This is a genomic window from Leucothrix pacifica (assembly GCF_003172875.1).
Lineage (GTDB): Bacteria > Pseudomonadota > Gammaproteobacteria > Thiotrichales > Thiotrichaceae > Leucothrix > Leucothrix pacifica.
This window is the reverse complement of record NZ_QGKM01000004.1, coordinates 115,344-173,014: the sequence shown is the minus strand read 5'-3', so window position 1 is coordinate 173,014 and position 57,671 is coordinate 115,344. Positions and strand designations below refer to the sequence as shown.

General features: G+C 47.1%; 47 protein-coding genes (2 of these 47 cut by a window edge). 28 read left to right on the top strand and 19 right to left on the bottom strand.

The window, feature by feature from the left end; translation table 11 throughout:
- Positions 1-204, top strand: partial view of an HNH endonuclease signature motif containing protein gene (locus DKW60_RS02285; RefSeq protein WP_109836046.1) — the 3' portion only. Its footprint begins 81 nt before the window's first position; only the last 204 of its 285 coding nucleotides appear in the window; its start codon lies off the left edge, out of view; the stop codon is at positions 202-204.
- 75 nt (positions 205-279) lie between these two features.
- Here DKW60_RS02285 and pdxR read toward each other — a convergent pair whose 3' ends face one another.
- A complete protein-coding gene (pdxR, locus tag DKW60_RS02280; RefSeq protein WP_109836045.1) occupies positions 280-1,758 on the bottom strand; it encodes a MocR-like pyridoxine biosynthesis transcription factor PdxR in 1,479 nt (492 codons plus the stop codon).
- A 98-nt stretch (positions 1,759-1,856) separates the two neighbouring features.
- On the opposite strand from pdxR, the gene DKW60_RS02275 reads away from it, so the two are divergent.
- Positions 1,857-2,567 carry a GNAT family N-acetyltransferase gene (locus DKW60_RS02275; RefSeq protein WP_109836044.1) on the top strand — a complete coding sequence of 237 codons (711 nt, stop codon included), beginning with the start codon at positions 1,857-1,859 and terminating at the stop codon, positions 2,565-2,567.
- Positions 2,568-2,592: 25 nt separating this feature from the next.
- Positions 2,593-4,638, top strand: coding sequence for a molybdopterin-containing oxidoreductase family protein (locus tag DKW60_RS02270; protein WP_109836043.1), 2,046 nt, complete (start codon positions 2,593-2,595; stop codon positions 4,636-4,638).
- 8 nt (positions 4,639-4,646) lie between these two features.
- Here DKW60_RS02270 and ltaE read toward each other — a convergent pair whose 3' ends face one another.
- The 6 genes from ltaE to DKW60_RS02245 all read right to left on the bottom strand — a co-directional run bounded on the left by ltaE (position 4,647) and on the right by DKW60_RS02245 (position 14,111).
- Complete coding sequence (ltaE, locus tag DKW60_RS02265; RefSeq protein WP_219988614.1) at positions 4,647-5,654, bottom strand: low-specificity L-threonine aldolase; 1,008 nt, start codon at positions 5,652-5,654, stop codon at positions 4,647-4,649.
- A gap of 127 nt (positions 5,655-5,781) precedes the next feature.
- The gene (locus tag DKW60_RS23555; RefSeq protein WP_181389552.1) at positions 5,782-5,952 is read right to left on the bottom strand and encodes a hypothetical protein; all 171 of its coding nucleotides are present in this window, start codon (positions 5,950-5,952) and stop codon (positions 5,782-5,784) included.
- 14 nt (positions 5,953-5,966) lie between these two features.
- Entirely contained in the window at positions 5,967-8,252 is a 2,286-nt protein-coding gene (locus DKW60_RS02260) for an OmpA family protein (RefSeq protein WP_109836041.1), read from the bottom strand.
- A gap of 52 nt (positions 8,253-8,304) precedes the next feature.
- Positions 8,305-9,096 (bottom strand): DUF533 domain-containing protein, encoded by a 792-nt coding sequence (locus tag DKW60_RS02255; RefSeq protein WP_109836040.1) that lies wholly within the window; start codon positions 9,094-9,096, stop codon positions 8,305-8,307.
- Between the two features lie 29 nt (positions 9,097-9,125).
- Positions 9,126-12,497: a hypothetical protein gene (locus DKW60_RS02250; protein ID WP_109836039.1), complete on the bottom strand. Its 3,372-nt coding sequence runs from the start codon at positions 12,495-12,497 to the stop codon at positions 9,126-9,128.
- A 15-nt stretch (positions 12,498-12,512) separates the two neighbouring features.
- Positions 12,513-14,111 (bottom strand): BON domain-containing protein, encoded by a 1,599-nt coding sequence (locus tag DKW60_RS02245; RefSeq protein WP_109836038.1) that lies wholly within the window; start codon positions 14,109-14,111, stop codon positions 12,513-12,515.
- Positions 14,112-14,412: 301 nt separating this feature from the next.
- Between DKW60_RS02245 and DKW60_RS02240 the strand changes: the two genes are divergently transcribed.
- The 5 genes from DKW60_RS02240 (at position 14,413) to DKW60_RS02220 (ending at position 19,614) form a co-directional block, all read left to right on the top strand.
- Entirely contained in the window at positions 14,413-15,198 is a 786-nt protein-coding gene (locus DKW60_RS02240; protein ID WP_109836037.1) for an ABC transporter ATP-binding protein, read from the top strand.
- Positions 15,195-15,899, top strand: a complete 705-nt coding sequence (locus tag DKW60_RS02235; RefSeq protein WP_109836036.1) for an ABC transporter ATP-binding protein — start codon at positions 15,195-15,197, stop codon at positions 15,897-15,899. Before DKW60_RS02240 ends, DKW60_RS02235 begins: the two co-directional genes overlap by 4 nt.
- Before the next feature lie 4 nt (positions 15,900-15,903).
- Entirely contained in the window at positions 15,904-16,929 is a 1,026-nt protein-coding gene (locus DKW60_RS02230; protein ID WP_219988613.1) for a branched-chain amino acid ABC transporter permease, read from the top strand.
- The gene (locus DKW60_RS02225) at positions 16,926-18,293 is read left to right on the top strand and encodes a branched-chain amino acid ABC transporter permease (protein ID WP_219988612.1); all 1,368 of its coding nucleotides are present in this window, start codon (positions 16,926-16,928) and stop codon (positions 18,291-18,293) included. The genes DKW60_RS02230 and DKW60_RS02225 overlap by 4 nt, the downstream gene beginning before the upstream one ends.
- 121 nt (positions 18,294-18,414) lie before the next feature.
- Positions 18,415-19,614, top strand: a complete 1,200-nt coding sequence (locus tag DKW60_RS02220; RefSeq protein WP_109836035.1) for an ABC transporter substrate-binding protein — start codon at positions 18,415-18,417, stop codon at positions 19,612-19,614.
- 213 nt (positions 19,615-19,827) lie between these two features.
- Here DKW60_RS02220 and yddG read toward each other — a convergent pair whose 3' ends face one another.
- The 3 genes from yddG to DKW60_RS02205 form a co-directional block, all read right to left on the bottom strand.
- Complete coding sequence (gene yddG, locus DKW60_RS02215; protein WP_109836034.1) at positions 19,828-20,739, bottom strand: aromatic amino acid exporter YddG; 912 nt, start codon at positions 20,737-20,739, stop codon at positions 19,828-19,830.
- 143 nt (positions 20,740-20,882) lie between these two features.
- Positions 20,883-21,599 (bottom strand): AraC family transcriptional regulator, encoded by a 717-nt coding sequence (locus DKW60_RS02210; protein ID WP_109836033.1) that lies wholly within the window; start codon positions 21,597-21,599, stop codon positions 20,883-20,885.
- 21 nt (positions 21,600-21,620) lie between these two features.
- On the bottom strand, positions 21,621-22,328 hold the full coding sequence (locus DKW60_RS02205) for a gamma-glutamylcyclotransferase family protein (protein ID WP_109836032.1): 708 nt from the start codon (positions 22,326-22,328) through the stop codon (positions 21,621-21,623).
- A 173-nt stretch (positions 22,329-22,501) separates the two neighbouring features.
- Between DKW60_RS02205 and DKW60_RS02200 the strand changes: the two genes are divergently transcribed.
- Together DKW60_RS02200 and DKW60_RS02195 are read left to right on the top strand one after the other, a co-directional pair.
- Positions 22,502-23,431 (top strand): carbohydrate kinase family protein, encoded by a 930-nt coding sequence (locus DKW60_RS02200; RefSeq protein ID WP_109836031.1) that lies wholly within the window; start codon positions 22,502-22,504, stop codon positions 23,429-23,431.
- Positions 23,432-23,443: 12 nt separating this feature from the next.
- Entirely contained in the window at positions 23,444-24,355 is a 912-nt protein-coding gene (locus DKW60_RS02195) for a pseudouridine-5'-phosphate glycosidase (protein WP_109836030.1), read from the top strand.
- A gap of 22 nt (positions 24,356-24,377) precedes the next feature.
- Here DKW60_RS02195 and DKW60_RS02190 read toward each other — a convergent pair whose 3' ends face one another.
- Both DKW60_RS02190 and DKW60_RS02185 read right to left on the bottom strand, forming a co-directional pair.
- On the bottom strand, positions 24,378-26,951 hold the full coding sequence (locus tag DKW60_RS02190) for a sensor domain-containing protein (RefSeq protein ID WP_109836029.1): 2,574 nt from the start codon (positions 26,949-26,951) through the stop codon (positions 24,378-24,380).
- Between the two features lie 3 nt (positions 26,952-26,954).
- Complete coding sequence (locus DKW60_RS02185) at positions 26,955-27,596, bottom strand: histidine phosphatase family protein (RefSeq protein ID WP_109836028.1); 642 nt, start codon at positions 27,594-27,596, stop codon at positions 26,955-26,957.
- Between the two features lie 356 nt (positions 27,597-27,952).
- On the opposite strand from DKW60_RS02185, the gene DKW60_RS02180 reads away from it, so the two are divergent.
- From DKW60_RS02180 to DKW60_RS02145, 8 genes are all read left to right on the top strand, one after another.
- Positions 27,953-28,318: a VOC family protein gene (locus tag DKW60_RS02180; RefSeq protein WP_109836027.1), complete on the top strand. Its 366-nt coding sequence runs from the start codon at positions 27,953-27,955 to the stop codon at positions 28,316-28,318.
- A 78-nt stretch (positions 28,319-28,396) separates the two neighbouring features.
- On the top strand, positions 28,397-28,813 hold the full coding sequence (gene arfB / locus DKW60_RS02175; RefSeq protein WP_109836026.1) for an alternative ribosome rescue aminoacyl-tRNA hydrolase ArfB: 417 nt from the start codon (positions 28,397-28,399) through the stop codon (positions 28,811-28,813).
- A gap of 237 nt (positions 28,814-29,050) precedes the next feature.
- Positions 29,051-30,613, top strand: a complete 1,563-nt coding sequence (locus DKW60_RS02170; RefSeq protein WP_181389551.1) for a PcfJ domain-containing protein — start codon at positions 29,051-29,053, stop codon at positions 30,611-30,613.
- 161 nt (positions 30,614-30,774) lie between these two features.
- Positions 30,775-32,475 (top strand): Hsp70 family protein, encoded by a 1,701-nt coding sequence (locus DKW60_RS02165; RefSeq protein WP_109836024.1) that lies wholly within the window; start codon positions 30,775-30,777, stop codon positions 32,473-32,475.
- Positions 32,475-33,692 (top strand): RDD family protein, encoded by a 1,218-nt coding sequence (locus DKW60_RS02160; RefSeq protein WP_109836023.1) that lies wholly within the window; start codon positions 32,475-32,477, stop codon positions 33,690-33,692. Before DKW60_RS02165 ends, DKW60_RS02160 begins: the two co-directional genes overlap by 1 nt.
- 27 nt (positions 33,693-33,719) lie before the next feature.
- Positions 33,720-34,865, top strand: coding sequence for an alpha-hydroxy acid oxidase (locus DKW60_RS02155; RefSeq protein WP_109836022.1), 1,146 nt, complete (start codon positions 33,720-33,722; stop codon positions 34,863-34,865).
- Between the two features lie 77 nt (positions 34,866-34,942).
- Positions 34,943-36,649 carry a protein adenylyltransferase SelO gene (locus DKW60_RS02150; protein WP_109836021.1) on the top strand — a complete coding sequence of 569 codons (1,707 nt, stop codon included), beginning with the start codon at positions 34,943-34,945 and terminating at the stop codon, positions 36,647-36,649.
- A gap of 344 nt (positions 36,650-36,993) precedes the next feature.
- Complete coding sequence (locus tag DKW60_RS02145; protein WP_109836020.1) at positions 36,994-37,605, top strand: Uma2 family endonuclease; 612 nt, start codon at positions 36,994-36,996, stop codon at positions 37,603-37,605.
- Positions 37,606-37,664: 59 nt separating this feature from the next.
- Here the strand turns inward: DKW60_RS02145 and DKW60_RS02140 are convergent, their stop codons facing one another.
- From DKW60_RS02140 to DKW60_RS24225, 3 genes are all read right to left on the bottom strand, one after another.
- Positions 37,665-39,155, bottom strand: coding sequence for a cobyric acid synthase (locus DKW60_RS02140; protein ID WP_219988610.1), 1,491 nt, complete (start codon positions 39,153-39,155; stop codon positions 37,665-37,667).
- A 131-nt stretch (positions 39,156-39,286) separates the two neighbouring features.
- Positions 39,287-39,658, bottom strand: a complete 372-nt coding sequence (locus tag DKW60_RS24230; RefSeq protein WP_245929546.1) for an SLAC1 family transporter — start codon at positions 39,656-39,658, stop codon at positions 39,287-39,289.
- Positions 39,591-40,007, bottom strand: coding sequence for an SLAC1 family transporter (locus DKW60_RS24225; protein ID WP_245929544.1), 417 nt, complete (start codon positions 40,005-40,007; stop codon positions 39,591-39,593). Before DKW60_RS24225 ends, DKW60_RS24230 begins: the two co-directional genes overlap by 68 nt.
- Before the next feature lie 201 nt (positions 40,008-40,208).
- Between DKW60_RS24225 and DKW60_RS02130 the strand changes: the two genes are divergently transcribed.
- The 3 genes from DKW60_RS02130 to DKW60_RS02120 all read left to right on the top strand — a co-directional run bounded on the left by DKW60_RS02130 (position 40,209) and on the right by DKW60_RS02120 (position 43,487).
- A complete protein-coding gene (locus DKW60_RS02130) occupies positions 40,209-42,020 on the top strand; it encodes a SulP family inorganic anion transporter (protein WP_109836070.1) in 1,812 nt (603 codons plus the stop codon).
- Between the two features lie 121 nt (positions 42,021-42,141).
- The gene (trxC, locus tag DKW60_RS02125; protein WP_109836019.1) at positions 42,142-42,579 is read left to right on the top strand and encodes a thioredoxin TrxC; all 438 of its coding nucleotides are present in this window, start codon (positions 42,142-42,144) and stop codon (positions 42,577-42,579) included.
- 44 nt (positions 42,580-42,623) lie between these two features.
- Positions 42,624-43,487 carry an STAS/SEC14 domain-containing protein gene (locus DKW60_RS02120; RefSeq protein ID WP_109836018.1) on the top strand — a complete coding sequence of 288 codons (864 nt, stop codon included), beginning with the start codon at positions 42,624-42,626 and terminating at the stop codon, positions 43,485-43,487.
- A 102-nt stretch (positions 43,488-43,589) separates the two neighbouring features.
- On the opposite strand, the gene DKW60_RS02115 is transcribed toward DKW60_RS02120, so the two are convergent.
- The 3 genes from DKW60_RS02115 to DKW60_RS02105 form a co-directional block, all read right to left on the bottom strand.
- Positions 43,590-44,861, bottom strand: a complete 1,272-nt coding sequence (locus tag DKW60_RS02115) for an amidohydrolase family protein (RefSeq protein WP_109836017.1) — start codon at positions 44,859-44,861, stop codon at positions 43,590-43,592.
- A 103-nt stretch (positions 44,862-44,964) separates the two neighbouring features.
- Positions 44,965-45,915, bottom strand: a complete 951-nt coding sequence (locus DKW60_RS02110) for an aminotransferase class IV (protein ID WP_109836016.1) — start codon at positions 45,913-45,915, stop codon at positions 44,965-44,967.
- A 175-nt stretch (positions 45,916-46,090) separates the two neighbouring features.
- Positions 46,091-47,674 (bottom strand): bifunctional aminoglycoside phosphotransferase/ATP-binding protein, encoded by a 1,584-nt coding sequence (locus DKW60_RS02105; RefSeq protein WP_181389550.1) that lies wholly within the window; start codon positions 47,672-47,674, stop codon positions 46,091-46,093.
- Positions 47,675-47,800: 126 nt separating this feature from the next.
- Between DKW60_RS02105 and folD the strand changes: the two genes are divergently transcribed.
- The 3 genes from folD (at position 47,801) to DKW60_RS02090 (ending at position 50,452) form a co-directional block, all read left to right on the top strand.
- Complete coding sequence (gene folD, locus DKW60_RS02100; RefSeq protein WP_109836014.1) at positions 47,801-48,673, top strand: bifunctional methylenetetrahydrofolate dehydrogenase/methenyltetrahydrofolate cyclohydrolase FolD; 873 nt, start codon at positions 47,801-47,803, stop codon at positions 48,671-48,673.
- Between the two features lie 116 nt (positions 48,674-48,789).
- Positions 48,790-49,299, top strand: a complete 510-nt coding sequence (locus DKW60_RS02095; RefSeq protein WP_109836013.1) for an RDD family protein — start codon at positions 48,790-48,792, stop codon at positions 49,297-49,299.
- A gap of 16 nt (positions 49,300-49,315) precedes the next feature.
- Positions 49,316-50,452 carry an RDD family protein gene (locus tag DKW60_RS02090; RefSeq protein ID WP_109836012.1) on the top strand — a complete coding sequence of 379 codons (1,137 nt, stop codon included), beginning with the start codon at positions 49,316-49,318 and terminating at the stop codon, positions 50,450-50,452.
- 147 nt (positions 50,453-50,599) lie between these two features.
- On the opposite strand, the gene purH is transcribed toward DKW60_RS02090, so the two are convergent.
- Positions 50,600-52,174 (bottom strand): bifunctional phosphoribosylaminoimidazolecarboxamide formyltransferase/IMP cyclohydrolase, encoded by a 1,575-nt coding sequence (purH, locus tag DKW60_RS02085; RefSeq protein WP_109836011.1) that lies wholly within the window; start codon positions 52,172-52,174, stop codon positions 50,600-50,602.
- A gap of 128 nt (positions 52,175-52,302) precedes the next feature.
- Between purH and DKW60_RS02080 the strand changes: the two genes are divergently transcribed.
- From DKW60_RS02080 to DKW60_RS02065, 4 genes are all read left to right on the top strand, one after another.
- Positions 52,303-53,508: an MFS transporter gene (locus DKW60_RS02080; RefSeq protein ID WP_109836010.1), complete on the top strand. Its 1,206-nt coding sequence runs from the start codon at positions 52,303-52,305 to the stop codon at positions 53,506-53,508.
- Between the two features lie 128 nt (positions 53,509-53,636).
- A complete protein-coding gene (locus tag DKW60_RS02075) occupies positions 53,637-54,332 on the top strand; it encodes a hypothetical protein (protein ID WP_109836009.1) in 696 nt (231 codons plus the stop codon).
- Positions 54,333-54,345: 13 nt separating this feature from the next.
- Positions 54,346-55,524, top strand: a complete 1,179-nt coding sequence (locus tag DKW60_RS02070) for a copper amine oxidase (protein WP_109836008.1) — start codon at positions 54,346-54,348, stop codon at positions 55,522-55,524.
- 31 nt (positions 55,525-55,555) lie between these two features.
- Positions 55,556-57,671, top strand: the 5' portion of a protein-coding gene (locus DKW60_RS02065; RefSeq protein ID WP_109836007.1) for an Ig-like domain-containing protein. 170 nt of this gene lie beyond the right edge of the window; 2,116 of the gene's 2,286 nt are visible here — the first part of the coding sequence; the start codon lies at positions 55,556-55,558; the stop codon falls past the right edge of the window.

Genomic DNA, 57,671 nt, shown 5'->3' with positions numbered 1-57,671 from the left:
CAAACTTCAATCGATGGTTATGGAAGAACGATGGTGAAAGAACCTAACGGAGAAGCTCATCTGGAATCAGCACACAAAGCCAGCTACATGGCGTTCTATGGTGATATTCCTCCTGGTAAAGTTGTACGCCAAGGTTGTGGTAACTCACTTTGTATTAACCCGGAGCATCTTGAGCTAGTGGTCGCCGCTAAACAGCGAGCCTAAGCACATTAGTGCTAACTTAGTTAGAGTCTGATTTGTAATGTAGAGCATTGCAGTCAGACCTGGCTAATCAATCGCTCACGGTCTGATGCACTCAGCGATTATCGACACACCTCGTTTTATTGCCGACTCGTCGTGAGCGGCAAACCCAATAATCAAGCCATGTTGTTTTTTATCACCTGAGTAGTAAGCACTGAGGGGTAGAACACCGATACCGATTGCGTTTGCTTTGAGACATACCTCCTTATCGGAAACAGTTTGGTCAGCGAATAAAAACACCGAGTGCATTCCTCCATCGCTTTCTACACGTTTCAATATATCGCCACACTGTCTTTCTATTTCTACTCTGAGAATCTCGCGTCTTTGTTGATATAGCTTACGCGCGCGCCTGACGTGACTGGTGAAATCACCTGCAGCCATAAACTCCGCCAGAGCCAATTGAGGAAGCTGTGACAAGCCACCATCAATAAATCGTTTGAGTTGGTAAAACGGTTTGAGCAAGGCTTCAGGAACCACTAGATAACCGAGCCTGATTGATGGATGCAATATGCGACTGAAAGTACCGGCATAAATCACACAAGACTCACCACCAAGCCCCTGTAATGATGTGATTGGCGGGCCGTCAAAACGAAACTCACTGTCATAGTCGTCCTCAATAATCCAACTGCCAGTTTGTTTGGCCCAGTCGAGGATGGCAAGGCGACGTGCTAAGCTCAGAGTGTATCCCATAGGATAGTTACGTGTCGGGGTCAGAGTCGCAACGCGGGCATGTGGAGCTTTTGCCAATCCAGTGTCAAGCCGGAAACCTTGCTGGTCTGTCTCCACCGGAATTTTGATTCCACCCAGAGTATCTATAGCGCCATCAATTCCCTGATAACCGGGATCTTCAACTAGCACCGGATCACCGGGGTTTAGTAATATTTGAAACGACAGATACATTGCCTGTTGAGAACCTGAGCACACGATGATTTGTTCGGTATCACAATGTACCCCTCGTGCCACTTGCAGGTAGTTGGCAATTTGAGCACGCAAACGGGTATTTCCCATGACAGAGTCTCCCTGCGCATACTTCATTTGACGTGATGCGTGGGTAACATGGCGTTGCCATTGTCGCCATGGAAAGCTTTCCAGACATCCCTTGCCATGTGATAGCAGATTTGATTCTAAGGAGGCGTTGGGAGAGTGGTAAGCGTCCTCAAGCCGTTTTGCCAGTATTGATACTTCAGTCGGGTTGACAGTCACTGCCTGCTGTTTGGTTTGAGTGCCAGAGGTGGATGCCTGATCTGGTAATCGCTTTGATACAAAGCTACCCGAGCCGTGTTCTGTGTCGATATAGCCTTCCGCTAATAACATCTCATAGGCTGATTTAACGGTATTACGGGATATACCCAGTGATAGACCCAAAGGACGTGTAGCCGGTAATTTGGCTCCCGGTATCAGCTTTCCCTGCACGATGGCTTGTTGGAAGGCACGAAACAGGGCGACATACTGCGGTAAGCTTTTATCCTCATTCAGAAAAGGCAAAAATAATTCAGAGGGGAAGTTGGAGTCTGCCAAAAGTGGGTCCTAAAACTGTTTAATAATGGATCTCGCATGCAGTCCATTTAGCCACTAATCTAAGTTCAAAGCAATCAGGTATGATTTAGAGGTATGCGATGAGCGAACAGCACAATGAATTGGGACAGCCTATTGGTGAAGCACTGCCAGATTGGAAGGCGTGTGACTATCCGTCAAAGCCATTGCTGCAGGGTCGGTTCTGTCAGCTGGAGCGGTTGGATGTAGAGACGCATGCTCAGGGTTTGTACAACTCCTTTGCGAAAGATAGCAGTCAGCGTAACTGGACTTATCTGCCATATGGTCCATTTGATGATTTCGATAGCTTTAAACAGTGGTTAGCAGTATCTGCAAGCCGCCAAGACCCGTTATTTTATGCTGTAATCAATCAGCAAACTGGTGTTGCGGTTGGTTTGGCGAGTTATCTGCGTATCGAGCCATCAGTTGGGTCTATCGAAGTGGGTCATATTCATTTTTCACCCCTAATGCAGCGCACCCCGATGGCAACCGAAGCAATGTATCTGATGATGCAGTATGTGTTTGATGAGTTGGGGTATCGTCGTTACGAGTGGAAATGTGATGCCTTAAACGAGCCGTCCAAACATGCTGCAAAGCGACTAGGCTTTCAGTTTGAAGGGGTGTTTCGGCAGTGTACTATCTATAAGCAACGAAACCGGGATACCGCGTGGTTAGCGATCATTGATAGTGACTGGCCGTCGCTTAAACACGCATTCGAAACTTGGCTGTCAGCCGATAATTTCGATGCACAGGGCCAACAAATTCAATCTTTAAATACAGGCACGAGAGCCTGAACATGACTGCCAGAGGATATAAAAAATGAGTGTGACAACTGAAGTTCGCCCGGCTGTATGCCCGTTGGATTGTCCGGACACCTGCAGTCTGTCGGTGACTGTACAGGATGAAAAGATCATCTCAATACGTGGCTCTAAAGCTAACCCATATACCGACAATGCGATTTGCGGCAAGGTGGCAAAATTCTATCCTGACTTTGTCTATGGTGAGAAGCGTCTCAAGCATCCTATGCAACGCATCGGGCCACGTGGTTCTGGTCAGTACCGTCATATCAGTTGGGAGAAAGCACTGGATCTGGTTTACGAAGGTTTTAGCAAGGCGATAGAGCAATATGGTCCGCAATCAACATTGGGATTTAACTACGCAGGCCCACATGGTGAATTGGACGGAGCGTCTTTGGATCTCATGTTCTTTAATCGTCTGGGAGCGACGCAACTGGATCGTGGGCCTTTATGTGGGGGTGTTCGTGGTGCTGCCTATACCAGTTTATTTGGTAGTGCACCGGGTATGCCGCCGGAGCAAGCGCTGGAATCAGACCTGATCTTCGTCTGGGGTAATAATGCCACAGTATCGAATCTGCATTTTTCACGGGTGGTTAGTAAAGCCCAGAAAAAGGGCTGTAAGCTGGTAGTAATTGACCCTAAGCGAATCGCAATTGCTGAGCGGGCAGACCTCTATCTACAAATTAAACCAGGAACGGACGTCGTGCTGGCGATGGCAATGGCTGCGGAAATTGAACGTCGTGGTGGATTGAATCAGGCATTTATCGATCAGTGGGTAGAGGGAGTAGAGACTTATCTTGAGCAAGCGCGTGAATACTCCCGTGATGATGTGGAGCAGATATGTGGTCTTACACTTGGGCAATTTGACCGGCTTGTTGATATGTATCTTGAGGCGCAATGTGTTGCTTTGTCACTCGGTAATGGCATTGAGCGTGGTCGTAATGGTGGCTCAGGTCTGAGAGCTTCCATGGCCTTGCAAGCGCTAACCGGCCAATTCGGTAAAATCGGCGCGGGTGTGATTGCGAAGCCCGGACTGGCCTTTCCAAAGAGCAGTGAGCGCATTACCCGACCGGATTTATTGCCGGATGACACGCGCACCATCAATATTGTTGATGTGAGTAAAGTGATGCTGGATGAGACTCAGGAGACACCGATTCGCGCAGTGATGATTTACAACCATAACCCGATCGCTACACACCCTGACCAGCAGCGTATGCACCGTGCGCTATCACAAGAATCCGTGTTTATTGTGGGTTGCGATGTGGTGATGACCGACAGCATGCAGTACGCCGATGTGATTCTGCCTGCAGCCAGTGTGTTTGAAATTGAGGATATCTATGGCTCTTATGGACACAGTTATCTGCAACGCGCTGAGGCGGTGATTCCCTTGGTGGGTGAAGCTTTGCCAAATACAGAAATCTTCCGGCGCTTGGCAGAGCGATTTGGTTTTGAGGATGAAGAATTTACACTGACTGATAAGCAATTAATGGATCTGGCATTTCAGGACAATGATCCGAGGCTGTCTAACTATAAGCCGAGCGAGCTACCATTGGATGAAGCCTTGCTAATGAATACAGAGCAGGGCGAGCCCACGATTATGTGTGAAACGGTAATGCCCGATACGGCATCCGGCAAGATTCAGCTGTTTGATGCGGACTATCTGGAGAGTGGTTATGCTGTGCCACATTATGTCTCAACGGATGCTACTGAAGCTTATCCATTAATGATTATCTCACCATCCTCTGATGACCGCACTAATGCCACGTTTGGTGGTAGTGACGCCTCATTACAAAGTCAGGTGCTTGAGATTCATCCGAATGATGCCGCTTCAGCGGGTTTGGTCAGTGGTGATGAGGTGCGGGTCTGGAATGAATTAGGGGAGGTTTATTTTACTGCTGAGGTGACGGATCGTGTGAAAGCAGGTGTGTTATACACGCCTAAAGGTGCGTGGTTGGCCAGTAGTCGCAGTGGCTTGACGGTGAATGCTCTGATGTCAGCGGATGCGAGAACGGATATTCGGGATGGAGCTTGTTATAACGATACCTTTGTGGCGGTGGCTAAGGTTTAAAACGCTATCTATTCGTAGAAATCATTAACAGCCGAAATAGTTTTATCCACCATTTCAGCGGTAATATCCAGATGAAGCACCAAGCGCTGACGGCTGATAATAATGTCCCGGGTTTTAAGAAATGCTGCCAACTCCGTCAGTTCCTCATCATCCGGCTGTATAAACACCATATTGCTTTGCACACGCTCAAGGTCAACATTCAGTGACGGAATTTTGGCGAATGCTGTGGCTAGTTTTTTAGCGTTTTGATGGTCATCGGCCAAGCGTTCGACGTGATGCTTAAGTGCGTGTAATCCCGCCGCTGCCAACATGCCACTTTGGCGCATACCACCACCGAGCATTTTACGTTGGCGTCTGGCGTACCGAATAAAATCATGATCACCCACCAGAACGGAACCAGCAGGTGTTCCTAATCCCTTTGACAGGCAGATCGACACTGAGTCAAAACCATTTGCCAGTTCTGCAGGTGCTATACCGGAGGCAATGGACGCATTGAATATTCTTGCACCATCCAGATGAGTATTCAGCCCATGCTGTTTAGCCAGCGTGGTAATCTCACGAATGGATTCCTGAGGCTGTACACAACCTGAAACAGTATTTTCCAGACTGACTAATTTGCTGATAGGGAAGTGTGAATCATCTTCCTTAATCGCAGATTCCACCTGTGCAGCGTTTATTGCACCGTAGGCGGTACTGCTCAACGGGTGCAGTGAGATGCCACCCAGAACGGATGCACCGCGCGCCTCATAACTAAAGACGTGGTATTCCTCAGCGGTGATGACTTCTTCGCCGCGTTGGCAATGTGCCAGCATCGCAATAAAGTTGCTCTGCGTGCCGCTTGGCAGTAATAATCCGGCTTGCTTTCCAAAGCGTTCAGCAACGGTTTCTTCCAGTAAGTTTGCGGTCGGATCCTCACCAAATACATCATCACCTAACGGTGCATTGAGCATAGCTTGTTTCATTTCCGGAGTAGGTTGTGTGACGGTGTCACTGCGAAAGTCGACGATTTTTTGCATGAGAGTGGCCATCAAAAAGAATGCTTGTCAGTGTGCAAGCAGAGTCTTGTCGGGTCAAGGTCTTGAGACTATTTCAGGCAAAAGAAAAGGCCACTAAAAAGTGACCTCTTCACATCGCTCAATTGAGCTACTTCTGCACGACTTTACGGCTGATTTCATTGCCGTTGTGGTCTTTGTGGATTTCAATATGCTCTGCATCATTGCGGCATGACATATTGCGGAAGATCCAACCCATTACCAGGCCAAAAATAAATGCTAGTAGTAGCCAAATCCAAGTCTGGAAAAATAAATAACCCATGATGTATACCTTGTTTATTGAATTGTGAATTGAATGCGACGGTTTTGTCTTCTGCCCGCCGATGTATTGTTGTCGGCGATAGGATTTGCTTCTCCATAGCCTTTACTAACTAGAACAGATGCACGAACGCCTTTCTCTAGCATATAGTCACGTACTGATTTTGCGCGACTATCACTAAGCGCCAGATTCATCTCATCAGAACCACGACTGTCAGTGTGACCTGAGATTTCAATCTTTTGAGCATTCGCTAAAATAATGTCACCACAACGACGAACAGTCGTAGCGATCGTGTCTAATAAAGGATAGCTCTTGCTGTCGATATCGGAACTCGAAGTAGCAAATAAGATCGCGTTACCCGTCATTGAATCATTGATATCACGTTGACAGTTCTGAACGTCCTCAATTCGCTGTAACCGTGCCGCTTCAGCTTGTTCAGCCAAACGCTGCTCTTCAATAAGTCGAGCTTCTTCAGCAAGGCGTGCAGCCTCAGCTTCTTCAGCTTCCTCAGCTAAACGCTTCTCTTCAGCAATACGAGCCGCTTCAGCTTCCTCAGCCAGACGCTTTTCTTCAGCAATACGAGCCGCTTCAGCTTCCTCAGCTAAACGCTTTTCTTCAGCAATTCGAGCTGCTTCAGCTTCCTCAGCTAAACGTTTCTCTTCAGCAATTCGAGCTGCTTCGGCTTCCTCAGCCAGACGCTTTTCTTCGGCAATTCGAGCTGCTTCTGCTTCCTCAGCTAAACGTTTTTCCTCAGCAATTCGAGCTGCTTCGGCTTCCTCAGCCAGACGCTTTTCTTCAGCAATTCGAGCTGCTTCAGCTTCTTCAGCCAGGCGCTTTTCTTCAGCAAGGCGTGCTGCTTCAGCTTCCTCAGCTAAACGCTTTTCCTCAGTAAGGCGTGCTGCTTCCGCTTCTTCGGCCAGACGCTTTTCTTCAGCAATTCGAGCTGCTTCGGCTTCCTCAGCCAGACGCTTTTCTTCGGCAATTCGAGCTGCTTCTGCTTCCTCAGCTAAACGTTTTTCCTCAGCAATTCGAGCTGCTTCAGCTAAACGTTTCTCTTCAGCCAGACGCGCTGCTTCGGCTTCCTCAGCCAGACGCTTTTCTTCAGCAATTCGAGCTGCTTCAGCTTCTTCAGCCAGGCGCTTTTCTTCAGCAAGGCGTGCTGCTTCAGCTTCCTCAGCTAAACGCTTTTCCTCAGCAAGGCGTGCTGCTTCAGCTTCCTCAGCTAAACGCTTTTCCTCAGCAAGGCGTGCTGCTTCCGCTTCTTCGGCTAAACGCTTTTCTTCAGCAATTCGAGCCGCTTCAGCTTCCTCAGCCAGACGCTTTTCTTCAGCAAGACGCGCCGCTTCAGCTTCCTCAGCCAAACGCTTTTCTTCAGCAACTCGAGCAGCTTCAGCTTCCTCAGCTAAACGCTTTTCTTCAGCAATTCGAGCTGCTTCTGCTTCTTCAGCCAGACGCGCCGCTTCGGCTTCCTCGGCTAAACGCTTCTCTTCAGCAAGGCGAGCTGCTTCGGCTTCCTCAGCCAAACGCTTTTCCTCAGCAATACGGGCTTCCTCTGCTAAACGTGCAGCCTCAGCCTCTTCAGCTTTGCGGGCAATCTCTGCAAGTTCCTCAGGGGTAGGGCCAAGCGGAACAACTTGAGTGTTTTCCTCAAACGCATCACCTAGCTTGTCGCCAGCAATCTTCAGGAATGATTGTTTCTCTTCGTCAGTATGAAAAGTTCCATTCAGCTCAGAGCTATTATCACTCACATTAAGTACGGCATCTTTCATGCCAGTAATTGTTGGTAGCACAGCTAGTGATGACGCTAACCATGCAGGTGATGAAACATCATCACTGAGCTTCATACGGTTCACAACATTTTCAGCACCAAAGTTGTCTGATGCCGCTCTGACCGCTTGATCAATCAGATCCTGACTTGGGAAACTACCAGTTAAGATCGTTTTACCATCATCGTTCTTCAAGCCAAACGTTGGCGAATCATATTGCTTAAGTGTCATGTCGTGTGTCACGACTCTTGCACCGTAAACATCGGCTGCTGTTTGAATAGCATCATCGCGTGCTGATTCGCTAGGTGCGATACCACTTAATACAGTATCACGGCCGCGCTTATCTAAAGAGGCTGAAGCCCAGTCATAGCCTTTTTCAGTGAGTGCAGCGTTAGTACGTGCTTGTAAGTCTTGTTCAATGGGGGCACACCTTGACACGAGGAGCAAGGCGTAAAGGGCTAGCAGCCCTAAACCCGACCATAACCACCAGCTTTTTCTGCTCATCCCCGAGCCGGTGGCACAAAGTTTATTATTCATAAATAGTAGCCTATAGATTGTTTATATAACGATGTTATTAAAAGACGACGCATTAATCGTATAGCTTCTGTGCGCCAAGTTTTTCATGAATCTGATTGCATAAGTCATGTGACAGATTCATACCCTGTGATAATTGATGCAGGTACTGCGCTTCGTGATTAGTATCCAGATCAATCGCCATTAAAGACATGATGTAAATTTGCTGTTCAAAGCCTTGTGGAATGGTGCGAATAAAACCATCAACATCTAAAGGCTCTGCTAGTTCGCGACGAACAAAGTCAGCTTCTTCCTGACTTATATCGCCCAGACGTCCCAGAATTTTTTGCTGCTCTTCAGCATCAACTCGCCCATCAGCCTTCGCCGCATTAATCATTGCACGAATCAGCAGTGTTGCCTGATCCATTGCGCCATGTTGGCCCGCATCATTACGCAAGTGATCATAGTTTTGCTGTTGCGCATTATTGGCAGCGCCACCTTGACTTTGGGTGAACTGTGTTACGGCTGAGCCAAGTAAGTCAGCTAAACTGCCGCCTGATTGACTACCATGTTGTTGGTTATTTCCACCGAACAAACCACCCAATAAATCAGCAGCTCCCGGACTAGCCTGACGTTGAGCATTTCCTCCCATCAGGCCACCCAATAAACCACCTAATCCACCGCTGGATTGTTGTTGTGCTCCGCCGCCAAGTAACCCACCTAGCAGACCACCTAAGCCACCACTTTGTTGCTGGGAGCCACCGCCTAAGGCGGCTCCCAAGACATTACCAAGCACACTGCTGCCAGAACCTTGTGATAAAGCGCCACTGCCTAACAGGCTACCTAGTATTTTGATGGTATCAACCATTTTGAACTCCAGTTTTTAATAGTATGTTGTTATTTATAAGGTGTTTCGCCGCTGTCAAAGCGATCCGAATATTCTGTGCGCTTTCCTTCAGCCAGTAATTTTGCCTGACCTACCCAGTCTTCTGACTCAATGCGTCCTTCAGGGAAGGAAACAAAGTCATTCAACCAGACCACATTGTCAGCACTTAACGCTGCAATTTGGTCATAATGATAGATGCCTAGCTTGTGCAGGCGTTTCTCCAGCACTTTACCAATACCCTTGATGCGCTTGAGATCCTCAGCACCACCTACACCAGGCTCACTCAGAAGTGTTGGCTTCATGTCGTCGGAAATGGCTGCCGTGGTATCACCAACCAAAATTTTGGCTTGGCCAATCCAGTCTTCACGATGGATGCGACCCGGGAATGCCATATGGTTATCAACCCAGCGCGTATTTTCGTCAGTAAAGTCGGCGATTTGCTGATAGAAATAAACACCTTCCTCATTGAGTGATTCTTCAATCACAGGACCTATGCCGTTAATGACCTTCAGGTCATCTGCCTTCTGATTAGGCTTCAGACGTTGGCGGGTAGGGCGCATGTCATCGGTGATGTCATCTGCTGTTGAATCGGTGTCTACAACAACGGTTGCATGCCCACGGTATTCACGACCATCCAGGATGCTCTTTGCCTGACCAATCCAGTCTTCACGATGGATACGACCGGGGAATGAAATATGCTTATCCACCCACATGGTGTTTTGAGGCGTGAAGTCTGCGATCTGCTGGAAGTGATAAATTCCTTCACTATTCAATGCCTTTTCAATAACAGGTCCTATGCCTTTAATGCGTTTGAGATCATCTGCACTGCCACCGGTTGGTGCCGCGAGCTTCTCCGGACGCATATCATCAGTAATTACCACTGACTCAGGATCATAAGCAAAACCTTGATAAGTATCACCAGTTGCTAAGGACTTCGCCTGACCAATCCAGTCATCGCGGTCGACGCGACCCGGAATAGAGATATTCTTATCAACCCAACGAACATTGTCAGGGGTGAAGTCAGCAATTTGCTGGAAGTGATAAATTCCCTCGCCATTTAATGTTTTTTCTATGACCGGACCGATACCACGAATTTCTTTCAAATCATCTGCTTTGCCGCCTTTGGGTTTAGCCAGTTTGGCAGGACGCATCGCATCTGTAACGTCATCCTGGTAGTGATTACCGCTAGCCGCTGAGGCATCAACACTTTTAGAAGCAACAGAAGTATCAGCTGTACCTGCTGTCTCTGGAGGCGTTGATGAATTGGCTGACTGAGCGCTGTCATCGTCCTCTAACTCAGTAGCCATCATGGATGCATGACCTTTATATTCGCTACCATCAATCAAACACTTGGCCTGGCCAATCCAGTCTTCGCGGTGAATTCTGCCCGGGAATGAAATGTGTTGGTCGACCCACATTGCATTTTGTGGGGTGAAATCAGCTATCTGCTGGAAGTGATAGATCCCTTCGTCATTCAGCGTTGTTTCAATTACCGGGCCAATACCTTTGATGCGCTTTAGATCATCTGCAGCACCCTCTTTGGGTGAGGTGATTTTTTCAGGGCGCATGTCATCGGTGACAACCACTGAGTCTGGATCATAGGCAAATCCTTGATAGGTTTGACCTGTTGATAGTGCCTTGGCTTGTCCAATCCAATCATCGCGGTCTACACGGCCCGGGATTGAGATGTTCTTATCAACCCAGCGAACATTGTCCGGTGTGAAGTCTGCGATTTGCTGGAAGTGATAGACACCTTCCGTGTTCAATGTTTTTTCAATGACCGGACCGATACCACGAATTTCCTTCAGGTCATCTGCTTTGCCACCGTGAGGTGAGTCGAGACGAGCAGGGCGCATATCATCATTCACATCCGCATAGGCATCGAGGTTGGCAGTGTCTGATTTAGCGGCAGATGCTGTGCCTGCTGCGGCTAGTGATGCAATTCCTGCAGCTGCTGCTATTGCACCAGTATTACTGGATTTAGCACTCGCTTCTTCCGCTTCCTTACGCTCCGCTGCGGCATTTGCTTCTGCTCGTCGAGCAGCTTCGGCTTCATCAGCTTTACGTTTTTCCTCAGCCAACCGAGCTTTTTCGGCTTCTTCATCGGCAAGACGTTTCTCTTCAGCGATGCGCTTTTCTGTCGCTAATCTTTCAGCCTCAGCTTTTTCATCAGCAATGCGCTTCTCTTCAGCAACGCGCTCAGCTTCGGCTTTCTCTGCAGCGCGTTCAGCTTCGGCTTTCTCTGCAGCAAGGCGAGCTGCTTCAGCTTTATCGGCTTTACGCTTTTCTTCCGCTAGTCGCTCAGCCTCAGCTTTTTCCTCAGCAATGCGCTTCTCTTCTGCAACACGCTCAGCTTCGGCTTTCTCTGCAGCGAGTCGTTCAGCCTCAGCTTTTTCATCAGCTATGCGTTTCTCTTCAGCAATACGCTCGGCTTCAGCAGCCTTTGCGGCTCTTGCTTCTTGCTCATCAGCGAGTCGTTGTTTTTCAATCAGCTGTAAACGATCAGCTTCGATTTCATCCGCAACACGCTTTTCTTCAGCTAATCGAGCCGCTTCTTCAGCATCACGTTGCTTTTGTTCTTCAATCAGGCGAAGTCTGTCAGCCTCTATTTCTGCCTTTTCCTTTTCATCGGCTAGTCTTTTTGCCTCAGCCAAACGATCTGCCTCGGCTTTCTCAGCAGCCAGACGGTCCGCTTCCTTTTTAGCAGCTGCTTGTTGTTCAGCAAGACGCGCTTTTTCAAGAGCCTCTTGTTTAACGGCTTCTTCGGCGGCTTTCTTTTTAGCAGCAGCCTGCTCTTCAGCAAGACGTGCCTTCTCAAGTGCCTGTTGTTTAGCCGCCTCATCTGCAGCTTTTTTCTCAGCAGCAAGACGCGCGGCTTCTGCTTGTTCAGCAGCATGTCGTGAAGACTGTTCTTTATGTAAAGCAGCTGCATCACGCTGAGCTTGTTCCGCTTGAGCAAGTTGTGCTTCTTTGCGCGCCTTTGCTGCTCTCTTGGCCTCAATCTCGGCCTTAGCAGCAGCTTCTTTGTCGTCAGCACTTTTGGTAGCAGCATAGGCTGCCGCTGCTGCTGCCGCTAATCCAGCGCCTGCAGCCACGGATTTGTTTCCGGAGGCGTCACTACTCGCAGTACCTTGTCCACCGTCAGCAACTTGAGCAGACGCACCGGCGTGAAGGCCTTGCTGCTGATTAGCTGCACTGCCTTTTAGGGCACTGCCAGCACTATCTTGTACTGAAGGACGGTTAACAAAACTGTGGTCACCTGCATTCGTTGTGCGGTTACCACCTTGTTTGCAGAAAAAAGGACGAACTAACCAACCGATCAGAAGACCCAGTAAGAATGCAGCCAATAGCCAGAGAAAAACTTGAAAGATTAATGTACTCATGAATATTGCTCCAATTTATTCTGTAATTGTGAAGTGAAGTTGTGATTCACCAATGCTATCGGTCGCTGTGTTTTCGCGGGGGCGAAGTAATCCGGGGTGTATTCCATTGATATTTTCTAAGTATGAAATGATAGCTTTAGCACGAGCATAGCCCATAGCGGGAGATTGAGGGCTGGTTTCATCTTTACCCGCTTGAGAAACCACGTCGATATACTGATGATTTCTGTGCAACAGGTCACTGCATGAATTCACATGAAGCGTGATTATTCCCAATACACCGTAACCTGAACCGAGTATCATCCCACTGTCATTCGCAAATACAGGTGGGTTAGTATTGATCAGCTCATTTAACTTTAGCTGGCAGTAGACCAACATTTGACGATTGTGTTCTGCCAAGCGCTTAGCTTGAGCGATGCGGGCTTCTTCAGCTTCTTTAGCGAGTCTGGCGGCTTCTGCTGCCTCTGCGATGCGCTTTTCTTCTGCGAGTCTGGCTGCTTCAGCTTCAGCAGCAATGCGTTTCTCTTCGGCAATGCGGGCTGCTTCAGCTTCAGCAGCAATGCGTTTCTCTTCGGCAATGCGGGCTGCTTCAGCCTCAGCTGCCAAGCGTTTTTCTTCGGCAATACGTGCGGCTTCTGCTTCCGCAGCTAAACGCTTTTCTTCGGCAATACGTGCGGCTTCTGCTTCCGCAGCTAAACGCTTTTCTTCGGCAATACGAGCGGCTTCAGCTTCTGCAGCTAAACGTTTTTCTTCAGCAATACGAGCGGCTTCTGCTTCCGCAGCTAAACGCTTTTCTTCGGCAATACGAGCGGCTTCAGCTTCTGCAGCTAAACGTTTTTCTTCGGCAATACGAGCCGCTTCCGCTTCTGCAGCCAAACGCTGTTCTTCAGCAACACGCGCAGCTTCTATAGCAGCCAGCTCTTCTGCAGTAGGGCCTACCTGTACGACTTTAATAGATTCACTAAATTGGTCACCAAAACTTGCTTTGGCTTGTTGAACTAGCTGTGCTTTTGCTTCTTCCGAGCCAACTGTGCCGCTGATATTGACATGTGAATCAGTAGCATCCATTGCCAGGTTTTCAGCACCATATAGTGCGGCCATTAAACTTGCAGCACCTGCTAACCAAGCAGGTTTCTTAGCCATTTCATTAATGCTTAGTTCGTTGACTACATTAGCTTCACCATATAGCGACTGGGCTTTGTTGACAGCTAAATCAATACTGGCTTGGTCTGGCAGAGAGCCGGAGAGGGTGACTTTATCGGTGGAGTGGTTGATTTTGAAAACTGAGGAAACGTATTCTTTAACGGTAATATCATGGTCTACAGTACGAACCCCGTAAACGCCTTGGGTCAGATTGATTGCCTGATTCTTAGCATCTTCACTGGGCGCAACACCGGTCAGAAGCAAGTCTCTGCCACGACCATCTAATTCTGTTTTTGCCCAGCTCATTCCTTGGTCGTTGAGGATTGACTGGCTTCGTTGTTGCAAATCGTTTTCAATTGGATTGCATCGTGTGAGCATTGTCAGTGCCAATAATCCAAGAAACCCTGGGATTGCCCAAAGCTTCCAGCGTTTTTTGGACATGTCTGACCCGATACGACATAAGTCTTTGATCATGATTAGTTTCCGCCTGATGTGGTAAGAGTAAGTCCCGATATTAACGGGATCGCTGTTCTTATTTATTGGTGTGTAGAAGTGGAGATTATGTTCATTGATTTTCTACTCCGCGGGACAGTTTACACAAATGTCAAATTAAATTCTGCTATAAATTAATATTAGTTGTATGAACAGTTTTCGTCGCTTGAGTGAGGTGCTTAAACGTGTATACAATGCTTTTGTTACCGGTTTCACGCATTAATGTTGATTACCGTTACGTTAACAAAACACTATTAACTAATATTTGAGTACTCACTCTGTAATGATTCGAGTTGAAGCTGTAAGTAAACATTTCGGCGGTGTGAAAGCTGTCGATAATGCCACCCTAAGCATCGAGAAGGGCTCCATTACCGGTCTGATTGGCCCTAACGGAGCAGGAAAGACCACCATGTTTAATATTATCGCAGGTAATATCGTCCCAACTATGGGTAAGATATATCTCGGTGATGAAGACATAACCGGACTGCAACCCCATGAGCTATTTGACAAAGGCTTGTTGCGTACCTTCCAGATTGCTCATGAATTCCCAACACTCACTGTCTTAGAAAACCTGATGATGGTTCCCGGCCAGCAAGCCGGTGAGAAACTAATGGATGCCTGGTTCAAGCCGTCACTGGTTCGGGAGCAGGAAGCTGAGATCAGAGCTAAAGCGGCCGATGTTGTCGAATTTTTAGGTCTGACCCATGTGATTCAGGAATTAGCCGGTAATTTGTCAGGCGGACAAAAGAAGCTGCTTGAGCTTGGTCGCACTATGATGGTGGATGCCAAGGTGGTGCTGCTGGATGAAGTGGGTGCTGGTGTTAACCGAACCCTACTTAATACTATCGGTGATGCTATCGTGCGTTTAAATAAAGAGCGTGGTTACACTTTCTGCATGATCGAGCATGACATGGATTTCATTACCCGTATGTGTGATCCGGTGATTGTGATGGCGGAGGGAACGGTACTCGCTGAAGGTACAGCTGAAGAAGTCAAAACCAATGAAGCCGTTATCGAGTCTTATCTTGGCCGTGGTCTGAAAAATAAGCCGGAGGTGGCGCAGTCATGAGTTATTTGATTGGGGAAAACCTAACCGGTGGATACGGTGGGATGGATATCCTGAATGATTTGACGATTAGTGTGGATAAAGGCGAAATTGCGGTTATTGTTGGGCCAAATGGAGCAGGCAAATCGACCGCAATGAAAGCATTGTTAGGTATGTTGGATCTGCGGGAAGGGCAAGTGCTGTTGGATGGTAAAGACATTACTAATCTGACACCGCAGGCACGTGTTGGTGAAGGCATTGCCTTCGTACCGCAAACGCATAATGTATTTACCAGCATGACGGTTCAGGAAAATCTGGAAATGGGTGCATTTTTGCGCCGCGATGATATTTTCGAAACCATGGAGCAGATCTACGAACTGTTTCCGATTCTCAAGGAAAAGCGCAAACAAGCCGCGGGTGAGTTATCCGGTGGTCAGCGTCAGCAAGTCGCAGTTGGTCGGGCCATGATGACTCGCCCCAGTGTGTTGATGTTGGATGAGCCAACGGCAGGTGTTTCACCGATCGTGATGGATGAGCTGTTTGATCGAATCATTGAAGTAAAAAATACGGGTGTTGCAGTGCTAATGGTTGAGCAAAATGCACGTCAGGCTTTGGATATTGCAGATCGGGGCTATGTACTGGTGACAGGCCGCAATCGCTTTACTGATACTGGGGCGGCGTTATTAGCTGATCCTGAAGTCCGCAAATCATTCCTGGGGGGTTAAGCAGATGCCAGAAACTATTGAAATGTTGAACGCATTAACGCTGTTCTCAAACTTCGTATTAATCCCCGGACTAGCTTACGGTTCACAGCTTGCCTTAGGAGCGCTGGGTGTCACGTTAGTATTTGGTATTTTGCGCTTTGCAAACTTTGCCCATGGTGACTTAATGGCATTCGGCACCATGGTCACTATCTTAATGACATGGTGGCTGCAGTCCTTAGGAGTCAGCATTAGCCCATTACCGACCGCTCTGATTGCCTTGCCGATTGGAATCATTGTCACTGCATTATTTGCGGTTGCGACTGATAAGGCTGTGTTTAGCTTTTACCGACTGAAAAAGAGCCCACCGGTTATTCTAACAATCGCTTCAATTGGTGTCATGTTTATGATGAATGCCATCGTGCGATTCATTATCGGACCTAATGATCAACGCTTTTATGACGGTGAAAAATTCCTGATGAAAGCTCGTGAATTCAAACAGTTAACGGGTTTAGATGAAGGGCTTTCTATTCGTTATACACAGGTGCTAACGGTTGTTGTTGCACTGGTTGTTGTGATTGCATTGTTCTGGTTTTTACAGCGTTCGCGTACCGGTAAAGCGATGCGCGCATTCTCAGATAATGAGGATTTAGCGCTGTTATCAGGTATCAACCCTGACCGCGTGGTATTGATCACATGGATCATTGCAGCAGCATTGGCGACTATCGCTGGTGTGCTTTACGGGATGGATAAAAGTTTTAAGCCTTTCACATACTTCCAGTTATTGCTGCCGATATTCGCTGCCGCAATCGTTGGTGGAATAGGGCATCCGGTGGGAGCCGTGGTAGGTGGTTATGTCGTTGCCTTCTCTGAAGTAATGGTGACTTACGCCTATAAGAAAGTGTTTGTGTATGTTTTGCCGGAAGACTGGCAACCGGAGGGACTGTCGCAGTTGTTATCGACCGATTATAAATTTGCCGTTTCATTTATCATTTTGGTGGTGGTGCTGCTCATCAAACCAACGGGCTTATTTAAAGGGAAGGTGATCAAATGAGTAAGTTTCGTGCTCCCTTAGTATTTCTGATTATGGCTGGCATGTTGGTGTTTGTCGGTGTGTACCAATCCTGGTCTGTTTCATTAAGTATCCTCGGTATGTGTCTGATTTCAGCGGTAATGGCGCTGGGTGTCAACATCCAATGGGGCTATGCCGGACTGTTTAATGCTGGTGTCATGGGCTTTACCGCTATCGGTGGTGTGGCTGCTGTTCTGGTGTCTTATCCTCCGGTGAAAGAGGCGTGGTCAGCAGGCGGTGGCGGCATCGGCATAAGCTTGCTGATTATGTTGGTCATGTCAGCCATTATCTACTTTTCGCTGAAACTGCTGCCGAAAGGTAAGCTGCGTGGTTTGCTGATATTTATCGTGCTGTTACTGGGATTGTATGTGGCGCGTCAGTTCTTTTACCCTGCGGTATCGAGCATAGAATCAGTTGATTCAGCGGTGTCAGGTTTCTTAGGTGGTATGGGTTTACCCATCCTGTTCTCATGGATTGTGGGCGGTGTATTAGCCGCTGCGGTTGCATGGGCGATTGGTAAAGTTGCACTGGGTTTGCGTTCTGATTATCTGGCAATTGCGACGCTGGGTATTTCTGAAATTGTTATCGCAGTGATTAAAAACGAAGACTGGTTGACTCGCGGTGTTAAAAACGTCACGGGTCTAAAACGTCCGGTGCCTCTGGAAGCTGAACTGCAGCAGGAAGAGTGGTTTATCTCTTTAGTAAGCCGCTTTAACGAAAGCAAGCTGGCTGCTATTAGCGATGCCGATGCAAAGGCAGAAATGCTGCGTAGTCTGGTGATCGAAGGCTCCGGTATATTCGTTAAGCTGTGTTATGCCGGATTATTTGCCGTGGTTCTGCTAATCGTTTTGGCACTAAGTATACGAGCATTGAACTCGCCATGGGGACGCATGATGCGTGCGATTCGTGATAATGATGAAGCTGCCAGCGCTATGGGTAAGGACATCAAAAAGCGTCATCTGCAAGTATTTATACTCGGCTCGGCAGTGATTGGTATCGCCGGAGCAATGTTGACGACCCTTGATGGTCAGTTAACACCAACGAGTTACCAGCCTCTGCGTTTCACCTTCCTGGTTTGGGTGATGGTGATTGTGGGTGGTAGTGGTAATAACTTGGGTGCCGTGTTTGGTGGATTCCTGATCTGGTTTATGTGGATCGAGGCTGAGCCGATTGCAATTGTTCTGATGAGCTTTGTAACCAGTGGCATGGCCGAGACCAGCGCCTTGAAGAGTCACCTGATTGAAAGTGCGCCGCATCTGCGATTGTTCCTGATGGGACTGTTACTACTGTTCGTACTGCGTTTTAGTCCAAAAGGAATACTGCCTGAGAAGGTACGTCATTCGTAAAATTGTTACATCCGGCAGACAAAATTTGCCGGATGTAGTAATGTTTGAATCAGCTACAAATAAGGCTGGGTTTATGTCTGGTATATGCCAGGGTTTAATAAAGAAAGAGAGGATAGGATCAATGAGAAAAACATTATTAGCAACGGCTACAGCGTTGGCGTTATCAGCATCAATGACAGCAATGGCTGCAAGCCATAGTGAAGCAATCAAAGTCGGTGTTATTTTAGGTTTTACTGGCCCGATTGAATCATTGACGCCAACAATGGCTGACTCTGCTGAATTGGCTTTTAAAGAAGCATCGGAAAGTGGCGCGCTGCTAGATGGTAAAAAAATCGAAGCAGTCCGTGCAGATACAACCTGTGTTGATGCAGCTGTAGCAAGCTCTGCAGCAGAGCGTCTGGTTACTTCAGAGAAAGTTGTAGCAATGGTGGGTGCAGCATGTTCTGGATCTTCGACTGCAATCGCGACTAAAGTTGCTGCAGCCAATGGCGTAGCGATGATTTCTCCTTCGTCAACATCACCAGCGCTAACTACGGTTGAAGATAACGGCATGTTCTTCCGTACTGCACCGTCTGATGCACGTCAGGGTGAAGTATTGGCGGGTATCGTGATTGACCGTGATATCAAAGAAGTTGCGATCACTTACACCAACAATGACTATGGTAAAGGTCTGGCTGAGTCATTCAGCACGGCATACAAAGCGAAAGGCGGTAAGGTTGCAATCTCAGCGGCTCATGAAGATGGTAAAGCTGACTACTCTGCAGAAGTAGGTGCATTGTCAGCATCTGGTGCCGAAGAGTTAGTTGTACTGGGTTACCTTGACCAAGGTGGTCGTGGTGTTATTCAGGCTTCTTTAGATGCAGATGCTTTCTCTCGTTTCATTCTGGCTGACGGCATGATCGGTGACTCTTTGATCAAGAACGTTGATGGTAGCCTGAACGGTACATTCGGCACACTACCAGGCTCTGAGTCTGCGGGTGCAAAGATGTTCCTGGATCACGCGAAAGCAAATGGTATTGATGGTGACGGCCCATACCGTGCAGAAAGCTACGATGCAGCTGCACTGTTAGTCTTAGCAATGCAGGCTGGTAAATCAGCAGATCGTGCTTCAATCGCTAAGAACATCATGAGTGTGGCTAATGCACCGGGTGAGAAGATTCTACCGGGACAAATTGCTAAGGCTCTGAAGATTTTGGCTGAAGGCGGCGAAGTTGATTATGACGGCGCGTCTAACGTTGAATTCTCAGAAGTGGGTGAAGCAGCAGGTTCTTATAAAGAAGTTGAAGTTGCACCTAAGTTCAATACGATGAAGGTGCACTAAAAGGTTGATTCAGGCCGCTTATCAGGCTTGATAAATCGTTAGTGAACGAATCGAGGCCCGGCAATTTGTCGGGCCTTTTTAGTGGACTCTGTGAGGGAGGCTACCTTTGATGGCTGGTTAGATGAGTGCGTTTTCTTTAGGTGTCGTAAGAAGCTTTAGTGCGATTAAAAATAGTTACTTTGGTTATGGTTACCGCCTAGTGAAGGAGGGTAATTAAGTCGTCTGATCGTTACCACGATTCGCCTTAAAGCCGGGCATATTAAAGCGAATCATATCTTTAGCAGCAATAACGGCACCGAGTGTGATAAGGACGCAGGCGGTGCCGATTGCCCAGCTGAAGTCAGCGAATCCAGCAGCGACTAAGGCCAGTGATGACAGTAACGGAGCGAGGTAGGAACCAGCGCCGAGTACATTGATATCGCCATGTTTCATGCCGTAGTCCCATGTATAAAAGGCGAGTCCGACAGGGCCAAGCCCCAGACCGAATACGGCCAGCCATTCACTTGTACTGGCAGGCCAGACCGTTTCCTCCATGATGCCGTGCGCGATAAGTGCGCAGAGAGCAGTCGCTAGGCAAAATCCGGTAACGACATCGGTTGAGACCGCAGAGAAACGTCGCAAGGTGACGGAATAGGCTGACCAGATCAGTGCGCAGAGTAAGGCGGCGGAGTAACCGAGTGTGTATTCGGCATTGAAATCGACACTGCTACCACCCGTCACAATCAACGCAGCACCGGATAAGCCCAGTATGCCACCGACTAAGTGATACCAGCGTAATCGTTCACCGGGTAATAATGACGAAAACAGAATGATCAATAGCGGCCACAAATAGGCGATTAAACCTGCTTCGATTGGTGGTGCATTTTTCAGGGCAGTAAAGTAAAAGAAGTGATAGCCAAACAGTCCGCCGACTCCTAATACCCAAACGCTGATAGGTTGACGTAACTCACGAATAGCATGTGGGCGAAAGATCCAACTTAGCACACCAATCATCCCACCTAGTGCAAAGGTCATCGCCATTAATTGGAAGGGGGGAACTTTGCCACTGGCTGCGGTAAATAAGGCCAGTAAAGACCATAGCAAAATGGCGCTGAAGCCGGTTAGGGTTGAGGCTGATCGTGTCATAGGGGGATTCACTCATCATGTGATTTGGTATGGATGGTCTGGTCAGGTGTAAATAGTCGTTGCCAGAGTGGTGATGACTGTAACCCAAAAGGGAATGAGGATTTGTGCTGAAAGGACGGTATGTGCGTTTGGTAGGTTGGATTTTAACGCGCCATAAAGCTTCGTGGGGATTGTCCAAAGTAGGCATTAAAGCGCCTACTGAAGGCGGACTGATCCTGATAGCCGACTTTTTCTGCAACCAAATGTGCTGGAAAGTCAGTATTGGCTAGCAAGGCGCGGGCTTTTTCCATTCGAAGCATTAACAAATACTGGCCGCAGGTTTGACCGGTTTGCTTTTTGAATAAGGTTTTGAGCTGGCTGACGCTTAAATTGGCGTGTTTGGCGAGTGTATCTAACGATAGACCCTCAGTAAGATCATCGGCTAATAGCGCTAATACTCGCGCGATACGTGGGTCGGTACGAGGTAAGAATTCCTGAGTCGCCAGCAATTGCTTAAATAACTGCATCATTGAGTCTTCAAGTGTTCTGTCTAGGCGATGTTCCAACTGAGCTTCTGCAAAGCTACAAAACCGTTGTAGGGCATTTGAAGTCGTGACGAATGGGGAGTCTATCTTGAGGAGATTATCTGGTAGTTCAGCCATATCAGCAACTAAAAAACGGGCGTGCTCTAAGGCTTTAAAGTGATGAGTGATACCAGCTTTTATCACTGCACATTGGCCGATACCGATGCTGCGAGCATGGTGGGTATCAGCTAGGGTCATTTCAATAATGCCATGCAGTGGTAACACCAGTTGATGATAATTGTGCCGATGAGAGTCGGGAACGGGGTGATAGCGGCGAATGGAGAGTTTGTCTTTCATAGCAGCAACAAGAGGCGTTAATCAGTCTTTAATCATCCAGGTGAGTAATGACGAGTTCCAAAATCGCTCCACGGTTTTGCGACAAAGCCCTTCATATTTAATTAGTAGAGGGTGTAGCGCAGTAGGCCAGCGATTCAGGTTGTCAATAAACTTACCGGTGATGGTGAGAGGTTGACGAGTATTCAGCACTTCGGTTGCTTCCATCGCTTTTGTGTACGACTTCGGTACAATATCCATTTCATGATAAGCGTCTGTTAAATAATCCAAATATTCCTGCGTGGGTTTCAGATCTTGCGTAATGGTTCTGGCACGATAATAGTAAAAAGGTAGGCCATTGTATTCCCCTAACACTTTATCGTGAGCCTTCAAAAACGGCACGCCTTCGTAATAATCCATACGTGCAGCATCACTTTGCTTAATCAGATACAGACGACCGTAGACTTTTTCACCAGGTGCGTGATCTGCCGAGGCAAAGCCGTGATCTTTGTAAAAACCACTTTGGGTAAAGCGTAAGGCTGCATCTTCCAGCGCGTAATCAATAGATTGGTAAACAGTCATATTACGCTGCTTTAATATGTGCGGGCTAAGGTTAGCACCGAAGGCGAAGTAGTAGATTTTTTGTTCAGTACGCGGGTTAATCAACCGCATTAGATTGGCCCATTCGAAGCCAAGTTTCCACAATAAAATACGCAGCAAAATGGATGCCCCGGTTGCGTTTGAAAACGGCATGATAGCAGACTTAACAGAGATGAGTGCAGCCCTTATCAGGCCTAAAGATAAGGGGCTTTAATAGGTGATAATAATGCACTGGAGGTTATTATGTGGGTCAGGATCGACTTTTTGGGCAGACATTTCAAACCATCAGCCTATAATCCAAACTTCCGATAATTAAAGGTGATGTGATGATCTCTGACTATGTTGTGACAGTCATTGGCGGCGCAAACGTTGATATCCAAGGCAAGCCGCAAAGTCAGCTTCTGCTGGCAGATTCCAGTCCTGGCGTCATCCAGTCGTCCTTAGGTGGTGTTGGCCGTAATATCGCTGAGTGCATCAGTCGCTTACAAGTCAAAGCCCGTTTAATTACAGTGGTGGGTGATGATAAGGAGGGGAGTTTGGTGAAAGACAATGCACTCTCTAACCATATTGATATCCAACTCTCCGCGACAAGCAGCGAATATCGAACGTCCACCTACCTCTATGTCCTGGATGAGCACGGTGAGATGGTCGTTGCCATTTCGGATATGGCGATTACTGAAACTCTCACACCTGCCTTTTTTAAGCCCCTGATCCCTCAAATCGAACAGTCACCTTATACAGTGATCGATGCCAATCTACCATCACAGAGCATCGAGTATCTGGCGGAAAATTTACAAGCGACTCGTCTTATCCTTGATCCGGTATCCGTTAGTAAAGCCATCCGTGCTAAATCAGTGTTGGGAAAGCTTTATGCCATTAAGTTGAACCGGAGTGAGGCAGAGGTTTTAACGGGTCTGACGCTGGATAGTCCGCAAAAAATAGCTGAAGCAGGGCAGCTTTTAATTGCTAACGGTGTGGCGCGGGTATTTATTACATTGGGTGCAGAGGGTGTTTACTATCAGGATGAGGAGCACGGCTTCTTCCGCCAAGCCATAAAAAGCAAGGTGGTGAATGCCACAGGGGCGGGTGATTCCTTTACTGCCGCAATGGTCTACGGCTTTGTTGGGCAATTAAGTCCGCAAGATCTGGTGGATTTTTGTATTGGGGCCAGTACTATTGCGTTATCAGACGAGCAGACTATTGCATCAGATTTAAGCGTAGACTCTGTTAAGACAATACTAAGCAACCCTCATTAAAAGGATTTGACCTTGAACCCATACGTCGTCATCAGTGAAGAAGTGAAAACAGCACTGGCTAATCATCAGCCGGTAGTTGCGCTAGAGTCCACCATTATCTCTCATGGAATGCCATATCCTCAGAATGTTGAGACAGCGTTGAATGTAGAGCAGGTGGTACGCGATAATGGTGCGGTACCTGCAACAATCGCCATAATCGGTGGCATCTTAAAAGTGGGTTTGTCCACGGATGAAATTGAGTATTTGGGTAAAAAAGGGCTGGATGTTGTTAAGTGTAGCAGACGTGACCTGCCGGTCGTGGTTGCCAAAGGCTTAGATGGCGCGACCACCGTTGCCACTACCATGATTATTGCTGATATGGCCGGAGTCAAGGTCTTTGCAACAGGCGGTATTGGTGGGGTACATCGTGGTGCCAGCGAAACGATGGATATCTCTGCTGATTTGATGGAGCTGGCACAAACAGATGTTGCGGTAGTTTGTGCAGGCATTAAGTCCATTCTGGATATTGGGCTTACTCTGGAATATCTGGAAACACAGGGTGTGACGGTGTTGGGCTATGGGACAGACAAGTTACCGGCGTTTTATCTCCGTGACAGCGGTTTTGGTGTGGATGCGCGCGTGGACAGTGGCAAAGATGTTGCGGATATGATGAAAGCCAAATGGGCGATGCAGCTACGTGGCGGCTTTGTGGTGGGTAATCCTGTGCCAGAGGCGTATGAAGAAGATAAAGCACAAATTACGTCAGCCATCGAGCAAGCCTTAACGGAATTGGATGAGCAGGGGATTACGGGTAAAGATTCCACGCCGTTTTTACTGGCACGAGTCAAGGATCTCACCGGTGGCGATAGTCTAGACACAAATATCCAGTTGGTTTACAACAATGCGAAAGTCGCCTCCGCAATTGCAGTGGCCTACTGTGCGTAAATACTGCGATTCTGTCTGTCAATTACATCACTAGTTCTGGTGAATGCTGCACTGACTTTGCTTGAGCTGAGGTGCTTTGTTGTGAGAGTGCCTCAGTGACGTCATCTGCATTCATTGGTCGGTTAAACAAGTAGCCTTGAGCGTATTGGCACTGATGCTCACATAAGAAAGTTTGTTGTTTTGTGCACTCAACACCTTCTGCCACAATTTCTAAACCAAGGGCATGCCCCATCGCTATGATAGCCGTCACCAGTTCACGGTTTGCTGTGCTAACGGAAATGTCCTTGATGAAACTACGGTCTATCTTCAGGGTATCAAAAGAGTAGCGACGTAAGTAACTTAGGGAGGAATAGCCAGTTCCAAAATCATCCATCGCCAGACGAATACCAAGTTCACTGAGGTCTTGTAGTGCCTCATCAATAAAGCTATGGCCACTCATCAGAACGCCTTCTGTGATTTCTAGCTCTAATGTAGACGCCGATACCCCACTGCGGTTGAGTGCACTCTTAATGAAATCTATGAGATTGGGGTCTCGGAATTGACGTGGGGACAGATTGACCGCGATACGTAATTCACTGCCATAGTGAGCCTGCCACTGCGTTACTGCTTGTAAGGCGCTTGTCAGAACAAATTCGCCGATTGGGATGATCAGACCGGTATGCTCAGCAATTGGAATAAACTCCTCTGGTGATATGTCACCCAGCAGGTGGTTGTGCCATCGTAGTAATGCTTCAGCGCCAACAATCGTCCCACTGACCACATCAATTTGTGGTTGAAATACCAGTCGAAACTCGTTTCGTTTCAGGGCTCCGTGTAATTGTTCTTCTAAAGCGAGTTCACGAGAGACGCCGCGGTTCATTGACTCAGTAAAGAAAGTATAAGTATTGCGGCCGGATTTTTTGGCGCTGTACATTGCAGAGTCTGCTTTGCGTAATAACTCTGAAGTGCTGTCCCCATCGTCCGGAAAGGTCGCAATACCAACACTGGAAGTTAATATCAGTTCACGGTCATCGACATCAAAAGGGGTTCTAAATTGCTCAAGCAACTCCTCAACAGTGGGGATAGCCTCTTGGCAGGTCTTCAGGCCCTGAAGAATTACAATAAATTCGTCACCACCCAAGCGAGCCACGGTATCGCCTTCATTTAAGATGGATTGCAGTCTTTTCCCCGCCTCGATCAATAGTTTGTCGCCTGTTTCATGGCCTAAAGTGTCGTTGATCTTTTTGAATCCATCCAGATCAAGGAAAAACACAGCGAGTGTTTCATGATTTTTATGGGCTTCTTCCAGGCCACTTTGCAGCAGGTCAAGTGCCAGAAACCGGTTTGGTAACTGGGTAAGTGCATCGTAATGAGCCTTATGTAGTATCTCTCTTTCAGCCTTGATGCGGTTAGTAACATCGGTAATTGCAAACGCCATTACTGACTCTTCATTTGCCAAGGTCAATTTAGTCACGGCAGCTTCTACGTAAAACTCTTCGCCATTTTTTTTAAGGGCGGTGAGTGGCTGGCTCACCATCTCCCGGAGCGCTTTGTCATCCACTAACTTGATCTCATTAAAGCGATGATTATTATCATCGTGAACACGTTTAGGGGCCAGCATTGACATTGGCTGACCGATCACTTCACGGCTGGAATGACCATAGATCGCTTCTGCGGCCTTGTTGAATAAGACGATTTCGCCTTTGTCATTAATGGCGGTAATCGCAGCAGGAATACGGTGTAACAGGTTGTAGTAGTGCTCTTTACTACTGGTAAGTTTGCCTATCGTATTGTTCAGTTGATGCTGCTGTTCTTTATTTTTTTCCAGACTTCGCTTAAAGGTATACACCGCCTCATTGAGTTGGTGCATATTATTGCTGGCATTACTTTTGGCAGGTAATTTTACGTCTTTATCACCCCTTGCAAGACCGATGAGGGCCTCGTTAACCAGATCTATTTCTGAAGACATTCGTCTTGAAAAATAGAGCGCTGAAAATATCATGATCCCCAGTAACGAGGAGGTCAGAATCGTCAGCGATGACTTGTCATAGAGGGAGCTTTCGATTAAGCCTGACTTTTCATTGAGGTTTTGTACATGAAAGTCCGACAGGGTCATGAAGTCATCGTTAAGTCTCCACAGCACCTCAACTGCATTATGCATTTCATCTTCGGCTAACTCTGGTTCTCTTGTGGAGAGCTCAATAGTATTTATGGTTTCGTCACGATAAAGACCAAAATTGGCTTCAATCTGTTTAAAGATTTGAATGTTGCTAATGGTTTGGGGTATTGAACGAAGTGTATTAATAAGTTGTTCTTCCAGCTCATGCAGCTCATCTAATATCACACGCCCCTCTACATAAATTCGTTCTTCATCCGGGTCATCTTCAGCATCACGAAGTAATCGCTCTAACTTCTCGTGATTATGTGACAGCAAAATAACCGTTCGGCTGATTTCACCGATTTGAGGGAGATTGGACTCGTCGATTTCCCGGAGTATATCGCTGTGAGTTTGAATGATTGCGTTGCTACTGTAGAAGAATATCAATGTCAGCACGACACCAATAAATGGCGCGATTAGAAAGCGGCTACGTAATGAGAGTGAGTCAAAGAAACGCATGTATTAGCTCTCACTATCCTTGTTTTGTAAAGGGGAGGTCCACTCATCTGGTTTAATCATACCCTTAAAAATAATGTCATCACCGCGTTTTTTAAACACGACAACAACTCCTTCAGGCTTCGGCCATACGTTCAAGCCATCCTTTAGATTAGCCGTATGGCCAACAAATACATGGTTATTGTGCTCAACCCCAGAGTTGAGCATCATGGCGAGGAGCTGTTTACCGAGTCTGCTGGCTTCTTGTTTATTTTTACCGATTGAGAATTGCAAATCTGGCTCTACGCTATACTTACCAAAGGTTAATTGCGCGGTCTCTTTTGTGCGGCAGTAAGGGCTGGACAGTACATTACCAATCGGTATTTTAAGATCTTCTATGATAGTGCCGATCTCTTTTAGTTGTTCGCGACCACTCTTACTAAGGTTCCTCTGGTTATCACAGTGTTTAAACGTATCGGTATGATTATCCCTTTCGGTAACATTAGTCTCACCGTGTCGCATGTAAATAATATGGCCACCAGACTGTAGCGCAGCGATTAACTCAGGCGCTGATAAGGCTTTTTGGGTGTCTGCTGCTACCAGGAATAGCGGTAGACATAAACAGCTCGTGATAAGGGGTTTTAGAGTAGGATGTAAAAAACGTTTCAACTTCTAAGTCCTGTGGCTATGTGTTGAATAGTGGATACAACAGCAGCTTAAAATTGTTTATTTTTATGAGTTTGCGATGACTTCTGACTGTGCGCTTATACCGGGGGGAGTAGTAGCTGTGTCAGCTGCCATGATTTTGTCACACTGCTGGTTTCGGTCTGTTTCTCTGGGTTTGTTGACTTGTTGTGCTAATTATATGTCGTGTACATATGAACGCAGGGTTTATGAGGGGATGAGTGGTCGGTGGTTGCTAGTAAAAGTCGATATCCGTTTTTTTAGTGTTATTGCATAAATTGCTGTATAAACTTCTTCATAATGAATGTTATGTTAAATCTAAGTGAAGAGAGGAGATTATCATGCCAAACCTATCCATTACCGAAATAAAAGCCTTCGTTCCCTCAAAAGATTTCGATTTGTCCAAACAGTTTTATCAGGACATTGGCTTCACGATGGCTTCAGACGGTGGTGGCGTTGCCTATTTCCACTTCGATTCCGTAAGTTTCTTACTTCAGGATTTTTGCCGGGATGAATTTGCTGAAAACTTCATGATGCATATTCTGGTAGAAGATATCGAGGCATGGTGGGCTCATATAGATGCAAGCGGTGTGGTCGATAAATACAAAGCCAAACTCTCAAAAATCGAGCTACAGCCGTGGGGTATGAAAGACTTTTGTCTGATTGATCCGGCAGGCGTGTGTTGGCACATAGGGCAGAATGTGTGAGTCATGCCTCAGACTGCTGATATCCATAAAAACCTGTTAATTTAATAGAGGAGCTTAGACTGCTATACTCTTCACATCATGTTATCCATTACTTCACACATAGCGTTAGCAGACTGGGAAATCCAGCTGACTGCAATACGTGCTCAGGGTCCGGGTGGCCAAAACGTCAATAAGGTGTCGTCAGCAATACACCTGCGATTTGATGTGCAGAATTCTACGTTACCACCGTTCTACAAACAACGCTTGCTCAAATTAAACGATCACCGACTGACAAAAGATGGCGTGATCATTATTAAAGCGCAGCAGTTTCGTAATCAGGAGCAAAATAAAGAAGATGCACTGCAGCGGCTGAAGCAGATGATTCTTGCAGCAGTGGTTCAGCCGAAACAACGCAGGGCAACTAAGCCAAGCCGTAACTCACAGAAAAAACGTATGGATAAAAAAACGCAGCACGGTAAAACCAAAGCGTTGCGTCGCAAACCCATCAATGACTAAGGCAGCTGCGCAGAACAAATATCACATAACAAAATAAATATTTTACTATATTAACCGATAGTATTATGCGCAACCTTCACTAGAGATCTTTCCTCTAGCTAATCTCTGAAAGTACAATAAAAATTAATTAAAACATAATCTTAGAGTATTTTATATTGACCTCCGCCTATTGTTGGCACAGCCTTTGCTGTGTCTATTCTCGAATAGTTTATTAATTTGATCGAGATGGAGGTCAGCATGAACGCAGCAGCCGCAAAGCAAACAATAAAGCAGCACTTTCAAAGCTTAAACGATGAGCAGCTGCAGCAATACCATATTAATCACGATTACTTCACGGGGCGGCCATTGTCACAGCCGATGATGCCGAGAGACCGGGAAGTGAGTGCGGAGATTGTGAAGAAGCAACGTAACCTCAAGCGCATGAATGAGGTGCTTTATCCTGCACCGACTTTGGGTAGTGTGTTGGGGGATGCTTTGGCTGGTTTACAGCTGAGTGATGAGCCTAATAACAACGTACAATCAGCGATATTGGAGAAACCTTCTGAGGACTTGGTGAAGCGGGCTAAACGCTGGTTCAATCAGTATATTCAGGAGGGTTTAGCGTCCCTACTAACAACCCAATCAGGTCGTCTGACAGATGCTAATCTGGCTGTGATTAAACGCGCATTTTCTCACAATACGGTGTTGATCCAGAATGTCTGTAGCTTATCGGCATTTTGGATTCGCAGCCCGTTGGAATGGGATGGCCAAGCTGAGTCAACTCAGGGCTTGTTTGAGCATTTGTTCGTACAATATGAAGCACCGGCTTTTCTAAAGCCTTGTTGGTCGCGTGTAATGGACGAGCAGACAGTTCCGTGGTTGCTGTGTTATCTCATGTATGTGCAGGGTGGAAGCCTGAAGGCGCTGGTTGATGTGTTTGGTTGGACACCTGCCAGCCATAAGTTGTGGCATCAGCTGTTTGATTGTCCGGCTAAGTTGTCACCAGAGCATGCCGTGCTGTATGCCGAGTTCAAACGATTGGGTGGCTGGGATGAAGATCTTGCTTGCCTGATGGCGAATGAGGCCTATGTGATTGATTTGCTGGCGCCGGTCTCAGAGGATAGCCGGGACTTTTGGTACGACACGTGTCGTTGGACGATCAGTAAGCAGTATGAGATGTCCGGTGAGGTAAACCGTAAGATTTTGTGGTGGGCTCGCCATCAGTTTACGGAGTTGGCGCGTCAGGGTGAGCAATATCGTTTACAAGGACGTAGCCTTGCAAAAGTCTTGGAAAGCCTGACACAGTATGAGGATGAGCAAGCCTCTATTGCGCGTGCTCGTGCGCGGCTGGCAGAGCGCGGTCGTCAGGTATCTATGGCGCGTAATGAAGAGCGTGATCGTTTGCGTGAACAGGAGCGTCTTGATCGTCTGGAGTTTATGGCGCGCCGTAATGCACCGTATCACTATAGTGATTATGAACTGATAAACCTTAGCTGGAATGAGCGTGGCTGGAACTGGGACTTGCAAGCTCACGGTAAGCAATGGCGTTTTGTGGAGCTAACCACCGGTAATGAGCTACATGAGGAAGGTCAAATAATGGAGCACTGTGTCGGTGGATACTCACAGAGTTGCTACGAAGGTCATTCAGTGATTTTTTCACTTCGATGCGACAATAAGCGCACGCTTACCATTGAAATTGATCCATTAACGCGTGACCTGGTGCAGGTTCAGGGGCACTACAACGCTGATCCGAAGAAGTCGGAATACAATGTGGTGAAGCGTTGGGTCAACGAAGTCGTTCATGGCCGTGTTTATTGGTAATCAAAGGGTCGCTCGCAGCAATGCCAGCGGCCCGCTTTTTTAAGCTAGCACCACACTAGCTTACCGACCTACGGTTAGTGTTTTTCAGTAGATTCACCAGCAAACAGCGATACTTTTGCTATACTTCTAGCACGTAATAAACACCCTCAAAGTGAATAATAATGACAATTTTAGGAATTGACTTGGGGACGACCAACAGTGCTTGTGCCGTGTGGCGAGACGGTACTGTTGAGCTGATTCCCAATGCCTTGGGTGATTTCTTAACCCCATCGGCAATTTATATCGACCAAGACAATCAGGTGCACGTTGGCAAAGTCGGGCGTGAGCGAGCAGTGACGCACCCGCAAGCAACTGCACAGGTATTTAAACGCTACATGGGAACGCACAAAGTGATTCGTCTGCAGGGGAAAGACTACAGCGCAGTGGAGTTATCCAGTTTTGTGCTAAAACGCCTCAAAGAAGATGCCGAGAAACACTTGAGTGAGACCATTACACAGGCCGTCATTAGTGTGCCTGCTTATTTTAATGACACGCAGCGTAAAGCGACCAAGCAGGCCGGTGAAATGGCTGGACTGTATGTGGAGCGCTTAGTCAATGAGCCAACGGCTGCTGCTATCGCTTATGGTTTGCATGAAAAACCCGAGCACTCCCAGTTTATGGTGCTCGACCTCGGTGGTGGCACTTTTGATGTGTCGATCATGGAGTATTTCTCTGGCGTGCTTGAAGTACATGCGTCATCTGGTGATAATTTTTTAGGCGGAGAAGATTTCCTCGAACTGCTTGTTGATCATTATCTGGAACAGATAAAAACCACCCGCAAAAAGACAAAGCCTCAGGATTTGCAGAAGATCCAGATACAGATGGAACGGGTGAAGCGTGAGTTAAATGCCGTTGAAAAAGTGGTTGTTGAGCCGATTTTGGAAAGTAACTATGAAACGGTGACGATTAGCCGTGAGCAGTTTGCCAAGATTAGCGATGTACTGCTGTCAAGACTGCAACAACCGATTGAAACAACCTTGCGCGATGCCAATATTTGTCCGGCTGATTTGGATGAAGTGATTCTGGTTGGTGGTGCAACTCGCATGCAGAGTTTACGTTCTATTGTTGCGCGGATGTTCCGACGCCTGCCGATGGCTAACCTTGACCCTGACTTAGTGGTCGCGATGGGGGCAGGTATTCAGGCCGGTTTAAAAGCGCGTGATCAGGCGTTGGATGATGTGGTGCTAACAGACGTGTGCCCATATACCCTTGGCACTGGCATTATTAATGATGCGGACATTAGCGGCACCCAGGGAGATTTATTTAGTCCGATTTTAGAACGCAATTCAGTGATTCCGGCCAGTCGCGTGTCGAGTTTTTTTACGGTGCATAATAATCAGAAAGAGCTGGAATTTAATATCTACCAAGGTGAAAGCCGCTTGGTGAAAAATAATATTGCGCTTGGTTCAATCACGGTTGCTGTGCCTAAAAATAAGAAAGGCCAAGAGGGTGCTGAAGTCAGGTTTAGCTATGATATGAATGGTTTGCTGGAAGTGGATATTAAAGTACTAAGCACGGGCGAAACCTATTACAAAATGATTCAAAATGCACCGGGTGAGCTGAGTGAGCAAGCGTTGGCAGAGTCGCGGAAAAAGTTGGCACTGCTGAAATTCCATCCGCGTGAGCAGGAGACCAATCAGCTATTGATTGCCCGGGCTGAGCGTTTGTTTGAAAGCAGGTTGGCTGAGCAGCGTCAGATGATTCAGGGGAATTTGCGCTGGTTTGAAGAAATTTTAGAGAAACAAAATGTGCGTGATATCGAACAGGCACAGCTTGATTTTGCTGAATTTCTGGATAGCTTAGAACAGGATCGTTTATTCTGATGAATTGCTGGGAAATACTGGGCATCGAGCCTGATTCTGATAAGAAAACCATCAAAATCGCATATGCAAAATTGCTTAAACAATGTAGACCGGATGAGGATCCCGATGGTTTTCAGCAGTTGCACAGGGCTTATAAAAATGCGCTGATGTGGGGACCGGTTGAGTTTGTTAAAGATGATACCCCTTGGATGACAGAGGAAGGTAAGCCGACGCAACAAACTGAACCGGAAACCGAGATTGATGTAGCCAAGAATGGCATACCCAAAGATAGTATAGCTAAGGACGATGCCTTTGGACTTGAGGGCGCCCAAATAGCCGAAGCATCTGAGTCATTCGTGTTAGAGGCTTCCGATACCGATAATGCCGACGCTTGGTTACTTGAGGAGGTACCAACACTCAGCGAAGAAGATCAAGCCTTACTCGCTGAAATCAGCCAGCAAGAAGAAAGCTTCGGTAAAGACTGGGAATCGCTCTACACGCAAGTTAATGCCATTATTAAATCCATCAAGCAAGCCAACGATATTGATTCCTGGCGATTTATTGAATCTTTGCCATCCATGCGTGATCTGGAGTTTCGGAAAGCCACTGCGGATAAAGTGTTTGAAGTGATTGCTGAGGTGAACCAGTCTTCTTTGCAGAGTAAAAACTTGTTCATCAAAAGACCTGTCATTAACTATCTCAATGGTTTATTTCATTGGGACAAAAAGTGGCAGCAGTATGATTATCAATACAACCGAAGCATGTTAGACGCGGTATTTCCATATCTAGAGGAAGCGGATCGTCCGATAAAAGGCGGCAAGCAAAAGCGGGAGTTGTATTACTATCGGCGTGCCATGGCGTTCAGTATTGATATGATCGTGTTGATTTTAGTGGCGATGTTTGTTGACTCCATCGCGGCCAACTGGGGAGCTGATGAAGAGAGCTTTACCGCCATTTTCTGGTGGATATTGCTCTATGTCCTGATCATCATTCCCGTGCAGGAAAGTTCGCGACATCAGGGAACGCTGGGTAAACGCATTATTGGTTTGGAAGTGATTTCGCGGCGAGGGGACAGGATTAATTTTATCCACGCGACCTGGCGAAGTGTGGTCACAACATTCTGCTGTATGGCATTTAAACTCGTGCTCTGGATTAACTTGATATTATCTTGGTGGCGTTCTGAATTACTGCAGGATACACTGACGCGCTCTTACGTAAGACTAAAACCCAGACGATAGTTTTACTTTACTGAGGAGAGCACATCCGTGAGCCAGCAACTTCACAATAAATACCCCGCAATTTCTGATTTAGAATACAAAGCAAAGCGCCGTATTCCACATTTTGCATGGGAATATTTAGATAGCGGAACGGGGGTTGAGGATTGCGTACCTCGTAATCGTGCTGCATTTTCTGATGTGATTCTGACGCCTAAATTTATGCAGGGTGTGTTTGAGCCGGAGACGAAAACGTCATTATTTGGTGTGGACTATGACTTGCCATTTGGCGTCGCTCCGGTTGGATTGACAGGATTAATGTGGCCTGCTGCCGAGAAGATTCTGGCCAAATCTGCCGCGCAATACCGTATTCCTTACACCTTAAGTACAGTGGCCACAGAAGCACCAGAAAGCATTGCCCCTTTAGTTGATGGTATGGGGTGGTTTCAGCTCTATCCACCACGTCGGGAAGCTCTGCGCAAAGATATCTTAAAGCGCGCCAAAGATAATGGCTTCACAACACTTGTTGTTACAGCGGATGTACCGACCGGGAGCACCCGTGAACGTCAGACCCGAGCGGGCGTCACCGTGCCACCAAAGACGGGTTTACGCACCGTGTTTCATTCAGCAATGCGGCCTCGTTGGACAATGGAAACATTACGCTATGGTCAGCCTGCATTTCGTGGTCTGGAAAAGTATCTGGATGCCAAAGACATGCAAAACATGACCGCTTTTATGGTAAAGGAGCTAGGTGGTTCACTGGATTGGGATTATCTGAAGCTGGTTCGTGATGAGTGGGACGGGCCAATTGTGCTTAAAGGCATTCTGGATGTGGAGCAGGCAAAAATGGCGGTTGCAGCTGGGCTGGATGGTGTTGTGGTGTCCAATCATGGTGGACGTCAATGTGATGGTGTGCCCGCTTCATTGCATGTATTGCCGGAGATAAAAGCAGCTGTTGGCGATGATATCAAAGTGCTGTTCGATAGTGGTGTACGAACCGGTCTGGATATTATCCGCGCCATCGCTTTGGGAGCGGATTTTGTATTGCTGGGACGACCGTTTATGTATGGCGTTGCTGCGCTCGGTCATGCCGGTGGCAATCATGTTATTGAGATACTGAGTAACGACCTTAGAAACAATATGAGTCAACTGGGTTGTCGTAGGCTTGATGAGTTTGCTGCTCGTCTTAGACATTAGGATAGGAGCAGGCAGATACATTGATCAATTCAAGCTTCAGTCTCAAACCAAGCTGCTAGAAAAGGGAATCACTGCGCATGACACAAACGACGGATACAAAACCAAAGCAGCCGCTGGAAACGCTGAGTGATCTTGCCGCTTTGGCAGATTACTCGCTAATGGATACACTCACTGCAGACCCTGATGCGGATTTAAGCGGAGCCAATCACTCGCCACGTCAAATCTACTCTGGTCATTATGTGCCGGTCACTCCCTCGCCAATTGAAAATCCTGAATACGTCACTCATAGCAAAAATTTCTTTAGTGAATTGGGCCTCGCAGATAGTTTAGCGCAGTCCGACGATTTCATCAGACTGTTTTCCGGTGATCTTTCAGATGTGCCGGAACCAATGCGTCAGATAGGCTGGGCCACTGGCTACGCGCTGTCTATTTACGGTAGAGAGTTTACTCAGCAGTGTCCCTTTAAAACTGGTAATGGGTATGGTGACGGTCGTGCCATCTCAGTGCTTGAAGCAATGATCGACGGACAACGCTGGGAAATGCAGCTTAAAGGCAGCGGGCGTACGCCATACTCTCGAGGTGCAGATGGCCGTGCTGTATTGCGATCAAGCGTGCGTGAGTTTTTAGCGCAGGAGCACATGCATGCGCTAGGTGTGCCAACCTCGCGCTCGCTGTGTTTGTATGCATCATTGACCGAAACGGTTAAACGCCCGTGGTACTCGGAAGGGTCTCGCGAGCAAGATCCGGATGTGCTTATTGCTGAAGCTGTTGCTATCTCGACACGCGTTGCGCCATCCTTTATCCGCGTTGGTCAGCTTGAAATCTTTGGTCGCCGTGCGCGAAGTGAAGCTCACCCACAAGCGATGGCAGAGCTGGAGCAAATTGTTCTGCACCTTATTGACCGTGAGTACGCAGATGTTATCGACCAGCAGCTGCCTATGACAGAAAAAGTCGCGATGCTGGCACGTGAGTTTCGCAATCGCCTGACCTCCTTGGTCGCGAATTGGATACGGGTTGGTTATTGCCAGGGCAACTTTAATAGTGACAACTGTGCCGCAGGTGGTTTTACGCTGGACTATGGCCCATTTGGATTCTGCGAGGTGTTTGATCCATATTTTCAGCCGTGGACAGGCGGTGGAGAGCATTACTGCTTCTTCAACCAGCCGGCTGCAGCAGAACGTAATTTCGCGAGTTTTTGTACAGCTTTGAGGCCTTTACTGAAATCACATCCCGAGGCTTTACAGCAACTTGATGATATTCAACGTGGTTTTCCAGATGTTATGCAAAGCAAGATGGATGAGATGTGGGCGTCTAAACTGGGATTAGATAGTTTCGACGAAGCACTATTCCATGAACTACTTAGGCTGATGATGAAAACGACGGTCGATTACACGATGTTCTTCCGTGAACTGTCAGCACTACCTGAGGATATTATCCCACTTAAAAAGAGCTTCTACTCCGAATCGACAGCGCTGGATGAGCGTTGGGCTAAGTGGTTCACACAATGGAAAATGCTGATTAATAATGCTGCTTCCCGTTCGCCTGAGGAAATATCCAGACAGATGAAGAGCGTCAATGCCAAGTACAGTTTGCGTGAGTGGTTTGTTGCGCCTGCTTATAAGGTAGCAGCAGAGCAAGACTATGGGCTAATTCGTGAGCTACAAGAGGTTATGACGCGGCCTTATGCAGAGCAGTCACAAGGTGTTGATGATAAGTACAATAGGTTGAAGCCCGAACAGTTTTTTGAAGCAGGTGGAGTGTCACATTATAGTTGTTCGTCGTGAGATCTCTGCTAACGGAACATGAGCTAGCATCAGCTCATTCCCATCAATTTCTTATCATACGGAAACTGGGTCAGGTTCTCATAACCATCCTCGGTTATCAGTGCTCAGGGTCAATTTTGCGGATAGAACGGTAATGCTGATTCATGATGTCATCCTATGTGCAACTTTCCTGATATCTACTTTAAATGGATCTGCATTTTACTCAAGTCTAAACTACTCTAGTCATGAAGTGCTTATGGTGTACAGCGCTTATTGGGTACTTCAGACTCGCTGTGTAGACACATTTGCTATTCTTTTTCAGTTAATCTCTAATATAGATATATTACTTAATCAAGGGGCCTGACATGCCACTAGCAGAACAGCACAATCAACTTAGCGTAGAGGACTACCTCGAAGGAGAACGCCAGAGTGAAGTTCGCCATGAGTTTGCTGATGGTTCTGTCTATGCGATGGCTGGGGCGAGTATTAATCATAACCAGATCACCGCTAATTTGCTGACTAGTTTAGTCACTCACTTGCGCGGTACAGATTGTCGTCCTTTTAGCAGTGACCTGTTGGTGAAAACCAGTAAAGATCACTATCGCTACCCTGATGTAACGGTTGTTTGCGATGATCAGTTTATTGATGACTATTCTACAGATTCACCACTAATACTCATTGAAGTATTATCTAAAGGTACTCACCAGCTGGATCGGCAAATCAAGCGACTTGAATACATCAACTTACCGAGCCTACAGGAATATGTTTTGGTTGAACAAGAACGGGTTGAGGTTGAAGTGTTTCGCCGAAATCAGGGGTGGCAGCCTTCCTATTATTACTGGGACGATGTGGTAGAGCTAGAGTCGGTTGGTATGAGTCTTTCAGTGCAGGCTATTTATGAGCAGGTACGAAATGGTGAGGTTGAAGAGTTGATGCAACAGGTGGAGACATACTCGGCAGACAAAAACAACGCTTGATGAGTTAGGGCACTATGCCTGCTAATATTTTGAGATATCTCTCGGGATATCAGCCTTTTTTAGCCTCGTAGCCCAATCGCCCGATCAATCGCCGCCATATCGCAGTGTTTTTCCAAATGAAGCGCCAATGTGTCCAATGCAGCATCCACTTGCTCGCTCCACTCCCCAGCCTGCGCTTCAATCCCCAGTTTCTGCAAAAACTCCTGTCGATAGACCGCATTATCAAATAAACCATGTGCATACATGCCGGCAATATTGCCTTGCACATACCCTATCACCAGTTCTTGCTGGTTCTTCAGGTAGGGTTTGACGCCATTGTCCGCGCTGGTTTTTCCATGGTGGATTTCATAGCCTGTGACCTGAGCGCCACTATTGACCAAGGTAGCAGTGGTTTGCTGAGTGGTTTTCTCGGCTTCCAGTGTGGTATCGATTGCCAGTAATCCTAAGCCTTGACTGGTATAGCCGCCTTCCAGATTATGTGGATCATTTAGTGACCTGCCCAGCATTTGCATGCCACCACATACACCCAGAATCTGCACACCTTGGGCCGCTAATTGATGTAACCGCGCAGCAAAACCACCTTGCTTTAGAAATTCCAAATCAACACTGACATGTTTAGAGCCGGGGATAATCACTGCCACCACATCCGCTAGTTCTGTCGGTTTATCGACAAACGCTACCTGAACATCCGGCTCATTAATGAGCGCATCAAACTCATCAAAATTTGACATGTAAGGTGTACGGATAATGGCGATCCTGGTGACTTGCCCAGTCATAGATACGCAATCACTGTCTGAGCCATTCAATACACCGGCCTGTTGAGAATACGCATCCTCTGTAGGCAGTGGTAGGTTGAGCATAGGAATAACACCCAATGTAGGTATCTGCGTTTTACCCTCCAGCCACTCCATTGCATTTCCCAGTAGTGATGCATCACCCCGAAATTTATTCAGCAGAAATCCGGCAATGCGTTGTTGTTCGTGACGTTCAAGGCAATGCCAGGTGCCGAGCAAGTGAGCGAATGATCCGCCACGGTCAATATCCGATGTCAACAGTACCTGTGCCTGAGCTTCTAACGCAATGCGCATATTGACGATATCACCGGAGCGCAGGTTGATTTCAGCAGGGCTTCCGGCACCTTCAATAATCAGCAGGTCATAGTCATTCTGCATTTTCTGCAGGCTACTTTTAACGGTTTCCCAGAGATAATCTTTGCGTTCCTGCCAGGGAATGGCTTTGAGTTGCGGTTGTGCCTTGCCGAGTAAAATTACCTGCGACATCGAGTCGGCTTCTGGCTTTAGCAACACTGGATTCATATAGACGCTTGGGGAGAGTCGGGCAGCTTGTGCCTGCAGTAATTGTGCGCGGCCAATCTCACCACCGTCTGGCGTGACGCCGGCATTATTCGACATATTCTGTGCTTTAAAAGGCGCGACCCGAATACCGCGATTAGCGTAAAGGCGGCAGAATCCGGCAGCGAGATAGGACTTGCCAGCATCAGAGGTGCAGCCCTGAATCATCAGTGGTGAAAGTTTGCTGGTGTGAGGCATGACGTGATGATACCCAAAACGACGGTGAGAATAGAGCGAGTGTGAACGCTGCCATTTGCCTCGTCAATCAATAAAAAGGGCGTATACGCCTCAGAATAATACGCCCTTTGTTGTACTGCGACCGAGTGATATCAGTGCTCTTCCGCACAAATCTCCTTATTCTGAATTGCCAGTCCGGTGCGTACCAATAACAGTCCCACCAAAAACGTGATCAATACCAACAACAACCCACCCAACCACATAAAGCCAAGCTTCTGTGTGCTCTCAAACATGACCAGTGTTGCGATAGTAATCGCCGCAATCGGGAATGAATATGCCCACCAGGATAAGAAGAATGGCAGATTGATAAAACGCTTAAACTGAGTAAACAGCAGTAGTGTCAGGAACAAACCAGAGAAATACAGAACCCGTGCAAATGCATCCAACTCACCTCCGTTAAGCTTCATATAGGCTACAAAACCAACCGCCGGTGGTGCGATCAGAATAAACAGTGTTGGCAGCAAACGGGCTGGGATTGGGTCGTGGAATAAGATCCGACATAAAGGCAATCGACATTAACAGAAAGCTGATGGAAATCGTCGGGAAGAAACTCAACTTCACCGGATGCTTTAATTCAGCCGATACTTGCTCAGGGTGTTTAATAATTTTCTGTGTATACATCACCCCCAATGCAATAAACACAAGCGCCGTTAAAGTCGCTAATAATGCATTAACAAAGCCAAGGTCGGTGCCGAAAACTTGTTGGGCCTTTTCCCAGGCAATGGTCATTCCTGCCATGCCCATAACAACAGAAAAGAAAGAAATCGGCATGTGTGTCAGGCGCGACTCTATGAGCTGAGATGACGTATCCATGTGATGTATACCTGATCAATTGGGTAAATCATCGGATCATACGCTGTCATTTTTTATTAGACATTGAGGAAAATCAAAAACAATAGGGAGTATTAATTTTATTGAAAGTGGTACTCACAAAATGTATCTCCTTTGGACTGACGCATTATCAATAAATAGGCGTAGACTTGAGGCGCTTTAATACCAACAAAAATGGCCGCTATGAACTCGTTCCTCCAGTTTCTATTTCCATTTATTTATTGGCTACCCAGCATAAACAAAGACAGTTTAAAGGCTGATCTGTTAGCAGGAATTACTGGCGCGGTTATTGTATTACCTCAGGGTGTTGCGTTCGCTACGATTGCCGGATTACCGCCGGAATATGGGCTTTACACCGCTATGGTAACGCCCATTATTGCGGCATTATTTGGCTCGTCACTTCACTTAATCTCAGGCCCGACAACGGCTATATCGATCGTTATCTTTTCGACGTTGAATACCGGTGGTGTAGAACCCGGCAGTGCGCAATATATCCAAAATGCGCTGACCATCACCTTTTTGGCAGGGGTGTATCAGCTAGCTTTCGCGTTGGCAAGATTGGGTGTATTGGTTAACTTTGTTTCCCATACCGTTGTAATTGGCTTTACTGCGGGCGCAGCCATCTTGATTGCCAGTAGTCAAATGAAGTACGTGCTGGGCGTGGAGGTAGAGCGGGGAAGTTCGTTTTTACACACTTGGGTCGATATTTTCCATCAACTACCCAATACCAACTGGGCCATCTTTGCCGTCAGTATGACGACATTAGTCACGGCGGTATTGATCAAGCGATTCATGCCAAAAGTACCGAATATGCTGGTGGCACTTATTGTCGGTGGAATCCTTGCTATTGCGTTGGGAGGAGAGTCTGTCGGCATTAATTTTGTTGCAGAGATACCGGCGCGTCTGCCGCCCATTTCATCACCTGATTTTTCATTACAAACCTTTAAAGCGCTGGGCCCACAAGCATTTGCTGTCGCCTTATTAGGTTTGATAGAAGCCGTATCGATCAGTCGGGCGATTGCCTCAAAATCGCACCAGCGCATTGATGGTAACCAGGAGTTCTTTGGTCAGGGAATGTCTAACGTCGTGGGGAGCTTTTTCTCCAGTTATGCAGGTTCCGGTTCATTTACGCGCTCAGGAGTGAACTACAGTGCGGGTGCGCAAACGCCATTGTCAGCGATTTTTGCCGCCGTCATTTTGGCAGCAATTATACTATTAGTTGCACCATACACACGCTATCTGCCAACAGCTGCCATGGGTGGAATTATTCTGGTGGTTGCATACAGTCTGGTCAACTGGGGAACGATTCGTAAAGTGTTTGAAACCAGTCGCTCGGAAACCAGCATATTACTGACAACGTTTTTTGCGACCTTGTTTCTAGAGCTTGAGTTTGCAATCTATTTGGGTGTGATGCTGTCACTGGTGATCTTTTTGGCCAGAACTTCTATTCCGGATGTGGTCAGCCTTGCGCCGATGCGTGATCCGGATACCGGTAAACCAACACTGGTAAAAGAATCCCGCACGCATAATTTGCAGGAGTGTCCTCAGCTAAAAATTATCCGCGTAGATATGTCAGTGTACTTTGGTTCTGCCAACCATATTCAGAATCGCCTGCATTACATTAGCGAGAAGCAAGGGATAAAGCACATTTTGGTGATCGGCACCGGGGTCAATTTTATTGATATGACCGGTGCGGAAATGATTGAACAAGAGTCTGATCGTTTGCAGGAAAAAGGTGGCGGTCTGTACTTTGCAGAGCTAAAGCCCAAGGTGAACAACTTTATTCATCGTGGACACTTTGACGAACACATCGGTGCACAGTATTTCTTTGAGCAAAAGAAGGATGCAATCAATAAAATTACCACCGTCGCATTGGATCATGTGATGTGCCAGTCCTGTCAGTTCCGTGTGTTTAAAGAGTGTGACGAGCCGCCATTAAAGGGAGGAACCCCGCTGGAAATTATTCCGATTGAGGACTATCGGAATAAGACTTGATTGTAGCTTAGTATCCCCAATATAAAGACACTATAAGCAGTGGTTAATGTATCGATAGATTGACAGAGGTCAACATCACACTTCAATAACTGCTGTACTATTTAGCTATTGGAGAGATGTTATGAGTGAATCAAGCCATATTGTTTGCCCCGCCTGTGGTGCTACCAACCGCGTACCTCAGGGTCGTTTGCAACAACAACCGGTCTGTGGAAAGTGTAAAAAGGCCTTATTGCCCGCTACACCTACTGATTTAACGGATCAGAGTTTTGCCAAATTTATTGGTAATAATGATCTGCCGGTGGTGGTTGACTTCTGGGCAGAGTGGTGTGGCCCTTGCAAGCAAATGGCACCAGCCTATGCACAAGCGGCAGCTGAGTTGCAGTCTCGCGCCATACTGGCAAAGCTCAATACTGAGGTTGCACAGTCAGTGGCAGGACAGTATGCAATTCGCAGCATTCCAACCATGATTATCTTTCACAACGGTCGTGAGGTGGCTCGCCAATCCGGTGCCATGTCACCCAGTCAGATTGTAAACTGGGTCAATTCAAGTATCAGCTAAATGCCAGGCGCACTTAGTCACTTGCAGGCCTGAAGGAGTAGCGTATGTTTCAGTTTATACCCGTTAGAGAAGACAATATATTTGCAGTACGAGTGTCCGGACGAGTCACACATGAAGAGTATCAGGCATTTTTGCCTGAGCTGGAAAGCCTCATCAAACGCTATGGCAAAATCTCATTATTGATCGAGCTGGACCATCTGCAAGGTGCAGAGTTGACGGCTATGAAAGATGATTTGGAATTTGGCCTGACTAATCAGCAAAGCTTTGAGAAGATCGCTATTGTTGGTGAGAAGCTGTGGGAGCGTCTTGGTGTTGCCCTCAGTAAGCCCTTTGTGGACGCCGACATGAAGTACTTCGACAAAAGCGCTTCCCACGATGCCTGGGACTGGTTGCGAAGTGAGCAACTATTGGAAGCGGCATTAGATGAAGCTGAAGTGACTGATTATAAGACTGTCTTAGTGGCCGTAGATTTTTCCAAAAACGCCCGTTATGCGGCTCACCGCGCTAAGTCGATTGCTAATAGCTTTTCCGCTGACTTGCGGGTGATTCATGTGGTTAATGAAGCAGTAATTAACGACTATTATTATCAACCGCTAGGTTTTGGTGTGTTATCTCCTGACGCTGCAGGACTGCAGGCTGATTTGCTGGAAAGCGGTGAAAAGCAGTTACACGCGTTGCTGGATGAGTTGGAAATACCTCGCTCTCAAGGCGAGGTGATGATGGGTTCACCCGTGAACAGCATTGTGTCTTACTCACAAGCGCAGAACGTGGACTTGATTGTATTGGGTACACGCAGCCGCCGCGGCATTGGTTCATTAATTGGCTCTACAACCAACTATGTGTCATCACATGCACAGTGTGATGTGTTGGCGGTTCCTTTGCCTGCGAAGATTGGTCAGACAGCTTAGTCATATGCTTGTTATCACCACAGGCCAATGTGTTTTTGGCTTGTGGTGACTGTCTTATCGTATCATCTGGCTTGCTTTAATCAGCGCATGCTCCGCAGCTTTCTATAAGCGAAAATCAATCGTTTCGCTCTGCTCACCTAGCATTACGTCTGACACTTTGAGAGCACTTTTAGCGACCACTTTACCTCGGCGCATGACCAGTAAGCGGTTGCTGCGTAAGCGCAAGGCTTCAACCGCATCCTTAGCCTGAAGTACCACCAAATCAGCATGACAACCGATCTCCAGTCCATAGCCTTCGAGGTTCATTGTTTTGGCACCGTTTGCGGTAACGGATTGAAATGAGGCCTGCATTTCGGCTACCCCGGTCATTTGTCCAATGTGTAGGCCCATGTGTGCCACATCCAGCATGTCGTAGCTGCCGAGGCTATACCACGGGTCCATAATGCAGTCGTGACCATAGGCGACGTTAATGCCGCGCTGCGTGAGCTCTTTAACCCGCGTCATACCGCGTCGTTTCGGGTAGTTGTCATGACGGCCTTGCAGGGTGATATTGATCAGCGGATTAGCCACCACATTCAGCTTTGCCTCCGCCATGAGCGACATCAGCTTGCTGACGTAATAATTATCCATTGAATGCATGGAAGTGAGATGTGAACCTGTGACTCGCCCTTGTAAACCTAATCGCTGCGTTTCATACGCCAGCGTTTCGACGTGCCGTGATAAGGGATCATCCGACTCATCGCAGTGCATATCCACCATTAGGCCGCGCTCCGCAGCCAGTTCGCAGAGGGCTTTGACCGACGCTGCGCCATCGCTCATGGTGCGCTCAAAATGCGGTATACCACCGATTACATCTACGCCCATATCCAACGCGCGATTCAGATTGGCAACGGAGTGTTTGTAGCGCAGATAACCATCCTGCGGAAAAGCCACCAGCTGAAGATCAATCCATGGGGCCATTTCCTTGCGAACCTCCAGCAAGACTTCCGTAGCCAGCAGACTATCATCGCAGATATCCACGTGAGAGCGAATCGCCAGTGTGCCTTGTGCAACGGCCCATTTACAGATGTCTAAAGCGCGCTTTTTGATGTGCTCGGCGTTGAGGTCCGGCTTTAGCTCATTCCAGATTTGGATGCCTTCCAGTAGCGTGCCGCTTTGGTTTAAGCGCGGTTGGCCAAGGCTTAGGGTGGAGTCTATATGGAAATGGCTATCAACGAAGGGGGGCGTGACCAGATTGCCTGCGGCATTGTAAGTTTGGTGAGCAGGGAGGTTTTGTGCCTGACTTAATTCCACGATTTTATCGTCTTTAATGCCAATGGACATGTTGGCGCGGTCATCGGGAAGGCTAGCGTTTTGGATTAGGTAGTCGAGCATTGTGGAATACCGTTAGTGAGATGTAGCTATATTACAATGAAATTCGCAGCGGTTATCAGCAGATAGTCATACCGATACATTTACGCTTGTGCTGTAACCGGAATTACGATTTTATCGAGTTCATTTCATCGACATGATCATTGATCAGCGCTTTGTATAAGCCTTGTAAGCGCTGAGTAATCGGCCCGGCTCCATCGTGCCCACCAATTTTTTTACCATCAATCTCTGCTACAGGTGTTTGTGCGCCAAAAGTGCCGGTTAAGAAGGCTTCATCCGCTCCATAAGCTTCATAGAGTGAATAGTTCTTTTCAAACACTGGAATGTCATTGCTTCGGCACAAATCGATTACTTTCTGCCGCGTCACGCCATTCATGCAATAGTCGCCGGTTGAGGTCCAGACCGCGCCACGCCGGACGATAAAAAAGTTGCATGCATTGGTGGTGTTTACAAAGCCATTAGGGTCAAGCATGAGCGCTTCATCCGCACCGGCTTGTTCAGCTTGCAGGCAACCGATAATGCAGTTTAGTTTGGAGTGTGAGTTGTACTTGGCATCCTGTGTCATCGGCAAACCGCGGATTTGCGGAACCGTAGCCAAACGAATCCCCGCTTTATGCAAACTTGCGACCGGTTTGGAGTGTTCCATAATAATCACGATCGTAGGGCCAGAGCGAGACAGTTCGGGATGTTGAAAGGGCTTGTCCTTAACTCCGCGAGTTACCATCAAACGACAGTGCACATCACTACTCATACCATTAGCTGCAGCCGTTTGAGTCAATGCATCGAGGATGCCTTGCTTGTCCATACCGATATCGATGGAAACAGCTTTACAGCTATTAAATAAGCGATCCATGTGATCATCAAAAAACGCCCACACCCCGTTGTACAGGCGCATACCTTCCCACATGCCGTCGCCCAACATAAACCCACTATCATAAACAGATACCTTGGCGTCTGACCGATGCAGGATGTCACCGTTAACATAAATTTTGATGTCTTGATTGCGTTGATCTGCCTCAGCGTCATGAGTGGTGTGGCTTGCTACGTTCTTATCCATAAGTCTCTCAGTCGGGTTGGGGATTATAGTGCCGCTCTTTTACGTAAGCGACTACAATGCACTGTGTCAAATAGATAGGTCATAATACGCGCTTTACATCCCGGCTGACTAGCAGTTAGATCATCCTGTTAGTGATGCCCGGATTCTATAACGTGGTGCCTGTTATGCATCTGCGTTATAAGTGTTTTTGAGCAAACGCCGCGATATCAATAGCTTGTTCGGTATCCACCTCAATACGATACTTCGTCTCATCGGTCTGAAGGGGCTGCCATTGTGATAATTGATGTTCCAGCACTGTCAGGTCAGCATCTGAAGCTTCTTTCACGCGTGAGACTATGCGTTGCCTGAGCGTATCGGGACTGGCGGTGAATTCCAGAATGACATAATCATAGTTGTTGTGTTCAGCAAGCTCTTGGAATACCCGGCGCTGTGTGTGGTGCATAAATACAGCATCGACAATAACATCAAAACCAGCCGCTAAACTGTGTTCTGCCAGCGCTAACAGTGTTGTATAGGTCTTAGTGCTGATGGATTTGCTATACAAGCCTGTATCTGGAGCACTGGCCGCGGATTCAGTCGCTTCAAGGTCATAGAGTCGTTTACGCTCCACATCCGAACGAATACGAATTGCGCTGATCTGTGCTGACAGCACTTGGCTAATGGTGCTTTTACCCGATGCTGACATGCCTCGTGTGATGATGAGTCTGGCTCGTCTAGGCTGGCTAATACGCAGCGCCAAATTCATATAAGCATGTAACTCAGTATCTGTTGCAGCTAGCTCCTGCGGACTTATCCCCGACTGCTGATGACGCAGTGCATCCACTTTGGCTCTGACCATTGCGCGGTAGCTAATGTAGTAGGGTAAGACGGTGAGTCCCTGATAGTCACCGGTTTGTTGCAGGTAGTGGTTGAGGAAAGCATAGGCGAGGGCATCTTGGTCCCGGCTCATTAAATCCATGACTAAAAAGGCGATTTCACACATCACGTCTATCCAGCGCAGTGACTCGTCAAATTCTAAACAGTCAAACGCCACGGGATGATCGTCCAGCCAAATCAGATTTCTGAGGTGAAGATCCCCATGACATTCACGAATGAATCCCCGTTGTTTGCGTTGGGCAAACACGTCATCAAGTGCTTGGTTTTGCTTTTTGACCCAGTCTTCAATGGCTGTCAGTGTCTGCCGATCATCCAATGAAGGATTATCAGGTGTGTCGCTGGAAGTTGCTTCAAAATAATCTTTGATGACGCTTAGGTTATCACCAACATCACTATGGATCTGTTCGACACTACCGTAATCAATGTTTGCTTCGGCAGGTGGTAGTTGTTGATGGAAGCGGGCGATCATAGCTCCTAATGCTTCCATGTCAGCCGGTAGCAGTAAGTGTTGCTCCAAACGCTTATCCAATTGGGCTGACTGTGGGAATTGCCGCATGCGAATGGCGTAATCAATCACCGGGCCTTCGCCATTTATTACTGGCTGCTGAGCGTTGCCAGTAATGGTTTCAACACCCAGATATAAGTCTGCAGCGAGTCGTGCATTGAGTCGTAATTCTTCTTCGCAGAAGTGCTTGCGGTTAGCCAGTGTCGTGAAGTCGAGAAAGCCCAGATTGACTGGTTTTTTAAGTTTATAGGCAATACGGCCGGTTAGGATAATCCATGAGATATGGGTTTCCAGTAACGTCACATCATCCGGGTTTGCGGTGTCCGGGGCATGACGCAGTACTTGCATCAATTGGGTGATCAGGGATGTTTGTGACATTTTACCTCCGGTGTCCGACTCATTAGTACATTTAACGCTAATACCTAGCTTTATTGCATTGACACTTATCAAGCGCATCCCCATCATTATCGCTATTTTTTTAAAGTTCCCGTTGGAGAAGTGTCAATGAGCAAGTTAATTGATGGAAAAGCCTTTGCTGACCGTCTGTGCGACAAGCTAGCCGATGAAGTTGCCTCATTAAAGCAGGACAAGCAGTTATCGCCCTGTATTGCCGTGGTGTTAGTTGGAGAAGACCCTGCAAGCGCGACATATGTGGGCGCTAAAGTAAGACGCTGCGCACAGTTGGGCATCGATTCTCGCTCTCACCACCTTGATGATACGACCTCTGAAGCAGAATTATTATCGCTGATCGATGACTTAAATAATGATCCTGAAGTGCATGGTATTTTGGTGCAGTTACCGGTTCCCAAGCAGATCAATAGTGACGCTGTTATCAATGCGATCAGTCCGGATAAAGATGTGGATGGCTTCCATATCAGCAATGTTGGTGCTTTATCGGTTGGCCAAAACAACATGGTACCTTGTACACCGTTAGGTTCTTTGATGTTGCTACAGGATGAGCTGGGTGACTTAAGTGGGAAAAATGCGGTTGTAGTGGGTCGCTCTAATATCGTGGGCAAGCCCATGGCAGCTTTGTTATTACAGCAAAGTTGTACAGTGACCATTGCGCATTCACGCACTCAGGATTTGCCTGAAGTCTGTCGTGGAGCGGATATTTTGGTGGCAGCTGTGGGTATTCCTCACTTCATTCAGGGCGACTGGATTAAGCCGGGAGCGACGGTGATAGATGTAGGTATTAATCGTATCTACGATGAAGCCTTGGAAAAGAACCGACTGGTTGGTGATGTTGATTTTGATGCCGCTAAAGAAGTTGCAGGAGCGATTACTCCTGTACCGGGTGGTGTTGGCCCAATGACAATTGCTTGTCTGATGTATAACACGGTGCGTGCGGCTAAGAATCAGGCGGGGATTGCTTAAGCTATTCTTACAAAAGTTGACTTAATATTGTTATCAAAGTTACATTTTTTTGGCGATTAGCGTAAAGTTTTAGTTTCCTGAGACTTACTCTAATCGCCGGTAACAAGGATATCAATATGAATGAACAAAATCCCTATGCAGCGCCAACATCAAATCTTCAAACAGAAAGCGATAGCAATAAACACATTGAGCTAGCCACGCGCGGCGCTCGATTTGGTGGCGCTGTTATCGATGCGATTATCAGTATCTTAGTGACATTCCCGCTAATTTATATCACGGGTTATTGGGAAAGTATGATGACGGGAGCTGGCAGTATTCTGCAGACTATCATGCTGGGTGTTTTAGCCTTGGTGATGTACTTTGTTATCCACGGATATTTCCTTGCCAGAGATGGTCAAACTGTAGGTAAAAAACTGGTTGGTACACGCATCGTCTCCTATAAAACAGATAAGATTCTGCCGTTGTCAAAAATATTCCTGTTACGTGTGCTTCCGTTGAATGTGGTGGCGAGCATACCAGTCATAGGTAGTTTGTTAGCGCTTGTCGATATTCTGTTTATCTTTGGTAAGGAGCGTCGTTGTCTACATGATTTAGTAGCCGGCACAAAAGTCGTGAAGGCTTCATAAGTTGCGGGGATGATTCATGTTGCAGAGGCGTCAATATGCAGGCTTTTGGCTGAGGATTTTTTCCTTCGCGGTTGACTATGTTCTGATTCAAATCGTCTTTGTCTGTTTGTCACTGCTGATTACCCCGGAAACTGTCAAGTTAGGTGAGCCTTGGGAGTTAACACTCCTCAATATTGGTCTTCAGCTCATCGCTGCGTCAATGGTGATAATGCCATTCTGGTTGTTCATGGCGGCTTCACCCGGAAAGCGATTATTTGGTTTGTCGATTATTGATCTGGAAACCGGCGAAGCTCCAAGTAAGTCTCAATACCTCATTCGTTTCTTCTCATCCATAGTTTCTGTCGCTGCGCTAATGCTGGGTGTCATCTGGATTGCATTTGATATAAAAAAGCAGGGTTGGCATGACAAGCTTGCCAAAACAAGCGTGATTAGTTCTGGCCCACGTAGGAAAATCTTTATCAACTACCGACAGAAAGTGTCACTGATGCAAGCCGGTAGAGTCAGCGATGCCATTGCAGCTAATTTCGGTTACAACGCTATCTTTCACGATAAGTCGTCCTTGGTGGGTGGTTCAAACTGGAAGCAGGGTATCGAAGAGTCGCTTAAGAGCTGTGCCGTGATGCTCGTTGTAATCGGTGATGGCTGGTTAGATCAAAGAAATCCTGACGGCACCAGACGCCTTGATGATCCCGATGACTATGTGGCGATGGAAATTGCCACAGCACTTAAGAACGATTTTAAGGTGGTGCCGGTATTAGTTGATAATGCACCTAGACTACACTCTGATGACTTACCAGATCGGATAAAAGACCTGGCATTTATTGAGCCGATTATTATCAGAGATGATGACTGGAACGCTGATATTCGCAAAGTCATTGAGGCAATCTACCTTTATACCGAAGATCCAAGAAAGATTGGCTGGAGAAATTTCACGAGTTTGTTTTTCTCGTTTTGCGGCATGATGATGGTCTCGGAAGATGTGGTCGCCACTCAGGATGCCATTGCGGGTGGTTTGCTGGGCATCATTGGAGCGGTGTTTGGTCTAGCGTCGTTTGCGAGGTTTAGAGTGGTGTCATCACATGCCAGAAGTTGGTCGATTGGCTTGATTATTTTTGCGGCTTTAGTGGTGATTACGGCTATTTCGGATTCTTAGCTTATGATTCTTTTTATTTTTCATATCCCAAAGCAAATCAACATATAGGTATTGTAATATTTATATGGTGTTCAGCAGTATTAACGAAAAAAAGTCGCTGAGGTATCACTACCCAGCGGCTTTTTTCTAGTGACATTTCAAGGTGTATTAATGTCTAAAGTGACGCATACCTGTAAAGATCATCGCCATACCCGCAGCATCTGCCGCTTCAATCACCTCAGCATCACGCATTGAGCCACCTGGTTGGATGACCGCTGCAATACCGGCCTCTGCCGCTGCTTCAATACCGTCTTTAAACGGAAAGAAAGCATCTGATGCCATCACTGAACCCGGTACTACTAAACCAGCGTGCTCAGCTTTAATTCCTGCAATACGCGCTGAGTTGATACGGCTCATCTGACCTGCGCCAACTCCAACAGTGCGGTTGTCTTTAGCATAGACGATAGCATTGGATTTTACGTATTTAGCCACTTTCCATGCAAACAGCATGTCGCGCATTTCTTCTTCGCTTGGTGCACGAGCAGACACAATGTTTAGTTCCTGATACAGCAACTGGTCACTGTCCTGAACCAACAAACCGCCCGTCACACGTTTGTAGTCCAGATGAGTTGATGATTGATCAAATGCACCACAAGTAAGTAAACGAACATTTTTCTTAGCAGCGACAATGTCGCTCACACCATCTTCAACGGATGGAGCAATAATGACTTCAACAAACTGACGATCAACAATGGCCTGAGCGGTTACTGTATCTAAGGGCTGATTGAAAGCGATGATGCCACCAAAGGCAGATTCAGGATCTGTCTGGAAGGCTTTGTCATAAGCTTCTAACAAGGTATTGGCTTTTGCCACACCACAGGGATTAGCATGTTTCACAATCACACAAGCAGGGGACTCAACGAATTGCTTAACACATTCCAAAGCCGCGTCAGTGTCAGCAATATTATTGTATGACAGCTCCTTGCCTTGCAGTTGCTTAGCTGAGGCGATACAGGCTTGACTATTGTTTGGCTCTATATAGAACGCTGCATTCTGATGTGGGTTCTCACCGTAACGCATGGTTTGAGCCAGCGTAAGTTGCGTGTTGAAAGTCGTCGCAAAACCTTCTGGCTTGCCGTTTTCAACGATTTTGCCTAAGTAGTTCGCGATCATGCCGTCATAACGAGCGGTGTGTTCAAATGCTTTAACCGCCATCTTAAAGCGACTATCGGCTTCGATTACGCCACTATTGTCGGTTAGCTGGCCGATGACGTGGTCATAGTCGTTAGGGTCAACAACGATAGCCACATGCGCGTGGTTCTTGGCACTGGCACGAACCATTGTCGGCCCGCCAATATCGATGTTCTCAATAGCATCTTCTAGGGAGCAATCCGGATTTGATACTGTCGCTTCAAATGGGTAGAGATTAACCACAATCAGGTCAATGCCCGGAATATTATGTTCCTGCATCACCGCATCATCCGTGCCACGGCGCGCCAGAATACCACCATGAATTTTGGGGTGAAGGGTCTTCACTCGTCCGTCCATCATTTCCGGAAAACCAGTGTAATCAGAAACTTCGATAACCGGAATGTTTTCATCAGCAAGCAGTTTGGCGGTTCCGCCGGTTGATAATATTTCAACATTTAGCTGGTGTAGCTGACGGGCAAAATCGACGATGCCTGACTTATCAGAAACACTGATTAACGCTCGTTGGACTGGGCGTGAGGTCGCTTGTGACATGGGGAAATCCTTGATAGAACGGTTTGTTAAATAGCGGATTATTTATCCGGAAAAAAGATAGACGCGAGTATCGCATAAGTCTTATGGTGAGTACCATTTTGAAATTCATATAATTAGGCACAAACTTTATGTCGACTACCCAACGCTCAAAAATGCCCGCGTCAGTTTATTTATTGGCGCTGTGCCAGGCTTTAATGATGACCAATACCATCTTAATGGTGGCCGTTGCATCATTAGTGGGGTTGGCATTAGCGGATGATAAGTCACTGGCTACCTTGCCGTTGTCTGCTCAGTTTCTTGCTTTAATGGCGACCAGTATCCCGGCTTCATTCTTAATGAAACGATGGGGGCGTAAGGCGGGATTTTATCTGGCGTCAGTGATTGGTTTATGTGGTGGATTGATCGCGATGTGGTCGATCTTGAATGCCAGCTTCTGGGGTTTTACGCTAGGAACAGCATTAGTCGGCGTATTTAATGGCTTTGGTGGGTATTTCCGTTTTGCAGCGGTTGATATCGCACCCGCTAGCATCAAGAGCAAAGCGATTTCTTATGTCATGGTAGGTGGCGTGATTGCTGCATTTATCGGGCCGAATCTGGCAAAGCTGGGTCAGCCATTATTTCCTGAAACCGATTATGCTGGTGCGTATTTATTGGCAGCACTGATCTACATTGTGGTGATGGTCGTGCTGTTCTTCATAAAACTGCCAGCGCCTGAAGAGCAACAAGTCAATGAAACTTCTCGCTCAGTATTACAGTTGTTTCAGCAGCCGAAGTTTTTAGTGGCGGTGATTTGCTGTACTTTTGGTTATAGCGTGATGACATTGGTGATGACCGCAACGCCGCTGGCGATGAAGCATCATGAGCATGATTTCTCAACCACTGCCTTTGTCATTCAATGGCATGTGTTGGCGATGTTTGCGCCGTCTTTTTTTACCGGTAGCTTGATCAAGCGCTTTGGAGTGCTGAATGTTTTGTTAGCGGGTGTGATACTGGGTTTGTTATCTATTTCAACCAACTTACTGGGTACGTCTACCTGGCATTTCTGGATGGGCTTAGTGTTTTTAGGCTTAAGCTGGAATTTCTTATTTATTGGTGGAACGTCATTACTCACCGACGCTTATCTGCCAGCCGAAAAGGCCAAAGCCCAAGCGACTAATGACTTTATTATGTTCTCAACAGTTGCTGCAGCTTCGCTATTTGCGGGCTTTTTGCAGCATCACTTCGGCTGGCAGATGGTCAATCTTGGCGTGCTACCTGCCATTACGATAATGTTGATATCAGTGCTATGGTTGAAGTTAAAAGCCCCCGCAGCAGAGAAAGTTGCAGCCGTATAATTCCACTTGTCGGATGCTTATTTCCATTAATCCAGTGTTCAAAATACTTTTATAGATCTGCCGTCCTAAACTAGCCTCATTAAATGTTCAACAAATAATGAGGCTGAGGCCACCGGCTCAGATCGATAATGAAAAATAAGCGAATGTTGGTTGCGACGGTTTGTTCATTGCTACTAAGCACAGCTGTACAAGCTAATAGCATGGATCCCGTTTCTGATAGTGAGGTGAGTCGGGCAAAAAGTCTGGCGCAAGTAGCCGCCAGTGCCCCTGCAGTGTCAATATTCTCGTCACGCTCAGCGAGAGTAGCAGTTCAGTCAGAGGATACAGCGACCACACCAACGGTTGAGTTTCTGCGCGTCGAGGCCCATCGCTTTGACAAGAATGACCCTAATATTGGTCAACGCTGGGCTGATGTGACCTCTTATGACTACGCCACTGATGAACTCATTATTGCAGTCGTTAATCTTGATACGGATAAAGTCATTTCCACCAAACGGCATAAAGATATGCAACCACCAATGTCACAGGCTGAACTGACGCGTGCCTTGAATATCGTGATGGATGACCCCGAAGAACGCAGCATTCTGAATGCAGAGTACAAGCGTATTACGGGTGACAGTCTGAATTCCATCGATCAACTCAATTATAAAGCGTTTACCTTCTTTGCTGACAGCATGCCGAATGTGGTGAATAGCGCCAGTAGTAGTTGCGGCGCGCAACGTTGTGCCCAGCTAATGCTCTATACCCATGACAATATCGTGTTTGAAGTTAGTCCAATTGTAAATCTGTCAGCCGGCGTTGTGACTCAACGTATGGGTTACTAAGCGAGGTTCTGAAATGTTATCAATGATTCAAAAAGTATTGCCATTGGGAGCAGTGGTGTTGTTTCTGAACCCATTCGCCAGTGCTGAAGCCAGACCCGGAAATCCGTCTTGTCCATCAGGTCAGACCTTGCAAAGTACGCTGACCACTGGTGCAAGCTGGAGTATGTGTTGGGAAGCACGTGATCAGGAGGGCATTGTGCTCAGTGATATACGTTATCAGGCACCTGGGCAGAATCAACGCCGTGTGCTCGGAGAGATGTCTCTGTCACAAATTCAACGCAATTATGATGACGGATCTGCCGCAGAATATTTGGTAACGGACTTTGGTCTGGGTGGCAGTAACTTTATCAATCTTTCCAATAGTGAATGCAGCGGTGGCCAGCTGAAATATTCCGGCGGGAAGGCGGTCATGTGTCAATCACAAAAAGACTCCGGATTCATTTACAAGTATGGCACTAATGTTGCGGTATCCGGTAAAGCATTGTCACTGGTTTCAGCATCTCAGCTGGGCAGCTACAGCTACACACAGGAGTGGGTGTTTCATGAGAATGGCACCATAGAGCCAAGGATTGGCTTGAGTGGGAGTATCAATCGTACTAGCTACGACCCGAACTTCTCATGGCCTATGCAGCAAGACGGGAAGGGCGGTATTGGCTTTGTTGATAATTATTTCTGGCGAATGGATTTTGATCTTGGCACTAGTAATAGCAACGATATTGTGGAGCAGATTACCAGTAGTCTGGATGTGAGTCGTACAAAACGGAGCAAGTCTATCTCTACGGTAAGCAGTGAAGCTGCACGAAACTTTAGTCCTGAGGTAAAGCGCTTTTGGCGAGTGCGTGATGGCTTACAAACCAATGGTGTGTCGTCTATTTCATACGAATTAGTGCTCCTTAACTATGATCACCAGTCTACCGGTGCAAATGGCGAGTCCTGGCTGGCCAATGATGTGTTTTTCACTCGATACAATGCTTGCGAGCGATTTGCTGTCGACAACAGCACATCAGGTGGCTGCGGTGCCAATGTGAAAGATTTCACGAACTCCCAAAACATCAACAGCAATGATGTTGTGGTGTGGAACCGCCTAAGCTACCACCATCTGGCACGTGATGAAGATGACAACATTATCGGTATGCGCTGGAATGGATTCAAATTGTTGCCAAGGGATTGGCATTCGGTAAACCCATTGTAATCACAATAAAAAATTCCGTAGAGAGGGTGTCATGAAACAGTTATTGACTCGCAAAGTCTTTTTAAAGCTAGCCTTTTTAGGGGCTTTATTATGGGGCTTTAGTCCTGCACAGGCCGCTGAACACTGCGCCGATGCGTATTCGATTGACCGAACACTGGCGAATGGTGCCCGTTGGGATATGTGCTGGACGCACAATAACAATCATGGAATTCGTTATCACCACATTTACTACACACCAAAAGACGGGACTCGTCGCATGGTGCTGATGGATGCGGCGGTTGCACAGATTCATGTCCCTTATGATGATAATGGCGCACGTTATCATGATGTGTCGGACTATGGTCTGGGAGGTGGTTATCTCCGGGACATGGTCAGTGCCGAGTGTCCAGGCGGCACCATGCATCGATATGGTACGAAAGATGCAGTCTGCTCCCAGATACAAAAAAAGGGCGCTGCTTATCGTGTGGGGTCAGCGACAGCGACTTCTGAAGCGCTAAAGATATTCAGCATCTCAAAAGTGGGTGCTTATGTGTACATTCCACAATGGCTGTTTTACGACGATGGCCGGATTGAACCGTCAATACTGGCCACAGGTTCTTTGCAACGCTTTAGTAGTAGCGCAGCACAACACGGATGGTTGATGTCAGGCTCTGGCAATATTGGCTTGTCACACATGCACAATTACTTCTGGCGTTTAGACTTTGACTTAAACGGCACTGCATCGAATGATGTGGTTCAGGAGATTAATTACAATACGTCAGGTGGTCAGCGCCAACGTGTCATGACTACATTCAATAATGAAGTTTCCCGTAGTATTTCACCATCTACTCAACGTTCGTGGATTGTCAGGGACGGCAGTTTACGCAATGCCAAGAACCACTTGATGGGTTATGAGATTCGTCTTGATGAAGCAGGGCATCGTGAAATTGGTCCTTCCAACGAGCAATTTACCTACAATGATTTCGTAGTGACTCGTGCAAAAAGCTGTGAGCAAATAGCCTCACATAATCAGCGTGTAAACAGTTGTACCACTGATAGTTTGGACGAGTTTGCTAATGGTGAATCATTGGGTGGTCAGGATTTAGTGACTTGGGTTGGCGTCTCTTTCTATCACATGCCACGCTCAGAGGATGCACCGAAAATGGACGTGCATAGTAATCACTTTCAGATCATCCCTCGTGACTGGCATGATAAAAATCCATTAGGAACGATTGCAACGGAGCCTTTGGTCGCCAACGAAGATGCTGCTACTACACCAGCAGGTCAATCTATTACATTGGATGTCATGGCGAATGACACAGGAACTGGTATCAGTATTCATGAATTGAATGACCCTGCTAACGGAACTGCGATCGTCAGTAATGGTAAGGTGGTTTATACACCAGATGCTGGTTATGCTGGTACTGAGGTATTCTGGTACTCAATCAAAGATGTTACGGGTGCTGTCTATGGCACGAAAATTACCATGACCGTAACAGGCACTAATACCAGTGCTTACCCTATTGCGAATCCTGACACAGCGACCACGCCAGCGGGCCAGTCCGTAAGTATTGATATATTTGCGAACGATACGGGTGCAGGCCTGACGATTATTGATATTAACAGCACCTCCTATAATGGCGGTAGCATAGTGATGTCAGGAAATCAGGCTGTTTACACACCTCGCAATGGTTATGCGGGTGATGATACTTTCTGGTATGCATTCAGTGATTCTCAGGGAAGAACGAATAGCACCTCAGTGACCGTTACAGTAACAGGTGTCGATGCCGGTGCTTATCCAACCAGTGTCGCTGACGCCGTGTCGACCGCGAAAAATACGACGGCAACCTTTGATGTCGTGGCGAATGATAATGGTGTTGGTTTGTACGTCACAGAGTCAAACCCTTGGTCATTATTAGGTGGGTCAGTATCCGTTGTTGATGGCAAGATAGTTTATACACCAAAATCTGATTTTGTTGGTGAAGACAAGCTTTGGTATGTGTTTAGTGATTCAATTGGGCGCACAAACAGTGGTGAGGTGGTCATTACGGTTACTGACAGTGCTGCGCCTTTCCCTGTTGCGGTTTCAGATTCGGTTACTACCAGTGTGAATTCACCAGTAACAATACTACCGCTACAAAATGACATCGGTAGCGGCTTGTCGATCA

What these genes read in the sequence shown, in the direction of transcription:
- DKW60_RS02275 (WP_109836044.1), top strand. Translation starts at nt 1,857, where the DNA reads ATGAGCGAACAGCACAATGAATTGGGACAGCCTATTGGTGAAGCACTG.
- DKW60_RS02270 (WP_109836043.1), top strand. Translation starts at nt 2,593, where the DNA reads ATGAGTGTGACAACTGAAGTTCGCCCGGCTGTATGCCCGTTGGATTGT.
- ltaE (WP_219988614.1), bottom strand. Translation starts at nt 5,654, where the DNA reads ATGCAAAAAATCGTCGACTTTCGCAGTGACACCGTCACACAACCTACT.
- DKW60_RS23555 (WP_181389552.1), bottom strand. Translation starts at nt 5,952, where the DNA reads ATGGGTTATTTATTTTTCCAGACTTGGATTTGGCTACTACTAGCATTT.
- DKW60_RS02260 (WP_109836041.1), bottom strand. Translation starts at nt 8,252, where the DNA reads ATGAATAATAAACTTTGTGCCACCGGCTCGGGGATGAGCAGAAAAAGC.
- DKW60_RS02255 (WP_109836040.1), bottom strand. Translation starts at nt 9,096, where the DNA reads ATGGTTGATACCATCAAAATACTAGGTAGCCTGTTAGGCAGTGGCGCT.
- DKW60_RS02250 (WP_109836039.1), bottom strand. Translation starts at nt 12,497, where the DNA reads ATGAGTACATTAATCTTTCAAGTTTTTCTCTGGCTATTGGCTGCATTC.
- DKW60_RS02245 (WP_109836038.1), bottom strand. Translation starts at nt 14,111, where the DNA reads ATGATCAAAGACTTATGTCGTATCGGGTCAGACATGTCCAAAAAACGC.
- DKW60_RS02240 (WP_109836037.1), top strand. Translation starts at nt 14,413, where the DNA reads ATGATTCGAGTTGAAGCTGTAAGTAAACATTTCGGCGGTGTGAAAGCT.
- DKW60_RS02235 (WP_109836036.1), top strand. Translation starts at nt 15,195, where the DNA reads ATGAGTTATTTGATTGGGGAAAACCTAACCGGTGGATACGGTGGGATG.
- DKW60_RS02230 (WP_219988613.1), top strand. Translation starts at nt 15,904, where the DNA reads ATGCCAGAAACTATTGAAATGTTGAACGCATTAACGCTGTTCTCAAAC.
- DKW60_RS02225 (WP_219988612.1), top strand. Translation starts at nt 16,926, where the DNA reads ATGAGTAAGTTTCGTGCTCCCTTAGTATTTCTGATTATGGCTGGCATG.
- DKW60_RS02220 (WP_109836035.1), top strand. Translation starts at nt 18,415, where the DNA reads ATGAGAAAAACATTATTAGCAACGGCTACAGCGTTGGCGTTATCAGCA.
- yddG (WP_109836034.1), bottom strand. Translation starts at nt 20,739, where the DNA reads ATGACACGATCAGCCTCAACCCTAACCGGCTTCAGCGCCATTTTGCTA.
- DKW60_RS02210 (WP_109836033.1), bottom strand. Translation starts at nt 21,599, where the DNA reads ATGAAAGACAAACTCTCCATTCGCCGCTATCACCCCGTTCCCGACTCT.
- DKW60_RS02205 (WP_109836032.1), bottom strand. Translation starts at nt 22,328, where the DNA reads ATGCCGTTTTCAAACGCAACCGGGGCATCCATTTTGCTGCGTATTTTA.
- DKW60_RS02200 (WP_109836031.1), top strand. Translation starts at nt 22,502, where the DNA reads ATGATCTCTGACTATGTTGTGACAGTCATTGGCGGCGCAAACGTTGAT.
- DKW60_RS02190 (WP_109836029.1), bottom strand. Translation starts at nt 26,951, where the DNA reads ATGCGTTTCTTTGACTCACTCTCATTACGTAGCCGCTTTCTAATCGCG.
- DKW60_RS02180 (WP_109836027.1), top strand. Translation starts at nt 27,953, where the DNA reads ATGCCAAACCTATCCATTACCGAAATAAAAGCCTTCGTTCCCTCAAAA.
- arfB (WP_109836026.1), top strand. Translation starts at nt 28,397, where the DNA reads ATGTTATCCATTACTTCACACATAGCGTTAGCAGACTGGGAAATCCAG.
- DKW60_RS02170 (WP_181389551.1), top strand. Translation starts at nt 29,051, where the DNA reads ATGAACGCAGCAGCCGCAAAGCAAACAATAAAGCAGCACTTTCAAAGC.
- DKW60_RS02165 (WP_109836024.1), top strand. Translation starts at nt 30,775, where the DNA reads ATGACAATTTTAGGAATTGACTTGGGGACGACCAACAGTGCTTGTGCC.
- DKW60_RS02160 (WP_109836023.1), top strand. Translation starts at nt 32,475, where the DNA reads ATGAATTGCTGGGAAATACTGGGCATCGAGCCTGATTCTGATAAGAAA.
- DKW60_RS02150 (WP_109836021.1), top strand. Translation starts at nt 34,943, where the DNA reads ATGACACAAACGACGGATACAAAACCAAAGCAGCCGCTGGAAACGCTG.
- DKW60_RS02145 (WP_109836020.1), top strand. Translation starts at nt 36,994, where the DNA reads ATGCCACTAGCAGAACAGCACAATCAACTTAGCGTAGAGGACTACCTC.
- DKW60_RS02140 (WP_219988610.1), bottom strand. Translation starts at nt 39,155, where the DNA reads ATGCCTCACACCAGCAAACTTTCACCACTGATGATTCAGGGCTGCACC.
- DKW60_RS24225 (WP_245929544.1), bottom strand. Translation starts at nt 40,007, where the DNA reads ATGGATACGTCATCTCAGCTCATAGAGTCGCGCCTGACACACATGCCG.
- DKW60_RS02130 (WP_109836070.1), top strand. Translation starts at nt 40,209, where the DNA reads ATGAACTCGTTCCTCCAGTTTCTATTTCCATTTATTTATTGGCTACCC.
- trxC (WP_109836019.1), top strand. Translation starts at nt 42,142, where the DNA reads ATGAGTGAATCAAGCCATATTGTTTGCCCCGCCTGTGGTGCTACCAAC.
- DKW60_RS02120 (WP_109836018.1), top strand. Translation starts at nt 42,624, where the DNA reads ATGTTTCAGTTTATACCCGTTAGAGAAGACAATATATTTGCAGTACGA.
- DKW60_RS02115 (WP_109836017.1), bottom strand. Translation starts at nt 44,861, where the DNA reads ATGCTCGACTACCTAATCCAAAACGCTAGCCTTCCCGATGACCGCGCC.
- DKW60_RS02110 (WP_109836016.1), bottom strand. Translation starts at nt 45,915, where the DNA reads ATGGATAAGAACGTAGCAAGCCACACCACTCATGACGCTGAGGCAGAT.
- DKW60_RS02105 (WP_181389550.1), bottom strand. Translation starts at nt 47,674, where the DNA reads ATGTCACAAACATCCCTGATCACCCAATTGATGCAAGTACTGCGTCAT.
- folD (WP_109836014.1), top strand. Translation starts at nt 47,801, where the DNA reads ATGAGCAAGTTAATTGATGGAAAAGCCTTTGCTGACCGTCTGTGCGAC.
- DKW60_RS02095 (WP_109836013.1), top strand. Translation starts at nt 48,790, where the DNA reads ATGAATGAACAAAATCCCTATGCAGCGCCAACATCAAATCTTCAAACA.
- DKW60_RS02090 (WP_109836012.1), top strand. Translation starts at nt 49,316, where the DNA reads ATGTTGCAGAGGCGTCAATATGCAGGCTTTTGGCTGAGGATTTTTTCC.
- purH (WP_109836011.1), bottom strand. Translation starts at nt 52,174, where the DNA reads ATGTCACAAGCGACCTCACGCCCAGTCCAACGAGCGTTAATCAGTGTT.
- DKW60_RS02080 (WP_109836010.1), top strand. Translation starts at nt 52,303, where the DNA reads ATGTCGACTACCCAACGCTCAAAAATGCCCGCGTCAGTTTATTTATTG.
- DKW60_RS02075 (WP_109836009.1), top strand. Translation starts at nt 53,637, where the DNA reads ATGAAAAATAAGCGAATGTTGGTTGCGACGGTTTGTTCATTGCTACTA.
- DKW60_RS02070 (WP_109836008.1), top strand. Translation starts at nt 54,346, where the DNA reads ATGTTATCAATGATTCAAAAAGTATTGCCATTGGGAGCAGTGGTGTTG.